This is a genomic window from Bacillus pacificus, assembly GCF_020861345.1.
Lineage (GTDB): Bacteria > Bacillota > Bacilli > Bacillales > Bacillaceae_G > Bacillus_A > Bacillus_A pacificus.
On record NZ_CP086328.1, the window covers coordinates 1,378,366 to 1,436,036 of the forward strand.

Here is a 57,671-nt window from a genome sequence, read left to right on the forward strand (position 1 = left end):
GAATCGCGAACCTGAAAAATATAAATAAGTCCTTTATCATATTGATAAAGGACTTATTTATATTTTACCAATCGTCTTCGACTTTTTTATCACGATATAATCGAAAATTACCACTTGCATGACGTTCCATCGTACGTTCAGCAATTCGTTCCGAACATTCCATGCACATATATGTATGAATAGGGCGATTACGCAGTTTTTTTGCCATAGGATTTTCATCATCTAACATATCTTTTTTATCACAAATCATACATTTGACTCTCATTTCGTCACCTCAATACGAATTCTATCAGTATAAGTATATCATGGAAGTGTAATGTTTTTGAATAATAGCGGGAAAAAATAATATTTTCGCAATTCAAAAAATAGGTTATGATAAGGATATATGAAGTATATTTGGAGGTGGAAATATGGCGAATGTAGTAGAGCCCACATTAACGGATGATTTAGTACAAACGTTACGTAAAGAGTGTATTGTTATGGTAGCAACAACAGATTTTGAAAAACAAGTTCCTAACGTAAGTGCTATTTCTTGGGTGTATGCAGTGAGTAAAACTAGTATTCGATTTGCAGTAGATCAACGTTCACGTATTGTGGAAAATATAAGACATAGTACTGGAGTGGTATTGACTATAATGGCGAATGAATCCGTATTTTCCATAAGTGGTGCAGGTGAAATTTTGACTGATAGAATGGAAGGCATTCCTTTAAAATTGACTGTAATAGAAGTAAATGTACAAGAAGTACGTGATGTTATGTTTTATGGTGCAAAACTTGCAATTGAACCAACATATGAAAAAACGTATGATCTTCGTGCAGCTAAAAAGCTCGATAACCAGGTGTTAGTAGGAATGAAAGAATTATAAATGTGATAAATAAGAAAGTCAGTTATTAACTTTTGTAATTACTTATTGTGATTTTATGTTAATAATTATAATTAAAAGTAATATATTGAATAGAAATGAATAAAAAATAAATAAAAGGTTTAATGGCTATAAATTTCGATTCTACCTCGTTTATACGGTACATATAATTATAACAATGGTTCGTCCATATTTTATGGATGAAACCCTTGTTCTACAAATTTAAAAGTGGAGTCAGGGGGTAACAGGTTGGATAAAATTTATGTGTTAGATACGAATGTACTTTTGCAGGATCCTTTATCTATTTTTTCATTTGAAACCAATGAAGTAGTGATTCCAGCAGTTGTATTAGAAGAGGTTGATTCGAAAAAACGTTATATGGATGAAGTAGGACGAAACGCTCGTTATGTATCTAAGTTAATAGACAAATTTCGTGAAATAGGAAAACTGCATGAAAGTATTCCGCTAGAAAACGGCGGTACATTTCGTATTGAATTAAATCATCGTTCGTTTGTCCAACTACAAGATATTTTTGTAGAAAAAACAAATGATAATCGAATTTTAGCTGTAGCAAAAAATCTATCTTTAGAAGAACAAGAAAAAGAGGACGGGAAGTCTGTTATTTTAGTAAGTAAAGACGTGCTCGTAAGGGTAAAAGCAGATGCAATAGGTTTAAAGGCGGAAGATTATTTAAGTGATCGGGTTATTGAAGTGGAAAATATATATTCAGGATTTTTAGAAGGATATATATCAAAAGAACAATTGGATTATTTTTATGAAAAAGGCGAATTGCCTTTATCCGAAATTGCAAATCATCCTTTTTATCCAAATCAGTTTGTAGTAATGAAAGATGCGTTAGGTGGATCTAGTTCAGCACTAGGTATTGTGGATCATTTAGGTAAAAAGGTAAAGAAACTTATTTTTCATAATGAACAAGTATGGGGAATACGACCACGAAATGTGCAGCAAATTATGGGATTAGAATTGTTGCTTCGTGAAGATATTCCGCTAGTCACGCTAACAGGGAAAGCTGGTACAGGAAAGACATTACTAGCTTTAGCTTCGGGGCTCATGCAAACGGAAGATTTAGGGTTATATAAAAAACTACTCGTTGCACGGCCAATTGTTCCAGTTGGGAAAGATATCGGTTATTTACCGGGAGAAAAAGAAGAAAAGTTAAGACCGTGGATGCAACCGATTTTTGATAATCTAGAGTATTTATTTAATACGAAAAAACCAGGAGAGTTAGATGCTATTTTAGCTGGAATGGGTTCGATAGAAGTAGAAGCTCTTACGTATATACGCGGGAGAAGTATTCCAGATCAATTCATTATAATTGACGAAGCACAAAATTTAACGAAGCATGAAGTGAAAACGATACTAACGAGGGTAGGAGAAAAAAGTAAGATCGTATTAATGGGAGATCCTCAGCAAATTGATCATCCGTATTTGGATGAGTATAATAACGGTTTAACATATGTTGTAGAGAAATTTAAAGAGCAACGTATTAGTGGTCATGTGAAATTTGTAAAAGGGGAGCGATCTAATTTAGCTCAACTAGCAGCAGATTTATTATAAAAAGGAGTGAGCTGAAGCTCACTCCTTTTCTTTAAATAATTGTAAATTTGCGGATGTTACGGATTGGATTTTGTCTATTAGATCCATCATTGTAATATAAATGAACAGGTCCATCTTCTTTTAATGGTTTTCCTTCTTTTGAAAAACCAAGAATAGCATGTTTGACAGTTTCTAATGGAAGCGTTATTGTATCATCTACTGTTTCGATCTCGACTTGCGTAGCGTCATCTGAAATTTCGGCGTTAGCAAGAAAAGGTTGAAATGGTATACCGAACGTTCCAGTAATTAGCTGTTCTTTTTTAAATTTCTTTACACTTTGTTGTATCGGCGGGAAAGCAGCACCATCACGGATTTCGCGATCCCAATGTTCCGAAGTGTTTTTTAAATAAGCTTCTAGTTCTGAAGTGTTTTCTCTCGTTTCATCAAAGTAAGTTGTCAAATCTACTTTTCGATCATCAAAGATCCAAACGGTTGGATCGATAGTGATTGGAAAACGAACTTTTCCATTAATAAATAAAATTTCGCTCATTGTTGTTCCCCCATTTGTGTTATACTCCCACTTTTCAGTATAATAGTATTAGACACTATTGTCACAAAAAATGTTTCTATTGCAATTTATTAAAACTATCGCTAATATTAATAGATAGGAGAGAGTAGGACGGAAACGGAGGGAATCAATTTGGCGTCTGAGACAGTATCAAATCATCAGGAAAAGGCACTAGCCCTTCTACAAGCGGATGCGGAGAAGATTTTAAGACTTATTAAGGTGCAAATGGACCATCTTACAATGCCGCAATGTCCATTATATGAAGAAGTGTTAGACACACAAATGTTTGGACTATCCCGCGAAGTCGATTTTGCAGTTCGCCTTGGTCTTATTTCAGAAGAACAAGGGAAAGCAATGTTAGGAGAGCTTGAACGTGAGTTATCTGCACTTCATGAAGCATTTACAAACAAACAACAATAACGGGTTCAAATAAGGGGGCTCAAACTGAAAAAGTTTGAGCTTTTTATTTGTATAATAAAGCAGGAAGAATCAATGTACATATGGAATACAACAATAATTAAATTGAAACAGAGAGAGGAAATGAAATGAAAAGAGTATGGAAATCAATGGATTATTCATTATTACTTCCTCTTGTTATCTTATGTGTGTTGGGAGTTATAATGGTATATAGTTCTAGTTCCATTGTTGCGATTTCGTCAAGATATAACTGGCCAGCAGATTACTTTTTTAAAAAACAATTATTGGCCCTTGCTATTGGGACGGTAATACTAGTGATTGTTGTTATAATTCCTTACAAATTTTGGAGGAAAGGAATGGTTCTAGCTGCGATGGGGCTAGGGAGTCTTGTCTTACTAGCAGCAGCCTATCTTTTCGGTAAGGAAATCAATGGTGCAAAAGGATGGATACTGGGTATACAACCTGCCGAGTTTGCTAAAATAGCTGTTATTATTACGCTAGCAAGTTTTTTTGCTAAGAAACAAGAGAGGCAAACTCCTTTTTTACAAGGGATTATCCCCCCTATAGCTGTTGTCGGTGGATCGATGGTATTAATTTTATTACAAAAGGACTTAGGGACTGACCTATTAATAGGTGGAACAGTGTTAATTATGTTCTTCTGCTCAGGAGTTAATGTTAACTTGTGGATAAAAAGATTCTTTTTAACTTCTATCATATGGATTCCAGCATTGTATTTTATTGGGAGTTATAAATTGAAAGCTTACCAAAAAGCTCGATTTTCAGTTTTTCTTGATCCATTTAACGATCCTCAAAATGATGGATTCCAATTAGTTAATTCGTTTATTGGAATTGCCTCAGGTGGGTTAAATGGTAGAGGATTAGGGAATAGTATACAAAAGTATGGCTACTTACCAGAGCCGCAAACGGATTTCATTATGGCAATTATATCTGAAGAACTAGGTTTTATAGGTGTAGCTATCATTTTAATCTGTTTATTACTTATTATTATTCGTTCGTTTAGAGTAGCACAAAAATGTAAAGATCCATTTGGAAGTTTAATTGCAATCGGAATTGCAAGTTTAATTGGCATACAAACTTTTGTTAATGTTGGTGGTATGTCAGGATTAATACCGCTTACAGGAGTACCTTTACCGTTTATTAGTTATGGCGGTAGTTCCTTGTTGGCTAATCTGATCTCGATGGGTATATTATTAAATATTGCTAGTCATGTGAAACGACAAGAGAAACAGCAAAATGAGGAAATGAAAGAAAGAGAACAAGATGGACCACGTCTTGTAGTTGTAAAATAAAACACATTGTGCTTTAGAGCATGATGTGTTTTTTTATTTTTAAGTAGTTTTTAAATGTGATGTATTAATTTCTCTTTCAGGTAAAAGGGTATATCACATTAATCCAAAAGTGATATACAATTAAGTTGTTAGAAAAGGAAGAGGTATGCTATACTATTTTTGTGAGACAAATTGCTCAGAAAACTTATCATTTGTTAAAAAATAAGGTATGATGGATAAAAATAAAGTGAAGCTTTCTAAGTATAATATAATGTAGAAAGTGAAGAACTTCACGCTCTTTATGGTGTGTATATATTTTATCTCTAGAGTGGTAGGAAAGTAGAGGGGGAAAATCATGACAAAGCTGCAACGTATTCAAAAAGTATTGGTAGCTAACCGTGGAGAGATTGCAATTCGTGTGTTTCGAGCTTGTTCGGAACTGGGATTAAAAACAGTTGCAATCTATTCTAAAGAGGATAGTGGTTCTTATCATCGTTATAAAGCCGATGAATCCTATTTAGTTGGGGAAGGAAAAAAGCCAATTGATGCTTATCTAGATATTGAGGGCATTATTGAGATTGCGAAAAGTAATCATGTAGATGCAATCCACCCTGGATATGGTTTCTTGTCAGAAAATATTCAATTCGCAAAACGTTGTGAAGAAGAAGGGATTATCTTTATCGGTCCAAAAAGTAAGCATTTAGATATGTTTGGAGATAAAGTAAAAGCAAGAACACAAGCGCAGCTAGCACAAATTCCAGTTATTCCTGGTAGTGATGGGCCAGTAGATTCATTAGAAGAAGTCGAAGAATTTGCTGAAAAGTATGATTACCCGATTATTATTAAAGCTTCCCTTGGCGGTGGCGGTCGTGGTATGCGTATTGTACGTACTAGTGAAGAATTAAGAGAATCGTATAATCGAGCAAAGTCAGAAGCGAAAGCAGCCTTTGGTAATGATGAAGTATACGTAGAAAAATTCGTTGAAAAACCTAAACATATAGAAGTTCAAATTTTAGCAGATGAAGAGGGCAATGTTGTTCATTTATACGAGCGAGACTGTTCTGTACAACGTCGTCATCAAAAAGTAGTAGAAATTGCACCTAGTGTGTCGCTTTCAGATGATTTGCGTCAGCGTATTTGTGATGCTGCTGTGAAATTAACGAAAAATGTAAATTATTTAAACGCAGGAACAGTTGAATTTCTTGTAAAAGATGATAATTTCTATTTCATTGAAGTAAATCCGCGTGTTCAAGTAGAACATACAATTACAGAAATGATTACAGGAGTCGATATCGTTCAATCACAAATTTTAATAGCTGATGGACATGCATTACATAGCAAATTGGTAGGTGTTCCAAAGCAAGAGGAAGTTGTTGTACATGGATTTGCAATACAATCTCGAGTAACGACTGAGGATCCACTAAATAATTTCATGCCGGATACAGGAAAAATTATGGCATATCGATCAGGTGGTGGCTTTGGAGTTCGTCTTGATACAGGTAATAGTTTCCAAGGTGCTGTTATTACACCGTACTATGATTCTTTACTTGTAAAAGTTACAACATGGGCGCTTACTTTTGAACAAGCTGCTGCAAAAATGGAACGTAACTTAAAAGAATTCCGTATTCGTGGTATTAAAACGAATATTCCATTCCTAGAGAATGTAGTAAAACATAAAAACTTCTTATCAGGGGAATATGACACTTCATTTATTGATGCGTCACCTGAACTATTCTTGTTCTCGAAACGTAAAGACCGAGGAACGAAAATGTTAAATTACATCGGGACAGTAACAGTAAATGGCTTCCCAGGAGTAGGGAAAAAAGAGAAACCAATTTTCCCAGATGCTCGTATACCGAATGTATTACACTCAGAGCCAATCCAAAATGGAACGAAACAAATTTTGGATGAGCGTGGAGCAGACGGATTAGTAAAATGGGTACAAGATCAAAAACGTGTACTTTTAACGGATACAACATTCCGTGATGCGCATCAGTCATTACTTGCAACGCGTATTCGTACAAAAGATTTACACCAAATTGCAGAGCCGACAGCGAGAATGTTACCGAACTTATTCTCAGCAGAAATGTGGGGCGGTGCGACGTTTGATGTTGCATATCGTTTCTTAAAAGAAGATCCGTGGGAACGATTACTAGATCTTCGTGAAAAAATGCCAAATGTTTTATTCCAAATGTTACTTCGTTCTTCAAACGCGGTTGGTTACAAAAACTATCCGGATAATTTAATTCAAAAGTTTGTGGAGTGTTCTGCTCAAGCTGGAATTGATGTGTTCCGTATTTTTGATAGCTTAAACTGGGTAGAAGGTATGAGAGTTGCGATTGATGCTGTACGAGATACTGGTAAAATTGCAGAAGCAACTATGTGTTACACAGGGGATATTCATGATCCGTTACGTAGTAAATATGATTTAAATTACTATAAAAATTTAGCAAAAGAATTAGAAGCATCAGGAGCTCACATTTTAGGTATTAAAGATATGGCGGGCTTACTAAAACCAAATGCAGCATATGATTTAGTTTCAGCATTAAAAGAGACGGTATCGATTCCGATTCACCTGCACACACACGATACGAGTGGAAATGGTATATTAACGTATACGAAAGCAATTGAAGCAGGTGTTGACATTGTCGATGTAGCAGTAAGTTCTATGGCTGGTCAAACGTCACAACCAAGTGCGAACACGCTATACTATGCGTTAGGTGGAAACGAAAGACAGCCAGATGTTAATATAGATTCATTAGAAAAATTATCTCATTACTGGGAAGATGTACGTAAATACTACGCACCGTTTGAAAGTGGTATGAATGCTCCTCATACAGAGGTATATATGCACGAAATGCCAGGCGGACAGTATAGTAATTTACAACAACAAGCGAAAGCGGTTGGCTTAGGCGATCGTTTCGATGAAGTGAAAGTAATGTACCGCCGTGTGAATGACATGTTTGGTGATATTGTTAAAGTAACGCCATCATCTAAAGTTGTCGGTGATATGGCATTATTCATGGTTCAAAATCACTTAACAGAACAAGATGTTTTAGAGCGTGGACATTCTATGGACTTCCCAGGATCTGTTGTTGAAATGTTCTCTGGAGATTTAGGACAACCATATGGTGGTTTCCCGAAAAAGTTACAAGAAATTATTTTAAAAGGGAAAGAACCATTAACAGTAAGACCAGGTGAATTATTAGAACCAGTAGATTTCGACGCGTTAAAAGAAGAGCTATTCCATAAACTTGGACGCGAAGTGACGATGTTTGATGTAGTTGCATATGCATTATATCCAAAAGTATTTATGGATTACGAAAAAGTTGCTGAGATTTATGGAAATGTATCTGTGCTTGATACACCGACTTTCTTCTATGGTATGAGACTTGGTGAAGAAATCGATGTGGAAATTGAACAAGGTAAAACATTGATGGTTAAACTAGTATCAATTGGAGAGCCTCAGCCAGATGGAAATCGAGTTCTTTACTTGGAGTTTAACGGTCAACCACGTGAGATTGTTGTGAAAGACGAAAGTGTGAAAGCGACAGTTGCACAACGTGTGAAAGGAAACCGTGAAAATCCAAACCACATTAGCGCAACAATGCCAGGAACGGTTATTAAAGTAGTTGTAAAAGAAGGCGATGAAGTGAAAAAAGGCGATTCTATGGCAATTACAGAAGCGATGAAAATGGAAACGACAGTTCAAGCGCCGTTTAATGGTAAAGTGAAAAAAGTATATGTTAACGATGGAGATGCAATTCAAACGGGTGACTTACTCATTGAATTAGATCACTAAAATAAAAAAGGGTTGTGGAAACACAGCTCTTTTTTATTACGAAAAAATACCTTGCCAATTCGGGCAAGGTATTTTCATTTATTTTGTTTGTTTAGAAGTTGATGCAGCTTCTTTTGCATTCACTTTACTTCTTGTACCTAACATAACTAAATAGCATAGTACAGCAAACAAGCAAGAAATGAATAGTGAATGTAATAATGCCATTGATAAACTAGCATTTGTAAATACGACTAAAATTCCTACGATAGCTTGAAGTGTAACAAGGATAAATGAGATGATCCATCCCCAGTATACGACAGGCTGCTGTTTGTAATGGCGGATAGCGAGAATCATCGCGTATAGTATCCAAGCGAAAATTAACATCGCTGCAACTCTATGTCCCATTTGAACCCATTCATGTAATTGAGTTGGCATAGGTCTATTTTTGCTACATAAAGGAAAGTCTGGACAGGCTAAGCTAGCTCGTTCGTGACGTACTAAAGCCCCTGTGTAGACGACAATATAACTGTAAATTGTTACACCATAAATATGAAATTTCATTTTTTTGTCCATAATAAGTGAACGTGCATCAAATTTTTGGTCAATTTCAAAGATAAGACACGTTAATAAAATGACAGAAGCAAATGAAATTAAGGAAATACCGAAATGGATAGCAAGTACAGCTGGCATTTGCCCCCAAACAACCGCTGCGGCTCCCATTAATGCTTGTGCAACTAAAAATACGAAGGATAAAATTGCTAACGTTTTTGTTTCGCGCACATGTTTATAATATTTCCAGGACAAAATACAAAGGAGAGTGACAAGAATTCCTGCTGATCCTGATGTAAGGCGATGACTTAGTTCAATAATAGTTTCCATTGATAAATTAGATGGAACAAATTCACCGTTACAAAGTGGCCATGATTTACCGCATCCTTGGCCAGAGCCTGTTTTTGTAACTAAGGCGCCTCCTAATAAAACTATTAATAAATCAAGACTCGTAATGACTGCTAACCATTTAATAAAGCGTTGCAATCTCTTTCACCATCTTTCTGCTATGAAGTTATTGCGAAATATTTTCATTCCATTATGTATAGAATAAAACGCGCTAGTTCCTATGATATATAAAAAATAATAAAATAGCAAAGAAATGGAGGGGGAAGACAGGGAAGAGAAAACGGGTGTGGAAATAAGGTTTATAAGGAAATTTTTAGGTGAAAAATAGGCTATTTTGAAAAGAAATGGGGAGAATACGTGTTAAATATGACAAAAAAGTTTATTATAGAAGGTAACATCATGTTATGATATGGATAAGTAACAATTAAGTTTTTTATGTTCGACACAAAAAGTTCATGTTTTCTTCACAAAATGTTCGGGAAATATGATTTAATATATTGGAGTATGGGCGTAGATTAGTAGTAGAATGGGTTAACAATGTTTCTACTGTAATAATATTGCTATATAGAAGCGAAATATTTCAATTTGAAATAGGCGCAAAAAGAAAGATGAAAGTTTTAAGAGGGGGTTAAAGTGATGAACCATGCAACAAGTGAGCTGCATGATGAGTCTGCTGTTACAAGCGTACCGGAAACAACTCGGTTACAAGATTTAAAAGCGCTCGTTAAAATGGGGATTGTAAACTCAAATACACTTACTGTATTTACAGGATTTTGGTTGGCATTACACTTTAATGGATTAAGTGTAATGGACAATCTGGATAAGTTATTCTTTACAATCGTTGGTTCTGGATTAGTTATGGCAGGGGTATGTTGTTTAAACAACTACATTGATCGAGACATCGATCCATTAATGGAAAGAACAAAGACCCGTCCAACGGTTACTGGAAAGTATAAACCAGGATTTGCACTTACATTTGGACTAGTTATATTACTTCTTGGTTTTGTATTTTTATTATTAACAACACCAATGGCAGTCTTAATGGGATTTATTGGTGCTTTCACATATGTTGTTCTATATAGTTTATGGACAAAGAGAAAGTATACACTAAATACTGTTGTAGGTAGTATATCTGGTGCAGTTCCACCTTTAATTGGATGGGCAGCAATCGATCCATCTTTAGGCCATCCAATTGCTTGGATGTTATTTTTAATTATGTTTATTTGGCAAATCCCACATTTCCTTGCATTAGCAATGAAACGTGTTGATGAATATCGAAACGCAGGAATTCCAATGCTTCCTGTAGTTCATGGATTTGAAATTACGAAACGCCAAATTATGATTTGGACAGTATGTTTATTACCACTACCATTTTATATGAGTGGACTAGGGATAACATTTATGGTAATTGCAACACTGCTTAACATCGGATGGATCGTTTTAGGTTTTTATGGCTTCCGTAAGAAAGATGACATCAAATGGTCTGTGCAAATGTTTGTTTATTCCCTAAATTATTTAACAATCTTATTTGTATCAATGATTGTAGTTACATTCTTCTAAGACAACGACATAATTGGATTTCTTTACGTTGAGATTTACTTTACTTAACTATAAAGTACAATCTAATTCACAAGGAAAGTGGGGGTTGTTTGTATGAAGAAACAGTGGCGACTGCTTTCGTTCGTTTCACTGCTGGCTTTACTGTTAGGGGGATGCGGTAAAGCCTTTCAATCTACTTTAATTCCGCAAGGAGAAGTAGCAAAAATGCAATACGATCTGCTCTTACTAGCAAGTGCGATCATGGTAGGAGTAGTACTAGTAGTTACTATTATTTTCTTATATGTAATTGTGCGTTTCCGACAAAAGAAAGGTCAGGAAGATTATATTCCGGAGCAAGTTGAAGGGAATCACAAACTAGAAATTATATGGACAGTTATTCCGATTATTCTTTTGCTAATCTTAGCTGTTCCGACGGTTACATATACATTCAAACTTGCTGATGTAAGTGCGATGGAGAAAAAGAATATTGATAAAGATACTATCGTTGTTGATGTAACAGCGAATCTTTATTGGTGGGAATTTTCTTATAAATCAGAAAAGATAGTAACTTCTCAAGATTTAGTCATCCCCACAGGTAAGAAAGTGTATTTGAATTTGAAGGGTGCCGATATTAAACATTCGTTTTGGGTTCCATCTTTAGCTGGGAAAATGGATACAAATACAGATAATGTAAACAAAATGTGGTTAAAGGCAGATAAATCGGGCACTTATAATGGTTTTTGTACAGAATTTTGCGGCCCATCACATTCTTTAATGCAATTCAAAGTGAAAGCTTTAGATGAAAGCGAGTACAAAAAGTGGCTTGCTGATATGAAGAAAATTGATGGGAAGAAAGAAGTAGCTTCAACAAAGGCGCAAGAAGGCCAAGAAATATTTAATAAAAGCTGTATTGGTTGTCACGCAGTTGGATCTAATGATAGTAGACCACCTTCCGCTCGTATCGCACCAAACTTAGCAAACTTTGCGGATCGCGATACAGTTGCCGGCATTGCTGAAAACAATGAAGAAAACTTAAAAAAATGGCTGAAAGATCCTGAAAATATGAAACCAGGAAATAAAATGACTGGTAAATATGGCAACTTAACAGACGATCAAATTGATGCATTAAATGCATATTTACAAACGTTAAAAGTTGAAAAGTAAAGAGGGATTATTCGCGAAGGGGAGGTTGAAAACGTGAGTTCTGTAGCAAAAAAACAGGGGATGGGTGCTGTCATATGGGATTATTTAACGACAGTAGACCATAAAAAGATTGCCATTCTCTATTTAATTGCAGGTGGATTGTTTTTTATAATAGGCGGAATAGAAGCTCTATTTATTCGCCTTCAATTAGCGATTCCTAACAACGCTTTTCTTGTTGGGGATGCTTATAATCAAGTATTAACTATGCACGGTACAACAATGATTTTCCTCGCAGCTATGCCACTCGTGTTTGCATTTATGAACGCCGCTGTACCACTTCAAATTGGTGCACGTGATGTAGCGTTCCCGTTTTTAAATTCACTCGGATTTTGGTTATTTTTCTTTGGTGGAGTATTTTTAAATTTAAGTTGGTTTTTAGGTGGAGCACCTGATGCAGGATGGACATCTTATGCATCTTTAGCTTTAGCCTCTAAAGGCCATGGTGTTGATTTTTATGTGCTTGGCTTGCAAATCTCCGGTATAGGTACATTAATTGGAGGTATTAACTTCCTTGTAACCATTATTAATATGCGTGCGCCAGGGATGACGTATATGCGTATGCCGATGTTTACATGGACGACATTTGTAACATCTTCATTAATATTATTTGCTTTTCCGCCGTTAACTGTAGGATTAGGACTTTTAATGTTAGACCGCTTATTTGGAACAAGTTTCTTTAATCCAGCACTGGGCGGGAATACAATTATATGGGAGCACTTATTCTGGATTTTCGGTCATCCAGAAGTATACATTCTTATACTCCCAGCTTTCGGAATATTCTCAGAAATCTTCGCGACGTTTTCGAAAAAACGATTATTTGGTTATTCGTCGATGGTGTTTGCGACAGTATTAATTGGATTTTTAGGGTTTATGGTATGGGCGCATCATATGTTTACTGTTGGGCTTGGTCCAGTTGCAAATGCTATTTTCTCAGTTGCAACAATGGCGATTGCGGTTCCGACCGGTATTAAAATATTCAACTGGCTCTTTACAATGTGGGGCGGAAGTATTCGTTTTACGACACCGATGATGTGGGCAGTAGCCTTCATTCCATCATTCGTAATGGGAGGAGTTACAGGTGTTATGCTAGCATCTGCACCAGCTGATTATCAATTTCATGATAACTATTTCGTAGTAGCTCACTTTCATTATGTAATTGTCGGTGGTGTTGTATTTGGTTTACTTGCAGGAGCCCATTATTATTGGCCACTGATGTTTAATAAAGTATTGAATGAAACGTTAGGAAAGATAACATTTTGGTTATTCTTTATCGGTTTCCATTTAACGTTCTTCATTCAGCATTTCCTTGGCTTAATTGGTATGCCACGTCGTTACTACACATATCTTGAAGGTCAAGGGTTGGAAATGGGCAATATGATTAGTTCTATTGGAGCGGTATTTATGGCTCTTGGAACGATTGTTCTTCTATTCAATGTAATTAAAACAACAGTATCAAAAGAAAAGGCTGGTCGTGATCCGTGGGATGGACGTACATTAGAATGGACAATGCCAGCACCTACACCAGAATATAACTTTAAACAATTACCATTTGTTCGCGGGTTAGATCCGTTTTGGATTGAAAAACGTGAAGGGAATAAAGAGATGACAGCGGCGGAACCAGTGGGTGATATTCATATGCCAAATCCATCATTTTCACCATTTATCATTTCTTTAGGATTGTTTATAGCGGCATTCGGTGCAATGTATATGCAGGGTGGAAAAGATAAGTTTTGGTTATTAGTAGCAATTATCGGTTTAATTATTACGTTTGGTACAATGTTCCTACGTTCAGTAATTGATGATCATGGATATCATATTCATAAAGAAGATTTAGAAGATAAGGGGGGCAAGGCGTAATGCATGTAGATGAAAAATTAACGAATGAAACATTTCCAGCAGAGCCTGAAAAAGCAACCCTTGAGGGGAAAAATAAGTTTGTCGGTTTTTGGTTATTTCTTGGAGGCGAAACAGTATTGTTCGCTTCCTTATTTGGCACATATTTAGCGTTAAAGAATTCTACAAATGGCGGACCAACATCTCAAGAGATGTTCCAAATGCCACTCGTTTTCATTATGACGATGCTTTTATTAACGAGTAGCTTAACGAGCGTATATGCGATGTATCATATGAAAAACTTTAATTTTAAGAAAATGCAACTTTGGCTACTGGTAACAGTGCTGCTAGGATTAGGGTTTTTAGGGTTTGAGATCTATGAGTTTTACCATTATACACATGAATTTAAGCATACTATGAGAAGTAGTGCATTTGGTTCTGCGTTTTATGCTCTTGTTGGTACACATGGACTCCACGTATTGTTTGGATTGTGTTGGATTTTAACATTAATCTTTAGAAATGCGAAGAGAGGTCTAAATTTATACAATGCACCGAAGTTTTATGTTGCATCGATTTATTGGCACTTTATTGACGTAGTTTGGGTGTTTATTTTCACTGTAGTATATTTAATGGGAATGGTGGGATAAACAATGGCGATAAAGCAAACGAATAATCCTAAAGTTGATCTTGTTTATCGGAAGAGAAAAAGTGCGGAGGAAATGAAGCATCAAGTTATTACATTTGCATTAATGATATTTTTAACATTAGTTGCATTTGTAGCAGTAGCATATCCGAAAACTTTCAGTCCGATTTTCTCAGTACCATTTATTTTACTATTAGCGGTGGTACAAGTAATTTTTCAATTGTACTATTTTATGCATATGAGTCATAAAGGACATGAAGCAGCGAGTTTCTTTCTTTATTCTGGTCTGCTAATCGGGTTAATTACAATTTTAGCTTTTATGACAATCGTGTGGATTTGAAAAGTGAAGAGGGAGCTTGTGTTGCCACAGCTCCCTCTTCATATTATGTGAAAAGATAACCTGAAGAAGGTAGGTGTGACAATGAGTAACTTGTGGATATTTGGTTTTCAAGCGCTATGGAGTCCAATCTTTTTATTATTTATGCTTTCGATCCTCATTGGATATTTTTTAATTATTGGACCATATAGAATGCGATTTGAACATGCGACGAAGGTAAGTAAGAAGCAAGTTTTTTATTTTACGACCGGGATTGTTCTTTTGTATTTTGTAAAGGGAGGGCCTATTGATTTAATTGGTCATATTATATTTAGTGCACATATGTTTGAAATGGCAGTTATGTATATTGCCGTTCCGCCGTTATTGTTGCTTGGTATACCAGTTTGGTTATATCGTTATATTACTTCTTTTAAGTTCGTTCAAATTATATTGAAGATATTTACTAAGCCACTTATCGCATTGTTTGTATTTAATGGCCTGTTTTCTTTTTATCATTTACCAGTTGTTTTTGATACAGTAAAACAAAGTCAAATTGCTCATCCTATTTGTCTCGCTATATTGTTCTTTACGGCAATCATGATGTGGTGGCCGATGCTAAATCCATTACCAGAATATCAAACGTTAAGTGATATAAAGAAACTTGGTTATATGTTTGCTAATGGTATATTATTAACGCCAGCTTGCGCGTTAATTATTTTTGCGACGGCACCGTTGTTTGCAACGTATACGGATCCAGCTGCTTGGATGAAGGCGATGGAATTATGTGTACCAGCGGGAACTTTATCTGATTTAAATATAACTGGACCAGAATTTTTACACTGGATGCCTGTTTTACAAGACCAACAAACAGGCGGCATCATTATGAAAATTGTCCAGGAAATAGTGTACGGTACGATTATTGGTTATGTGTTCTTTCGATGGGCGCGTCGAGAGCGTGAAAAGGATAAAGAGCAGTTACAACAATTGCCGCCGTATTTACAAACGAAGTAAAAAGTGTATGGGTTCCCATACACTTTTTTAGTTTTACTAAACTCTAATAGATTGAATTTTCTAATTATTTATGTTAAGTTAGTGTAGGCATGTACTAAAAGTGGATATAAGATTTACTACTAGCTTTAATGCATAATAATTCCATGTGTAGTACAAGTTTTTTAGAGAGTTACAAATTTATATTGTTATCTTTAATAAAACAAGGACTATTTTAAGGGGGAATTTAAATGGGTAGTAGTGGAAGTATGGTAAAGCCAATTAGTGGTTTTTTAGCAGCATTAATACAATATCCAGTACCGGTAGTAGAGTCACGTGCAGACATTGATAAACAAATTAAACAGATCATAAAAACAATTCATTCAACTAAAGCAGGGTATCCTGGATTGGAATTGATAGTATTTCCAGAATATAGTACGCAAGGGCTTAATACAAAAAAATGGACTACAGAAGAGTTTTTATGTACGGTCCCTGGGCCAGAAACAGACTTGTTTGCTGAGGCATGTAAAGAGTCTGAAGTATATGGTGTTTTTTCTATAATGGAAAGAAATCCTGATGGTGGAGAACCGTATAATACAGCAATAATTATTGATCCACAAGGTGGTGCGACACGTTCCTAAGTGAAAAGCTTAGGCATTGTCGAACTTACAGTTCAACAGTGAACTGTCATTCCAAGAAGTCAAATGATAGGGTAACGCCTTGAAGGGCTTCCTTTAATACTCCGACATGCAGTGAAGTTAGCAAGAACTGAACTGTATGAAGCTCGGTGAAGTCGGTTGAGAGTTACCGTAATCCTATAGGATACGAAAGTCACTCAGAGGTGGGTGGTGTAACCTATAAACCGGAAGTCTATAAATTACCTATGGTTAGTATGCACTATGAACCAATAGAGTATGGTATGTGCGGACGAATCTCTGATGGTACGGGTCTATATCGGAAGTAAGTCGAAAGGCTTACTGACACAATTAGTGTTGCTACTGTGGATGAGTAAAACTCGCCTTTATGAAAGTCCATATATTGTTACAGGCAATATCAAGGTAGCAGGCTCATAGGAGAAACCTAACGGTATATGCACAGATAGGAATGACGGAACGTGGTAAGCTGTCAACACTGAGGGCTTGCTTCCGATGAAGTGGTTCTAGGGAAAACAATTGTAAATTGTATAACCTAGGTTTATGACAGTGAAAGTGGTGGCACAGTACCTATGAAACGTGTAATGAACGTGGAGGGATAGCCACTAGTCGATTGAAAACTGACTGTTACTTATGGTTGACATGGTTTCGAGTAAGACTAAAGAGATGTAAACCTCCAGTAAATAAGGGGAGGTTACAGCCCATGTTAAAGAAAACTAAACTAAGGCACAGTGAATATTACGACATGCAAAGAAAGTATGATGAGTTATATTCTAATAGCCTTAATGGTAACAATTTCTATAAATTAATTGATATTATCGGTTCGGAAGAAAATATTAGATTAGCATACCGCAACATCAAAACTAATAAGGGGAGTAACACGGCTGGAGTTGACAATTTAACCATTAAAGATATTTGGCACCTAAACGATACAAAGATTATTCATGAAGTTAGGAAACGATTAAATAACTATCAACCACAAGCAGTTAAAAGAGTCCTTATCCCAAAAGAGGGCAGTGATAAGAAGCGACCCCTGGGGATTCCAACAATTTGGGACAGATTAGTACAACAATCTATCCTCCAAGTATTGGAACCTATTTGTGAAGCTAAGTTTCATAACCATAGTTATGGATTTAGACCGAACAGAAGTACACACCATGCACTAAGTAGAGTTGTAAGTCTTATTAACATAGGTCACCAACACTACTGTGTTGATATTGACATTAAGGGGTTCTTTGATAATGTATGCCACAAAAAGCTATTAAGGCAAATGTGGACTCTGGGAATAAGAGACAAATCACTTCTATGTGTTATTTCAAAAATCCTTAAATCTGAGATAGAAGGAGAGGGTATTCCCAATAAGGGTACTCCGCAAGGAGGAATTATTTCTCCTTTACTTTCCAACATTGTTCTAAATGAACTTGATTGGTGGATAAGTAGCCAATGGGAAACCTACAAACCTCACAGAATCTCTACTCGGCATTTAGGGTTTCGACAATATGCTAGGAAGTACACGAATCTAAAATGTGGTTATGTAGTGAGATACGCGGATGACTTCAAAATAATGTGTCGGACTTATGATGAAGCACAACGCTTTTATCATGCGACAGTTGATTTTCTCAAATCCCGCTTGGGATTAGAAATTAACCCCAAAAAGTCCAAAGTGGTTAATCTCAAGAAAAACTCGTCAGTTTTCCTTGGATTCAAAATCAAAGTGGTTAAACAAGGTAAAGCTAAATTTGGATATATTGCAAAAACCAGTATGTCCGACAAAGCTATTACAAAAGCTAAAAGACAACTAAAAGAACGAATCAAAGGAATTCAAAAGGAGCCCACTTCAGAGAAAGTTACTCAATTTAATTCAACCCTTCTTGGTATACAAAATTACTTTAAATATGCGGTTACAATTTACATGGATTTAACGGAGGTAAATTACTCTCTGCGAAGAGTCATAAGAACCAGACTTAGAAACAATATGAAGCACATGAAGTTCTGTGAAACATCTGTGAATTTTAAAAGGAAGACCAAAGGAATACAACCTAACACTAAGATTTACGTTGTACAGAACACTCCACTCTTACCAGTTACAGGAATACATCATAAAAACCCGTGGAATTTTTCGCAGGTTATCTGTAACTATACGGAAACGGGGCGTAATAAAGTACATAGTAATCTTAAGGCAATACCTAAGGATGTTCTCAACCAAGTTATGAGGACTTATTCGAAGAATAAAAGTATTGAGTACAACGATAATAGGATATCAAAATACGTTGCTCAATATGGTAAGTGTTATGTAACTGGTGAGGAAATTGGTATTGAACGTGTTCATTGTCATCACATTGTTCCCATTAAACAAGGTGGGGATGACAAGTACAACAACTTGGTAATTGTAGATTGGTTTATACACAAACTGATTCACATGACGAATCTTAATAAGATTACACATTACCTTCGGTCTTTTAAACTTAACAAGAAACAAATGGATAAACTGAATGTGCTAAGAACTAAAGCTGGAAATGAACCGATAGTAACATAATTTGATTTTAAAGTCAGTTGGAAACGATGGAACGCCGTATGCTAGGAAACTAGCACGTACGGTGTGAGGTGGGGGAAAAGGTGGAGATTACATCAAAGCCTTACCTATCATCATAAATGATTTTGAAGTATCGTAAGCTAAATCCTTGGGTGCCAGTTGAACCTTGGAAGGCTGGAGATTTAGGTTTACCTGTTTGTGATGGACCAGGAGGAAGTAAATTAGCTGTTTGTATTTGTCATGATGGTATGTTTCCTGAAGTAGCTCGTGAAGCAGCTTATAAAGGTGCAAATGTCTTGATTCGTATTTCTGGATATAGCACACAAGTTAGTGAACAATGGATGTTAACTAATCGTTCGAATGCATGGCAAAATTTAATGTATACATTGTCGGTGAACTTAGCCGGTTATGATGGTGTATTTTATTATTTTGGTGAAGGACAAGTATGTAATTTTGATGGGACTACTTTAGTGCAGGGACACCGAAATCCTTGGGAGATTGTTACTGCTGAAGTATATCCAGAGCTAGCAGATCAAGCTAGATTAGGATGGGGTCTCGAAAATAATATATATAATTTAGGTTCAAGGGGATATGTAGCGACTCCTGGTGGGGTGAAAGAAAACCCATATACGTTTGTAAAAGATTTAGCTGAAGGTAAATATAAGGTTCCTTGGGAAGATGAGATTAAAGTAAAGGATGGAACTATTTATGGGTATCCAGTCAAAAAGACGATTCATTCTTAAGTAAGATAAATAGAACAAGCGCATCATATTGATGCGCTTGTTCTATTTACTCAATGATTTGGAATTCTTTTAACTCTTTTTCGATATTTTGTAGGAGTTGTTCGCTTTTTTGAAGTACATTCGTTGGGAAAATTTCACCATCACCATATTCAACGCCGTGAGGATAATAGTGTTTACCTAATAAGGGAGGAAGTAGCTTTATTTCAGCGTGTCTACTACCAATGTCACCTTCAACAGCTAAACCTTGTACACGTAAATAATAAACATCGTTTAATATTTCGAATTTATAATCGTATGTAACTCGTTCATAATCCCACTGTCCAGCAAGTACAAAATGGTTCTTTTCCATAATCTCTGTTAATAGTGTTAAATCAACGACGGCTCCATTAAATTTTGTATTTGTAAATTGCATAAAATACCTCCTTTTTTTATGTTACATCATTATTTTTATAATAGTATGAATAATAAGAAAGTGCAATTCATATTGAGAGAAAAGGGATAATCCAGACTTTTTTTGCAAAAATATGATATAGTGAAAAGAGTACGGTACACACAAAAAAAGGAAAGAAAAGGATTTGTGTATATCTCAATTTTATGTTTTGTGCAGGAGGTATATCGATTGAAGAAATTATTGCGTATCGTAATGATTACAATTTTAATTTTAGCTGTTGATTTATACGGGAAATTACTCGTTTCACAATATATATTAACCCCATCTCAATCAAAGCAAGAAAATAAAATTGTGAAAAAGAAAAAACAAGTGAATGAAGACTCTTCCGATACGGTTTTAAATATGATTGGTGGGGACTCTGAAAATTTATTAGCAAAATGGGGCGAACCTTCTCGAATAGAACCATCTGCTTACGGATATGAATGGTGGGTATACAATCAAGATTTATCTCAGTATGTTCAATTTGGGGTTGCTGAACGCAAAATTGTAACGGCGTATGTCGCTGGTGAGCAAGTTAAGGTGCCACCTTATTATATAAATGAAAAGTATGAAGATGTGTATAAAAAGAATCCACTTTCTCATGAGATTTCGTTAAAAAGAGGAAAGAATAGTTATCAATTTGAGTTATCTGATACTGAAGTGATGGAACAACCATTAGTACCAGTAGAAGATGGTTGGGCACAATTATATTTTGATCATTTTACGCATGAGCTGGTCGGTGTTCGTTATATGGATGACGAAACGTTATTGCGTCAAAGACCGTATCAGCTCGTTTATTCGGGTGAATTATTAGCAGAACAACCATTAACTCCAGATAAAATGAAACAAATAGAGAATGGGAATATGCAACAAATTTTTGATTTAACAAATATTATTCGAAGTCGTCATAATTTACCGTTATTAGCGTGGGACCAACAAACGGCAGAGGTGGCAATCGGTCATAGTAAAGATATGAAGGATAATAATTACTTTTCACACGATTCACCTACATTAGGTACGTTAGGAGATCGTTTACAGCGCGGGAAAGTAGGATTTCAGCTTGCCGGTGAGAACATAGCGGCGCAACATAGTGATGGGGTTGCGGCATTGCAAGGTTGGTTAAATAGTGAGGGACATCGAAAGAATTTATTGAATGAACAATTTACAGGATTAGGTGTTGGCGTATACGATAAGTTTTATACACAAAATTTTATTCGGAAATAAAATGAAACTGTAAATTGTGGATGGGAATCTTCCCCTATGCAAATAGTAGGATAAAAAGGTGCATGAATCGTCTAAAAATAGGCGAACCATGCGCCTTTTTTTTCTTATTATATAGTAGATATACATGAAGAGGTGAGGATTATGCCGACAACAAAAGGACCGTTACATCCATCGGTTCAACAGTTTAAAGAGTTTGTAAACCATCACCCTAAAATGGTTCATGAAGTTCGAAGTGGTCATAAAACTTGGCAACAGTTTTATGAGGAATGGTACTTACTTGGTGAAGAAGATCCAATATGGGCAACTTTTAGACCGGATGGAGCGCCTGCTTTTTCTTCGGTAAAAGAAAAGAAAAAAGAAAAAGGAAAAGAAAAGGATACTCGAACTGAAGAGGAAAAAACTGCTGATGTGATGGGACAAATGCTTTCTTTCTTTAAAAAGTTAGACGTGGAACAAATGCAACATCATTTAGCGAATGTGACGAGTGCGATTGGTAGTGTGCAACAAGTTTTTCAACAATTTCAAGGGAAACGCACGCAGCAAGAAGAGAGTACTTCCGAAAATAATCCATTTTTCTTTCAGAAGGATTAGGAGGAAAGCGGATGAGAGCAGAAATTATGGAGTTTATAAAGGCTGATGAGGATTTATCTCGCTATATTAGGGAGCAACCGTACTGGTATAGAAAACTAACGCGAAACCCTGAAGAAAAAGAGGCATTTGAGTTAGCAGCTATGCAACATTTCAAAAAAACGATACCAGATAAAGTTGAGAAATTTCAAAATCAATTGGCAGTTGCTTCCATTATGATTGATATGTTTCAGTATATGAAGCAACAAAATGCAACATAATTGGAAGGGAAAACTATGTCCGTCATGCAGAACTTTTGATACAATAGAAGCGGATTATTTAAAAAGGAGTTGCAGCATGAGCATGACGGAAATTTGTTTAGTACGACATGGACAAACTGATTGGAATTTTCAAGAGATTATTCAGGGACGTGAAGATATTCCGCTTAATGAAGTGGGGAAGAAGCAAGCAAGTCAAAGTGCAGCTGCTTTGCAAGCGGAGGCATGGGATGTAATTATAAGTAGCCCATTAATTAGAGCGCAAGAAACAGCTAAGGAAATTGCAGAGGCAACTGGATTACAATCAATTTTATTAGATGAGCGATTTGTTGAACGTAATTTTGGTGAAGCTTCTGGGAAGCCAGTTGCGACTGTTAGGGAATTAATTGCAGAAGGTAAAGTAGAAGGTATGGAGCAAGATGAAGAAATTGTAGCTCGTTGTTTTGCTGCGGTAAAAGACGTTGCAGAAACTCATTCTGGCAAACGTATTATTATTGTAGCCCATTCTCATGCGATAAAAGCAATTTTACATGCAATTGCTCCGGAAGATATTTCGTTTAAGACACCGTTAAAAAACGCATGTATTAGTTATGTGAATGAAAATAGTGGGAAGTGGGATGTTGTTAAATACAACATTGCGGAACATATTAATGTATAAATGCGTACTGAAATTATTAAAAAATAGTTAGAATGATATCTTTCTGTTTAGTGAGACACTTCAATTAGTAGTTCTATTCTAAATGTGGTATGATAAATACTCGGAGGTGTCTCTCATGATTGTAGCGACGCTAGAAAGCGTATTAATATTAGATAAGGCAGAGCAGCTTGCAAAAGCGATCATCTGTTCAGATATAGCAGAAGATTACCGTAAATGTTATAAAGACTTGCATGAAGATATGGAAGTTCAGACGTTAATTCAGCAATTTACAGCGATGAAAGAACGATATGAGGAAGTGCAACGTTTCGGTAAATATCATCCTGACTATACTTTCGTTTCGACGAAAATGAGGGAATTGAAGCGTTCTGTAGATTTACATGATAAGATTGCAGCTTTTAAACGAGTAGAAACGGCTTTACAAAAGTTGTTAGATGAAGTGAGTGTAGCAATCGGTTCTGAGGTGTCCTCTTCCATCAAAGTTCCAACAGGAAATCCATTTTTTGATGCTGGTGGCTGTGGTGGCGGTTGTGGTACCGGCGGAGGTTGCGGTTGTAAAAAAACGGGGTAAATCACCCCGTTTTTTAGAAGATAGAAGAAAACGTATACAGAGTTTGTCCTGTAATGTCATAAATTTCTGATTGGTTTTCATAAAATATAAAATATATGTTTTTAAAAGGAGAAGATGGAGAAGATTATGTTCGGGCAACGACAAAGTATGATTGTTTATTTACATTCATTGAAACATGCCAAGATTTTAAGAAAATATGGTAACATACATTACATATCAAAACGTTTAAAATATGCAGTAGTATATTGTGATATGGAACAAATTGAGCATATGATGCAAAAGTTGAACAAACTTCCTTTTGTGAAAAAGATAGAACAGTCGTACCGCCCGTATTTAAAAACGGAATTTGAAAATTCACGTCCTGATCGGGCAAAAGAATACGATTATAGCTAATAGAAAAAATCCCCTGCTAATTTTAACAGGGGATTTTTTATTTGAAATAACACATTATTTCATTGGAGGAATAAAATTATTCATTCGTAAAATACCAATTAAATGATTGAAAAACAGTTCTTTTTCTGGGAAAGTTGTGGATGGTTTTACCGTAAAGGTAGTCACTTTTTTTCCAAGTTGTTCTGCCGTTTCTTCAAATAAAATGACGCGTTTACTTTTTTTATTTTCAAGTACAGGAATGCCTTCACGACATATGTATAATGGTTGGAAATCACCAGTAGTAGTTGGTTTTAATATTACAACAAGTGAGCACACTTTTTTTTCATTTTTAATTGTTTCAAATTGTAACATATGTGTTATACGTTCTTGATTTGCTTTGGCAATTTCAAGTAATTCATATAAATCAGAGTAGCCCTCTCCGAGTTCTATAAAGCGTTGAATCATATCTTTTCCTCCTCTTTCTTTTACTGTACCATCTCACTTTTTAAATGAAAAGTAGACAAAGAAAAAAAACCCTGCAAAGCAGGGCCCTTCTTATACTAGCATGTACTAGTAAGAAGGCAAAGGGAGAGGAGAAACCGGAGGAAGAACTTATGGGGAAACGTAAGTCTTCTCCGCGGTTGGCAACAACATCGAAGGTGATGTTGTTATAATTATTTATGTCCAATCTAAATGAAGATATACATGATGAAATTAAATTTTATGTTGGGCTTTTTATTTTTCTTTTTTTTATTTTATGATAGGATAAAAAAGATAAAGTGAAACGAATAGTTCGTGTTAGCGAATGGTGAGATGAATACATAAAAATGCAGAGTGGTTATTTTAAGCTAAGTTCTTCTAGTCTTCGTTGGAAGATGAATGGAATCGTAAAGTTTGGTAGCGGTTACCGAATGGAGAAGGGCTTTCTATAATTGCTCGATAGATTGAAATAAAGGTAGTGACAACAGATGAGAGTAGTTTCAGGAAAATGTAAAGGACACCCACTTAAAGCGGTGCCAGGTAATACAACACGTCCAACGACTGATAAAGTAAAAGAATCCATTTTTAATATGATAGGCCCTTATTTTGATGGGGGTGTCGCTCTTGATTTATTTGGTGGTAGCGGTGGTCTTGGAATCGAAGCTATAAGTAGAGGGATTGATAAAGCGATTTTTGTTGATCGAGACAATAAAGCGATAAAGGTAATCCATCAAAATTTAGAAAGTTGTAGAATACAGGAACAAGCTGAAGTATATCGGAATGATGCAGAACGTGCGATAAAAGCACTTATAAAACGTGAAATGTCATTTGATCTTATATTAATTGATCCTCCATATAAAGATCAAAAAATTGTATCTTTAATTAGTGTAATGGATCAACATGGATTGCTACATAACGATGGTTTAATTATGGCGGAGCATGGTAATGATGTAGTTTTACCTGAGTCTATAGGAAGACTTGTAAAGGTGCGAGCTGAAAATTATGGCATTACAGCGATATCGATTTATAAGTATGAAGGTGAGGGGACGGAATGACAAGTATAGCTATTTCTTCGGGAAGTTTTGATCCAATTACCCTTGGGCATCTGGATATTATTAAAAGGGGAGCAAAAGTATTTGACGAGGTATACGTAGTAGTGTTAAACAACTCGTCAAAAAAACCGTTCTTTTCAGTGGAAGAGCGTTTAGATTTAATTCGAGAAGCAACAAAGGATATTCCTAATGTCAAAGTAGATTCACATAGTGGACTACTAGTTGAGTATGCAAAAATGCGTAATGCGAACGCGATTTTACGTGGATTACGAGCAGTTTCTGATTTTGAATATGAGATGCAAATTACTTCTATGAATCGAAAGTTAGATGAAAACATTGAAACCTTTTTTATTATGACAAACAATCAATACTCATTTTTAAGCTCGAGCATTGTGAAAGAAGTTGCGAGATATGGAGGAAGTGTAGTAGATCTTGTACCTCCTGTTGTAGAACGTGCTTTAAAAGAAAAGTTTCAAACCCCGTTAAAGTGAACGGGGTTTTTCTTTGTTGCTCCGAAAAAATAATAAGATGACATATACATATAAACAAAATAATGTAAATATCGGTCCGTAGTGTATAAAAGATGTCCAAATTTCATGCAGAATAGAAGAATGATTCGATAAAAAGACAGGGATATCTTTTTGCATAGGTGAAAAAGAGCTTACTTTTTCATAAAATGGTTTCCAAAATATAAAAGTAAAAATAGGAGCAAGAATACTTTGGATAATTCTTGCGAAAAAATAGGGCTTAAATCTAATGTCTGTTTCAGCTAATATGCTAGCGACTTGTGCCTGAATAGAAAGGCCGCTAAATGCTAAAATAAAGCTTGTTACCATAGCTTGCTGCAGGAGGGGTGTTTCATTTATTTGACTAATCATTTGGCTTCCAAGTGTCATTTCAAACATGCCAGATAATATTGGGATACTAAATTCAGTAGTTAGTTGGAAGAATGATAAAATATGTTGCATAATAAAAGAAAGGGCTGCTGTAATATGAAATACAGTAATCATTTTATTTAAAACAGAGAATAAAATAATAAATCCACCAATCATAAGTAGCGTTTGAATAGAAGAAACGATAGCGTCCCCAAGTAATTTTCCTATTGGTCTTTTTTCTTGCATACGTGTCTCGTGTAGAATTGAAAAAGGGTTTTGAAAAGGGTGTTTTTTAGTAACATGTTTATCATGCGTGGAACTGTTGTTATTGCCGTAAAAACGCATCAGTAACCCGACAGCAAAATTACTTAAATAATGTGCAGCAGCTAATACGATTCCTAATTTCGGATTATTGAAAAAACCGATAGAAACAGCGCCAAAAATAAAAAGTGGATTGGATGAGTTTGTAAAAGATACGAGGCGCTCTGCTTCAATTTGTGTTAGCTGATTGCTTTTGCGCAGTCTAGCGCTTAATTTGGCGCCAGCGGGAAAGCCTGAAGCCATTCCCATTGCCCAAACAAATCCGCCTATTCCTGGAACGCGGAAAAGTGGTCGCATAAGTGGTTCTAATATAACGCCTATAAATTTTACAACACCAATACTAATGAGAAGTTCGGCAATGATGAAAAACGGTAAAAGTGAAGGGAATACAACTTCCCACCATATATTTAACCCTCGAATGGAAGCTTGTAAAGCAGCTTGGGGGTGGAGTACAAGAGAAAAGGTTAAAAAAAGTGTTGATATGGTAAGGAAAGCCGTTTTCCATTTTTCATACATGTAAGTAAATCCCCCTTTGTCCCAAAAAACGTTCATTTCAGTATACGTGGATACGTAGTGAATTTAGACCATAAGTATGAAAAAGGAACGAAAAAAATTAAAGGGTGAGAAAAGTGAAAGAACCGAAAATTGGCTTAGCTCTTGGATCTGGGGGCGCAAAAGGTTTTGCTCATATTGGTGTTATAAAGGTTTTAAGGGAAAATGATATACCGATTCATATGATTGCAGGAAGTAGTATGGGGGCTTTGGTAGGTACATTTTATGCGGCTAGTTCAAACGTTGAAAGACTGTATAAACTGGCAAATGTTTTTAAGAGGAAATATTATTTAGATTTTACGGTTCCGAAAATGGGATTTATTTCTGGAAAACGTGTCAAAGATATGATTAAAATGTTTACATATAATAAAAATTTAGAAGAATTAGATATCCCGACGGCTGTTGTGGCTACTGATATCTTAAAGGGGGAAAAAGTAGTTTTTACAAGTGGTCCAGTTGCAGAGGCGGTGAGAGCAAGTATTTCTGTACCTGGAGTGTTTGTGCCAGAGAAAATAGATGGACGATTATTGGTAGATGGCGGAGTAATTGATCGCATCCCAGTATCGGTTGTGAAAGAGTTAGGTGCCGATATTGTCATTGCTGTTGATGTATCCCCGATTAAAGTAAATGGAGAGGTTACGTCTATTTATGATGTAATTATGCAGAGTATTGAAATTATGCAACATGAGCTTGTGATAAATCGGCAAATTGCATCTGATTTAATGATGCGCCCAGCTGTAGAACAATTTAGTTCCCGGGCTTTTACAAACATTGAAGACATTATTCGAGTTGGAGAGGTAGAAGCGGAAAAGCATGTTGCAAATATTCATTTATTAATTGAGCAGTGGAAGGAGAAACATAATGTTTAAGCGTTTTCGGTTTATATATGCAATTTTAATAGGGGTTATATTGGCAATGTTACTTGTTTATGTACGCCTGCCGTATTATGTAACGAAACCAGGAATGGCTGCCAAATTAGAGCCTTACGTTCAAGTTGAAGGGGGAACAAAAGAATCTGGTGATTTTATGCTTGTTACGGTTTCAATGGGACCGGCAAATGTAGTGAATTTAATAGCGGCACAGTTTAATAAATATACACATATTTCAAAAGCGGAAGAAATATTGCAAAAAGGTGAAAGTGATGAAGAATATCAATTTCGCCAAAATTATGCAATGAAAGATTCGCAAAATGCAGCGATTTATAATGCCTATAAACGTGCAAATCGTACTGTTTCTTTTGAAAATAAAGGTGTGTTGGTTGCTGGTGTAGCGAAAGGGATGCCTTCAGAAGGAAAGCTTAAACTTGGAGATGTTATCATTGCCGTCGACGGAAAAACATTTGAAAAGACAGAACAATTTATTGAATATATGACAGGGAAAAAAGAAGGAGATACAGTAAATATTGAGTACAAGAGGGATGGGAAACAGTTAAAAGAAAATTTAAATGTAAAGACTATTCCGAATGGAAATGGACGTGTTGGTATAGGTGTTTCTATCGTTACGGAAAGAGAATTAGTGGTAGATCCGAAAGTGAAAATTGACTCTCATGAAATAGGCGGACCATCGGCAGGCCTAATGTTTACATTAGAAATATATAATCAACTGGTGGAAGATGATTTAACAAGAGGGCATGAAATAGCTGGAACAGGGACGATCAATGAAAAGGGAGAAGTTGGCCCGATTGGTGGTATTCAGCAAAAAGTGGTTGCTGCAAGTGATGCTGGTGCTGAAGTGTTCTTTGCACCAAATGAAAAAGGTGCGGAGAAATCGAATTATAAAGATGCACTTGAGGCTGCGAAAGATATTAAAACGAAAATGAAAGTTGTGCCAGTTGATACGTTGGATGATGCATTAATGTATTTGGAAAAAATGGGGAAGAAATAAAAAAATCTCTCTGAAAAGAGAGATTTTTTTATAGGAATTTTGCAGTTGTTTCATCGTAACGAATTGGGTGATGTGTTGCATCTTGTTTTAGTAGTTGTGTTCGTAATGGTTCTTGTATGATGGAGAAATATACAGAATTGGCTTTTCGATCTATGTGTAAAGTAGGATGGTCAAATGTTTTTGTATGGGTAAGGATTGGAAGCTCTATTTTTTTCTTGTTTTTTGAAAGGTACGTTTGTCCTTTTTGTGACATGCCTAATAGACGAATGTATGGTGCATGTTGCTCTATATTTGCGCAATGTATTTCTTCTTTTGTTGTATTTGTTAAAATATGTGTACAAGCTCTTTGTAATCTAGTCCACGTATAACGTTTCGTTTTTAACGCTTCCATGAATGAATGGAAGGAGGAACTGGTTTGTATTTTTGATAAAATACGATGCTCTAACCCTTCCTCAATTTCATATATATGTCGTAAGTCTTCTGGAGACATTGTCATAAGTTTGTATTTAAAAAATGAAAAGTATTGTTCCCAATTATGTAATGTCCCGTAGTTTTGTTTATAACTTGCTAAAAGAGAAGCAGTCGCTTTTGGGATGAAAGGCTCAATTTCTGTAAAGGAACTATTTTCACTAAAAAGTTGTTTGCGAATACTTGTTGCGCTTGCAATATGTTGGTCGTTAAATGTTTCATCATGATAATGAGATGCGAACCTTTTTATCGTTTGTGCTTGCATAGAACTATTTTGCATTAGAATTGCTTTTATGTATTGGAAGCCTAAAATGTTATTTGGTTGTGACATGTCTATATTTTTTTCAGAAGATAAAATGTGTAGGAAAGCTTCAGATGTAGCTTTTGCGTAACTATTACCTGCGTTCATAAATTGCTTTACAAGACGATTAAAAGTCTCTTCTTCATTTTTCTGCACAGAGATGGTGTTATAAAAATTTTCGATTTGTCCATCTTCACTGCCGAAACAAATTTCAGAAACGTGTAGGGCGTTTAAAATAGAAATAGCGCCATTTGCAAAGGTTTCGGCCTTTTGCGTTGAAAAGGCATAAGGAAGCTCTACAACGAGGTCTACACCGCATGCTAAGGCCATTTTGGTACGATACCATTTGGATACGAGTGCTGGCTCACCACGTTGTAAAAAAGGGCCACTCATAACAGCGATTGTAATATCAGAGTGTGTTAACTTTTTTGTTTGTTGCACATGATAAGCATGACCGTTATGAAAAGGGTTATATTCAACAACAATACCACTGGCTTTTATGGTAATCTCTCCTTTCGATGTAGCATCTTTTTGAAAAACGTGATACTCTATATATTATTTACTATGATGACTTCATTATAGTGTAAAGAAAAAACATTGACAAATATAAAATGGCTAGCTATAATTTTGTTTGTTGCCTTGAGGTGATATGATATGAAATGGTCCATCCATCAATTGAATAAATTGAGAAATAAAGGATTGACATTGGATGAGATGGTAGATGTAAGTGAGCTAAAAGAGGTCGAGAAAGATATTCGTGAAATTAATCCTGTTCACGTAACAGGAAGAGTTGATTTTGGCTCCGGTAAGTTTACGTTCCATCTACATATAACTGGAAGCATGGTTTTACCATGTTCTCGCTCTTTAGTAGATGTGACATTACCATTTGACATTAAAACAACTGAGGTGTTCCAAACTTCACAAGAAGAATTTGAAACTGAAGCTGAAATTCATTGTTTAGAAGGAGAAGTACTTGACTTACTGCCCGTAATCAAGGAAAATATACTTTTGGAGATTCCAATGCAAATTTTCAGTGATGATGTTTCTGGTGGAGCACCGACGCAAGGTCAAGACTGGCAAGTGATTTCGGAAGAAGACAAAGAAAAGCCTGTTGATCCAAGATTGGCAGGACTTGCAAAGTTTTTTGACAAATAATCGGAAGACTGGTTCAGGCCTTCATATGAAAATAACTATTTCTTTTAAGGAGGTGGGAAGAATGGCTGTACCTTTTAGAAGAACTTCTAAAACAGTAAAAAGAAAGCGTCGTACGCATTTCAAATTATCAGTACCTGGTATGGTAGAGTGCCCAAGCTGTGGTGAAGCGAAATTAGCTCACCGTGTATGTAAAGCATGCGGTACTTACAAAGGTAAAGAAGTAATCAGCAAGTAATTGCGGGAAAATAAACGTAGAAGATATCTTCTACGTTTATTTTTTTGTCTTATTCTTCATTTGTTGTATTCTATCTTTTCTAGTAACTGCATATGTTTAATAAAAAATGCATAGGGAGGACTAGAGAGATGGCGACAACAAGACAAGATGCTTGGACTGATGATGAAGATTTGCTTCTGGCAGAAGTAGTACTCCGGCATATTCGAGAAGGTGGAACGCAATTATCTGCCTTTAAAGAAGTGGGAAGACATTTATCTCGTACACCAGCAGCATGTGGCTTTAGATGGAATTCTTACGTTAGAAAGCAATACAAAGAACGTATTGAAGAAGCGAAGCAACTGCGTAAAGTGGAAAATTATGAAGTGAAAGAGACGAAGGTATTAGAACCTACGTCAATTACATTGAATGATGTTATTGATTTCTTGCAAAATTATAAAGATGAAAACTCTTTAGTGGTGTTGCAACAGCAAATTGAATCGTTACAAACAGAGAAAGAGAGCCTGTTGGAGCGATTATCAGTATATGAGGAAGAATATAGAACATTGCTTGATTATATCGATCAAAAAAGAAGTGTAATGGTAGCGGAAAGAAATAGCGCTCGTTCGAATGGGAAATTAGAGAAGTTAAAGAAATAAAAAAACAGCTGCTATGTAGCTGTTTTTTTATTTCTTATGCAGACTCTTCGTTTGTAACCGTATTCAAATTTGTTTCTGGGTGCCAAACGTAAAAATCACCATCAGGTACTGACACAGGTTGGAAATTTAATTTATCCCAAAAACCAGCTGAATGGATACGTGCGATCGTTTTAATTGGGAACTGTAGTCCCTTCGCATAATTTACAAGCATTTCTCCGAATCCTTGTTTTTGGAAAGTTGGTAATACTTCAAGTTTATAAAGTTCTAGGTAAGTACCTGTAATTTCGAATGGTTCCCCGCCGTTCCTTTTCATGTATAGACTCATACGTGCAATGAGTGATCCACCATAATAAATACCGTAAAATGGAGATTCACTATTGTTTTCAATAATGTTTGCTTGTAATTCTTCTAACATGGATAGTTCTTGAGCTCCGCAGCCTTTAAATTTTTTAAACTCGTCTAATGTTTTATAATTGATGAGCAAGCGCTCAACTTTTGGGAATCCCATAACATCACATCCTTTTTGTCTCATTGAATGCAGAAAAGTGAAAATATTTATAATAATATTATAACTCATTTTTTTATTTTTATGAAGATGATAGTGTATTTCTTTTATTATTTTTTGAGGATTTGCTAAACTAAGAGTAGAAGCATAGTAATAAGTAGTCTATACATATTGGAAGAAGAGGTGGCATTTGTTCATCTTTAGTTAATTATGATTCCACACGAATCGAATCGAGTGTTTGAGGAATAAAAGGGGAGGGGAAAAAGGGACTTGTGTATCGTGTTCAGATGAGTTCCTTACGTGAAAATGAAAATCGGAGTTGTGGGACCAGGAGCTATTGGTCTATTGTATACATTTTATTTACAAAAAAGTAATCAAGATGTTACGTTGTTTACAAGGACAGCTAAGCAGGCTGACGAATTAAATATAACGGGTGTAACTTGTATTAGGGAGGGGAAACGTGAAACGGTATTCCCGCCAGTATTACCAATAGAAAGTATGCTAGACCAGCAGCTAGATTATATATTTATTGCTGTTAAGCAATATCATATAACTGACATACTACCTTTTGTGCGAGGGAAATCCTCAGTAGTCTTTTTGCAAAACGGAATGTCACACCTTCATGCTATGCAGAAAATAGAGAATGAAAATATTGCAGTTGGAATTGTAGAGCATGGTGCAAAAAAAGAAGAAAGACATACCGTTTATCATACAGGGATAGGTGTAACGAAGTTTGGAATCGTGCGCGGTCGGTCTATACATTTTGAAAAAATATTTAATTGCTTTCCTTTTCCGCATTTTCCAATTCGAATAGAAGATGATTGGAAGGGTGTTATGCACAAAAAATTAGTAGTGAATGTATGTATCAATCCATTGACGGCATTATTACAGGTCAAGAACGGAGAATTGATTACGAACCCGTTTTTTAATCAGATGATGGAGCAAGTATTCCAGGAGGTCGTTTTTCTCGTTAAAGAAGAAAAAGAAATGGTATGGGAAATGGTACGTCATGTATGTGAAAGAACGTCTCATAATACATCATCTATGTTGGCAGATGTAAGGGCGAATAGACAAACAGAGATTGGTGCGATTGTTGGATATGTATTAGAAGAAGCGAAGAAACAGCAACGATCCGTTCCGACACTTCAATTTTTGTTCGATGCAATAAAAGGGTTAGAAGTAAAAGTATAAGTGTAATTCTTTGCTTTTACGTGAAACATTGACTACAATGTGGATTGGTGAGAGAACAGGATACGAAAGGAAGAATTATATGGAGATAAAAGAAATCTCTGTTCCGCAACAAGGTGTTGTAGCGGACTATATGAACGGTAAAAAAGAGATACAGTCGTGTTTTGATTATATGTTAACAGAAGATGCTTTTAAACAGCGTGTACAAGATTTGCGTGAGAGGGAGTTTTTCCGCCAAGATTTAGTAGCGCATTTATTAGAATATAATACAAAATTACAAGCGGGAGAAGCTACAATTCAAAATGTAAAAGCGCTTGGAGATGAAGATACATATGTTGTTATAGCTGGACAACAAGCTGGGTTATTAACTGGACCACTTTATACGATTCATAAAATTATTTCAGTTTTACAGCTTGCGAAGGAAAAGGAAGAAAGTTTAGGCGTTAAAGTTGTTCCTGTTTTCTGGATTGCTGGTGAAGACCATGATATGGATGAAATTAATCATACTTTTGTAACGAAGAATAAAAAAATAAAAAAGACCATTTTTCATGATCGTAATCCGAAAAAGGCGAGTGCTTCAGAGTCTGAGCTTTCTTTGGAAGACTGTAGAAAGTGGATTGAAGAAATTTTTAAAACATACCCTGAAACGAATTTTACAAAGGATGTACTGCAATTTATTGATGATTCTTTAGGGGAATCGAATACGTATGTAGATTTCTTTGGTCACCTTATTATGAAAATGTTCATAAATTCTGGTTTAATTCTTGTCGATTCGCATCATCCTGAATTAAGAAAATTAGAAGTGCCGTTTTTTAAACAAATTATAAGTAAGTATAAAGAAGTGCAAGAGGGGCTTCATAACCAACAGGAAGTAATTAAAGAATTAGGGTATAAGCCAATTATTGAAACAAAGTCTAATGCAGTACATATATTCATGGAAATTGATAATGAGCGAGTGTTGCTTGAAGATAATCAAGGGAAGTTTGTTGGGAAGGATGGGACGTATTCCTTTTCATATGAGGAATTGATTGAAGAGATGGAAAGAAGCCCAGAGCGCTTTAGTAATAATGTTGTAACGCGCCCTCTTATGCAAGAGTATGTATTTCCTACGTTGGCGTTTATTGGAGGTCCAGGGGAATTAGCTTACTGGAGTGAATTACAACAAGTCTTCCATACTATCGGTTTCCGGATGCCGCCTGTCGTTCCTCGTATTACAATCACTTATATTGAGAGGGATATAGCGACAGATTTACATGATTTACAATTGCAAGAGAGTGACCCGTTTTTAAATAACGTAGATAAGTTGCGTGAAAACTGGTTATCTAATCAAATAGAGGAACCGATAGATGAACGATTTGTAGAGGCGAAAAAAGAAATAATTGATATTCATAAGTCATTACAACAGTTTGTGAAGAAAATAGATCCTGGATTAAGTTCGTTTGCGGAGAAAAATGAGTTCAAAATTAATGAACAAATTGAACTGTTGGAAAGAATGTTGAAAAGAAATGTTGAGAAAAAACATGAAGTGGAACTAAATAAATTCCGTCGTATACAATTTGCAATCCGTCCATTGGGAGCGCCACAAGAGCGTGTGTGGAATGTATGTTACTATTTAAATCAGTTCGGTTTGGATTTCGTTGATCGTGTAATGGAAAACCCGTTTTCTTGGAATGGAAAACATCACGTTATAAAACTATAGAATCTTGCTCTTAGGAGCAGGATTTTATTTTTATCCCGTTGAATTTACTGTGAAGTGATTTTTTTCTGAATTATTAATTTTCAAAAAGCTAATATCGTAATTATGCAGGATACTTAAATATATGACAAAATAGCACAAAATGTAAACGTATTATTATCTTTTTCGACAGTTTTTTATTTAAATTCCCGCAAAAGATGATAAAATTTAGTATATAATAAAAGAAAATAGCGATTTGTATAGTATGCTGCCTTTGTAGGCAAGTTAAATGAGTCGTTCTTTCATAGTATTTCGTTCTCTAGTCGTGAAATATACGTTTAGAGGAGGAGATACATTCAACATAATTAATTGGAAAAAGAGTAGGTGCAACAATGTTTAATCACGTAACAGTGCTTTTGAAGGAAACAGTAGATGGCTTAGATATAAAGCCAGGTGGTACATATGTAGATTGTACACTGGGGGGAGGAGGACATAGTTCTTATTTATTATCCCAATTAACTGAAGGCGGAAGATTAATCGCGTTTGATCAAGATGAGATAGCAATTCAAAATGCGAAAGAAAAATTCTCTTCATACGGTGAGCAGTTCATAACAGTAAAGAGTAATTTCCGTTATCTATCTGAAAAACTACAGGAATTAGGTATAACAGAAGTAGACGGTATTTTATTTGATTTAGGTGTTTCATCCCCGCAATTAGATACACCAGAGCGTGGCTTTAGTTACCATCATGATGCACCGTTAGATATGCGAATGGATCAAGATGCCCCATTAACAGCCTATGATGTTGTAAATAGTTGGTCATATGAACAACTTGTAAGAATTTTCTTCCAGTATGGCGAAGAGAAATTTTCAAAACAAATAGCAAGAAAAATTGAAGCGTATCGTGAGAATAAAGCTATTGAAACGACAGGGGAATTAGTAGAACTAATTAAAGAGGGTATTCCAGCTCCTGCTCGTAGAACGGGTGGACATCCTGCGAAGCGAGTGTTCCAAGCGATCCGTATTGCGGTAAATGATGAATTGAAAGTATTTGAAGAAGCGTTGGAATCTGCAATTGAGATGGTCAAGCCAGGCGGAAGAGTTAGTGTTATAACATTCCATTCTTTAGAAGACCGTATTTGTAAAACGACGTTTAAGCGAAATAGTACAACGCCACAATTGCCACCAGGATTACCAATTATTCCTGATGAGTTTAAGCCGAAATTAAAGCTTATTACAAGAAAACCGATTTTACCTTCTGATATAGAGTTAGAAGAAAATAATCGAGCGCGTTCTGCGAAATTGAGAATCGCTGAAAAACGATAAAAAGGGGAGAGAGGTATGAGTAACTTAGCTGTAAAGTACAAGCAACAAGCGCAAGAAGAGGTTCAGATTCAAACGCCCCCACAGCAGATGGTTCAGCCAAAAGCTAAAGCGAAGATTACAAGAATCGAAAAACTGTTGTATGTAGCGTTTATTGGCTTTTTATTGTATGCCTGTGTAGCGTTTATTGGAAATAAAGCAGGCCTTTATCAAGTTAATGTAGAAGCTGCGACAATAGAACAAAAAATTGTACAGCAGCAAAAAGAAAATCAAGAATTACAGGCTGAAGTAGAGAAGTTAAGTCGTTATGAACGAATCGCTGAAGTTGCAAAAAAACACGGGCTAGAAATTAATGCGAATAATGTGAAAGGCCTCAAATAAGGCAATAGGTGTGAAGGGAAAATGAAGAGAGATATGACTAAATTTCATACCAATAAGGGAGCAGGGTATTTTATGATTTTATTCCTCCTGCTCTTTTTGCTGTTATTAGCCCGATTTTTTTACATACAAGCGACAGGAACAGTGCATAATCAGGATTTGGATAAACTCGCTCAGCAAAAACATAGTAAAACAGGAGTTCTCGAAGCAAATCGCGGGACGATTTATGATCAAAACGGTCATGTGTTAGCGCAAGATGCAAACTCTTATAAGCTTGTAGCCGAATTAAAAGGTGCAAAGCCGGTTGAGAATAAAGAGGATACTGCAAAGAAAATTGCGGGCGTACTCGGAAAAGATGAAGAGAAGATTTTAGCTACATTAAATAAAAAAGATAAAAGTCAAGTCGAATTTGGAACGCTAGGTAAAGATTTGACGAAAGAACAGAAGGAACAAATTGAAGCATTGAAATTGCCAGGTATATCTTTTATTACTGAAAATGCAAGAGTGTATCCGAACGGTGATTTTGCATCTTACGTTATAGGTCATGCTAAACCGAATGAAGAGGGAACTTCGGTGGGACAATTTGGTTTAGAAAAAAGTTTAGATAAGTATTTAAGTGCTTCTAACGGAAAAGTAGCTTATACAGGTGACCGTAAAGGTGTGTCTCTTGACGGTGGAACAGTGAATGTAAAGGCACCTAAAAACGGAGATAACACGTATTTAACGATAGATCAACGTGTTCAAAGTTATTTAGAAGATGCGATGAAATCTGCAAGTAAACATTATGACCCAGAAAGTTTAATAGGGATTGTTGCAGATCCAAAAACAGGGAAAATATTAGCGATGTCTAGTAAACCTAGTTATGATCCGAATGATCGTCAAATTCAATATTTCTTCAATGACGCAATTGCAAATGCATTTGAACCTGGATCAACAATGAAAATTTTCACGCTAGCAGCAGCTATAAATGAAGGTGTGTATAAGGGACAAGATTATTATCAGTCTGGTACATATCAAGTCGGGAACCGCAAAATAAAAGATCATAATGGCGGTGCTGGATGGGGATCTATCACATTTGATGAAGGGGTAGAGCGCTCTTCCAACGTAGCGTTTGCTATTTTAGGTGATCAAAAACTTGGTCCAGACCGTTTCAGAAAGTATATCCATGCTTTCGGATTAGATGAAAAAACGAATATTGATTTACCTGGTGAAGGTTCAAATACCATTTTATTCGATCAGCAAATACAGCAAGTAACGACAGCTTTTGGACAAGGCTCCACTGTAACACCAATTCAGCTTGTACAAGCTGCAACTGCTATTGCGAACGATGGAAAAATGATGAAACCTTATACAATTGATAAAATTGTAGATCCGATAACAGGGGAAGTAAAATTAGAACATAAGCCAGAAGAAGTGGGCAAACCGGTGACAAAAGAGACAGCAGCGCAAGTAAGACAGTTATTAGAACGCGTTGTTACATCGCCGAAAGGAACAGGAACTGCTTATAAAGTTGATGGCTATTCAGTTGGTGGTAAAACAGGAACAGCGCAAATTCCGGATGGAAAAGGAGGCTATATGACGGGAAGAGAGAATTATATATTCTCGTTCTTAGGTATGGCACCTATGGATGATCCGCAACTTGTTGTGTATGTAGCTGTTAAACAGCCAAAATTGAAAGATGATGAGAGTGGTGCACAACCTTTAGCTGATATTTTTAAATATGTAACGAAGAATAGTTTAGAGTATTTAAAGATTAAGCCTAATGAAGTGAAAGATCCGAAGAAATATGTGAAAGAGCAGCAAACTGCTGTTCCAGATGTAACGGGAAAAACGATGGAAGAAGCGAAAAAAGCCATTGATAAAGCAAAACTTCGTCCAATCGTATTAGGTGAAGGGAAAGTGCAGCAACAAGTACCGAAAGCAACCGAACAAACATTGAAGGGTGATCGAGTGTTCTTAGTGGGAGATCAACCTACAATGCCGAATATACAAGGCTGGGCACTTCGTGATGTTATGAATTTAGCAAAAACATTAAAGCTTAACCTAAAACCTACTGGTACCGGATATGTAACCGAACAAAGTGTACCAGAAGGAACATTGTTGCAACCTGGTACAGAGTTAGGTGTAACACTTGTACCGCCACTTGAACCACAACAAGAAGCAGAAAAGCCGTAATGGTAAAAGAGAAGAAGTTCTAATTAAATAAGTACAAGCATATATTGGAACAAGCTAGGCGTAAGGGAGGCTTGTTCCAATATGCGTGTATCAAATGTAACAGTTAGAAAACGACTTATTTTTATACTCATATCAGGTATACTTATTTTCACTATCATCGATATTCGTCTTGGATATGTGCAATTTTTTCTTGGGAATATGTTAACGGATCGTGCGAAAGATTCATGGAGTCGTAATATTACTTTTGAACCTGAACGTGGGAAGATTTTAGACCGAAATGGTGTGGAACTTGCTACGAATAAAAGTGCTCCAACTGTCTTTGTTGTACCGAGGCAAATTGAAAAACCAGCAGAGACTGCAGAGAAGTTAGCTGCAGTATTAGGTGTGGAAAAAGATGAGATTTATAAGAGAATTACAAAAAAAGAATCAATTGTAAGGTTAGATAAAGGCGGAAGGAAAATATCACATGATAAAGCGAAAGAGGTAAGAGGATTAAGTTTGAAAGGTGTTTATATCGCAGAGGACTCTATCCGGTACTATCCATTTGGCAACTTTTTATCACACGTATTAGGGTTTGCAGGTAGTGATAACCAAGGTCTTATGGGACTAGAAAAATATTATGATAAAGAACTAAATGGTGATGAAGGTCATGTGCGCTTTTTTGCAGATGCAAAAGGGCAAAGGATGCCTAATGTTGGCGATGATTTCAAAAAACCAGAAGCTGGTTTGAATTTAGGCTTAACAATTGATGCACGTATTAATAGAATTATGGAAAGAGAAATGAATATTGCAGAGTCGACATATAATCCAGATGGTATGATTGCGATTGCGATGAATCCGAAAAATGGTGAAATTTTAGGTATGTCGAGTCGGCCGAGCTTTGATCCAGCAGATTTTCAAAGTGTTTCTCCAGAAGTGTACAATAGAAATTTACCAGTATGGAGTACGTATGAGCCTGGTTCAACATTTAAGATTATTACGTTAGCCGCAGCTTTGAATGAAAATTTAGTAGACTTAGAGAAAGATACGTTTTATGATGATGGAGCAGCTGAAGTTGGTGGAGCTAGATTGAAATGCTGGAAAGCAGGAGGCCATGGTAGCCAAACGTTTTTAGAAGTAGTTCAAAACTCTTGTAACCCAGGATTTATTGAACTGGGTGATCGCCTTGGTAAAGACCGATTATTTAAATACATTCGTAATTTTGGCTTTGGACAAAAAACCGGAATTGACCTGCAAGGTGAAGGTAGTGGGATTTTATTTAATTTAGACAAAGTCGGTCCAGTTGAGCAAGCAACAACTTCATTCGGTCAAGGTGTTTCTGTTACGCCAATCCAACAAGTAGCGGCAGTAGCAGCGGCTGTAAATGGTGGGACATTGTATCAACCGTATATAGCTAAAGAATTTATTGATCCGAAAAACAATCAAGTTGTAAGTAAAAAGACACCTGTAGCAAAAAGAAAAGTTATTTCCAAGGAAACTTCAGAAAAAGTTCGGTATGCATTAGAGAATGTTGTAGCAAAGGGATCTGGTAAAGGTGCTTTCATTGATGGGTATCGTGTAGGTGGAAAAACAGGTACGGCTCAAAAAGTGAAAGATGGTAAATATTTAGAGAATAATTATATTGTATCTTTTATCGGTTTTGCTCCAGCAGATGATCCAGAAATTGTTGTATATGTTGCTGTTGATAATCCGAAAGGTGTAACGCAATTTGGTGGAGTAGTAGCGGCTCCAATTGTTGGGAATATTCTTCGGGATGCACTTCCTGTTATGGGAGTGAAACCGAGAAAAGAACAAGTTGAGAGAGAATATAAATGGGGCGATACACCAACTGTGGAAGTTCCGAATTTAATTGGTATGAAAAAGAAAGACTTACAGACGCAACTCGTCGATTTGAAGCTTGATATAAGCGGAGATGGAGAGAAAGTCATTAAACAGTCCCCAGAAGCAGGAGCTAAAGTGAAAGAAGGCTCAAAAATTAGAATTTACTTCGGGAATTAAAGGTAACCTAGTACGTTTTATGGTACAATTGGTGGAAGTGAGTTCTTTATAGAAGAGTTACTTAATTTGAGACCGCAAGAGTCTCGGTTATAAATAGGTCTATTTATTAGACAGAGTAGCACTTACCTCCTATTTTACATAATTAGGAGGTAACGTGTTGCTTATTAATAAAAGAGATAAATACACAATGTAGAGAGGGTTTAGTGAAATGAAGTTGCATACACTTGTATCATGTTTGCATGATTTTCCAGTTGTTCCAAAAGAAAATCCAGAAATCACATCTATAGAAGCTGATTCACGTAAAGTGAAAGAAGGAAGCTTATTTGTATGTATGAAAGGATATACGGTTGATAGCCATGATTTTGCTAAGCAAGCAGCGGCACAAGGAGCGGCTGCTATTGTTGCGGAAAGACCAATTGATGTTGACGTTCCAGTTGTACTTGTGAAAAATACTTTTCGTTCGTTAGCGGTTTTAGCTGATTATTTTTATGGTCAACCAACACACAAGTTACATTTAATCGGTATTACAGGTACAAATGGAAAGACAACAACATCGCATATTATGGATGAGATTATGCGCGCACATGGTCATAAAACGGGGCTAATTGGAACGATTAATATGAAAATCGGTGATGAAACATTTGAGGTGAAAAATACAACACCAGATGCACTAACACTTCAACAGACGTTTGCAAAAATGGTTGAACACGGTGTGGATAGCACAGTAATGGAAGTTTCGTCACATGCTTTAGATCTTGGCCGTGTACACGGATGTGATTACGATGTAGCAGTGTTTACAAATTTAACACAAGATCATTTAGACTATCATAAAACGATGGAAGAATATAAACATGCAAAAGGGTTGCTATTTGCGCAACTTGGCAATAGTTATAATCATAATCGTGAAAAATACGCGGTATTGAATAACGATGATGCTGTAACAGCGGAATATATGAGAAGTACTGCAGCAACTGTTGTAACGTATGGAATTGATACAACAAGTGATGTTATGGCCAAAGATATCGTTATGACAAGTGGTGGAACTACATTTACGCTTGTAACACCGTATGAGAGTGTAAATGTTACGATGAAATTAATTGGGAAATTTAATGTATATAACGTACTAGCTGCGACAGCGGCAGGACTTGTTTCTGGTGTAAGTTTAGAAACAATCATTGATGTAATAAAGGAACTAGCTGGAGTTCCAGGACGTTTTGAAGTGGTTGATGGTGGACAAAATTATACAGTTATTGTTGATTATGCACATACACCAGATAGCTTAGAAAATGTATTGAAAACAGCAAAACAGTTTGCAAAAGGTGACGTATATTGCATCGTCGGTTGTGGCGGTGATAGAGATAGAACGAAGAGACCAATCATGGCAAGTGTTGCAACACGATATGCAACTCACGCTATTTACACTTCAGATAATCCAAGAAGTGAAGAGCCAGGAGCTATTTTAGATGATATGGTACATGGTGCAAATGGAAATAATTATGAAGTAATTATTGATAGAAAAGAAGCGATATACCATGCAATTGCTAACGCAAAAGCTGAAGATATCATCATTATTGCTGGTAAGGGTCATGAAACATATCAAATTATTGGTAAAGATGTTCATCATTTTGACGATCGTGAAATCGCTAAAGAAGCAATTACAGAGCGTTTAAACAACGAAGAGTAACAACGTGAGAGGAGGACTACATGTGCTTGAGCAAGGTTTATTAGTAACGGCTGGGGTAGCATTCTTAATTTCTGTTGCCCTTTCGCCATTGTTTATTCCATTTTTAAGAAAATTAAAGTTCGGACAGAGTATTCGTGATGAGGGACCAAAATCACATCAAAAAAAATCAGGGACACCGACAATGGGTGGTATCGTCATATACGTATCTATGATGGTAACTTCACTTATTATGGCGATTAAGTTTAATCATTTAGGTGCAGAGGTATCGTTATTACTATTAGTGACATTTGGTTACGGATTGATTGGATTTTTAGATGACTACATAAAGGTAGTTAAGAAGAGAAATCTTGGTTTAACATCAAAACAAAAATTAGTAGGTCAGCTTGTTATTGCTATTGCGTTCTTTTTAATTGGAAAAGGGCAAGCGTTCCACACATACATCATGATTCCGGGAACGGATGTTAAGTTTGAATTAGGTTGGGCGTATTTTGTACTTGTACTATTTATGCTTATTGGTGGATCGAATGCAGTTAACTTAACTGACGGTTTAGATGGTTTATTATCAGGAACAGCTGCTATTGCATTTGGAGCATTTAGTATTATTGCTGTGGCACAAGAGCAATTTGGAGTAGCGATATTCTGTATGGCAGTTGTAGGAGCTGTACTTGGATTTTTAGTATTCAATGCGAATCCAGCAAAAGTGTTTATGGGAGATACAGGTTCATTAGCTTTAGGTGGAGCCATTGCAGCTGTAGCAATTTTATTAAAACAAGAATTGCTACTTGTAATCATTGGCGGAGTATTCGTAATGGAAACTTTATCGGTTATTATTCAGGTTATTTCGTTTAAAACAACAGGGAAACGTGTCTTTAAAATGAGTCCATTACACCATCATTATGAATTATGTGGTTGGTCAGAATGGCGTGTTGTTGTGACGTTTTGGTCTGTAGGATTTTTATTAGCTGTGTTAGGAATTTATATCGGGGTGTGGATGTAATTGAAAACTGTAACTGAATTTCAAAATAAGAATATTCTTGTATTAGGCATTGCAAAAAGTGGTTATGCAGCAGCTACATTGTTACAAAAGTTAGGGGCAAATGTTATTGTAAATGACGGAAAGCCTTTAGCAGAGAATGTACTTGCTGCAGAATTACAAGCAAAAGGAATGGATGTTGTATGCGGTGGTCATCCTTTAGAATTATTAGAGAGAAATATTTCTCTTGTAGTAAAAAATCCAGGAATCCCGTATTCTAATCCAATATTAGTTGCTGCGAAAGAAAAGCAAATTCCAATTGTTACGGAAGTTGAATTAGCATATCGTATTTCAGAAGCACCATTTGTTGGGATTACGGGGTCTAACGGTAAAACGACGACGACAATGCTTACATTTGAAATGCTAAAAGAAGGACAAAAGCATCCCGTAATTGCAGGGAACATTGGAACTGTTGCGTGTGAAGTAGCACAGGATGCAAAAGAAAATGAAGTTGTAGTTACAGAGCTTTCATCGTTCCAATTGATGGGAGTAGAATTGTTCCAACCTAAAATTGCTGCGTTTTTAAATTTATTTGAGGCCCATTTAGATTATCATGGGACGAAAAAAGAATATGGCTTAGCAAAAGCAAATATTTTTAAAAACCAAACAGAAAATGATTATAGTGTAATAAATGCAGATGATGCAGATGTGATGGCTTTATCTGCTTATAGTAAAGGTCAAAAAGTACTGTTCTCAACAACGAAAGAAATTGAAGATGGTGCGTGCATAAAAGATAATGCTCTTTATTTTAAAGGTGAAAAAGTTGTTGAAGTAGGTGATATCGTTTTACCTGGTCAACATAATTTAGAAAATATTTTAGCAGCGATGAGTATCGCAAAATTATTGGGTGTTTCTAATGAAGCGATTACGGCAGTTTTAAAACGTTTTACAGGTGTAAAACATCGTTTAGAATATGTAACAACTATAAACAACCGTAAGTTTTATAATGACTCAAAAGCAACGAATATGTTAGCGACAGAGAAAGCTTTATCTGCGTTTACACAACCGACTGTGTTATTAGCAGGTGGGCTGGATCGTGGAAATGAATTCGATGATTTAATTCCGTATTTCAAAAATGTTAAAGCGATTGTAACATTTGGACAAACAGCTCCAAAATTAGTAAGAGCTGCAGAAAAAGCGGGATTAGATACAATTGAAAGTGTCGATACTTTAGATGAAGCTGTAGTGAAAGCATATGCTCATTCTACAGATGGCGATGTAATTCTTCTTTCTCCAGCATGTGCAAGCTGGGATCAATTTAAAACATTTGAAGAAAGAGGAGACATTTTTATACAAGCTGTGCATAAACTTATATAAAGTAAATCAAAACATCAGTAGGCTAACACCTACTGATGTTTTGTTACATAGGGCAAAAGTTTCTGCCTAAAGAGGTGGTGTTTATGGGTAATGAAGAAAACGCCTGATTTTATTCTCATCATCGTTACACTTGCGTTGTTAACAATCGGAATGATTATGGTTTATAGTGCGAGTGCGGTTTGGGCCTCTTATAAAATGGGGGACTCATTCTTTTTTGCAAAAAGGCAATTGCTATTCGCAGGTCTTGGTGTAGTGGCTATGTTTTTTATTATGAAAATTGATTATTGGGTGTGGCGTACGTATTCAAAAGTAATTTTGCTAGTTTGCTTCATTCTTCTTATTCTCGTTCTTATTCCTGGAGTAGGTCTTGTTCGAGGAGGAGCGCGAAGTTGGATTGGAATCGGGGCATTTTCCATTCAACCGTCCGAATTTATGAAGTTTGCGATGATTATTTTCTTAGCGAAATTTTTAGCGGAACGACAAAAATTAATTACCTCTTTTAAACGTGGTTTACTACCAGCTCTAGGTTTTGTATTTCTTGCTTTCGGAATGATTATGTTACAGCCGGACCTTGGCACAGGAACGGTAATGGTTGGGACATGTATCATTATGATATTTATCTCAGGAGCAAGGGTCTTTCACTTTGCAATGTTTGGTTTGCTTGGTGTAGCAGGATTTGTAGGGCTAATTGCATCAGCACCGTATCGGATGAAACGTATTACATCATATTTAGACCCGTGGTCAGATCCGCTTGGAAGTGGATTTCAAATTATTCAATCGTTACTCGCAATTGGACCAGGTGGATTATTCGGGCTTGGACTTGGACAAAGTAGACAAAAGTTTCTTTATTTACCTGAACCGCAAACAGACTTTATATTTGCAATCTTATCCGAGGAATTAGGTTTTATTGGTGGTTCATTTGTGTTATTATTATTTAGTCTATTATTATGGCGTGGGATTCGTATAGCTTTAGGAGCGCCAGATTTATATGGTACGTTTTTAGCAGTAGGTATTGTGGCGATGATTGCGATTCAAGTAATGATTAATGTTGGTGTTGTAACAGGATTGATGCCTGTTACGGGTATTACTTTGCCGTTTTTAAGTTATGGTGGATCAAGTTTGACATTAATGTTAATGGCAGTAGGTGTATTATTAAATATAAGTCGCCATTCTCGCTACTAAACCCTGTTTTATAAGACAGGGTTTTTCGTATGTGTACGAAGAAACAATATGTATATAGAAATAAATACTGTAATAAGAAAAAGAGAAGCGGAGGAGTTAGTAGTGCGTGTATTAGTAAGTGGTGGGGGCACTGGAGGTCATATTTATCCGGCTCTTGCTTTAATAAGAGAAATAAAAAAATTAAATCCGGAAGCAAGGTTTTTATATATTGGTACGGAGAATGGATTAGAGAGCACAATCGTGCCCAAAGCAGGTATACCGTTTCAATCTATTGTTATAAGTGGATTTAAGCGTAAAATATCGTTAGATAACGTGAAAACGGTGATGCGTTTCCTAAAAGGTGTACAAGATAGTAAACGATATATTCGTCGTTTTAATCCAGATATTGTAATTGGAACAGGTGGATACGTATGTGGACCTGTTGTATATGCTGCGGCAAAATTAGGTATTCCAACTATTGTACATGAACAAAATAGTGTACCTGGTGTAACGAATAAATTTTTAAGCCGCTATGTTGATAAAGTTGCAGTTTGTTTTGAAGCGGCTGCAGAACATTTTCCGCAGTCAAAAGTGGTCATGACAGGAAACCCAAGAGCGTCAGAAGTAATGGATCAAAATGGAATGAAGGGAAAACGTTCAGTAGGTTTATCTCTTCCTAAAAAATCCGTGCTTATTTTTGGTGGCAGCCGTGGGGCTAGACCAATTAACGATGCTTTCGTAGAGGCAATTGAACAGTTTGGAAATAAAAGTTACGAAATATTGTATGTAACAGGTGAAGTTCATTACGACAAAGTGATGGATGCAGTGAAGCAAAAAGGGAATCCGAATAATGTTATTATTAAACCTTTCATTCATAATATGCCAGAAGTACTTACCGGTGTAGACCTGGTTGTCTCAAGGGCTGGAGCAACAACACTTGCAGAATTAACAGCGTTAGGTAAGCCAAGTGTGTTAATTCCGAGTCCTTATGTAACAAATAACCATCAGGAAAAAAATGCACGTTCTGTTGTCGATAAAGGAGCAGCAAAAATGTTGCTTGAAAAAGATTTAACAGCTGAAACACTTATTCGTGATATTGATGAGATTCTATTAGATGCACAAACATTACAAAATATGAAGCTTGCTGCTGGGCAATTAGGTATTCCAGATGCAGCAAATAAGCTGTATGAAGTCATGAGTAAGCTTGTAAAAAAATAACGTTAGGTGAACGCCCTGCATACTACTGTAATAAGGATGCTTAGTATGGGGGAGATTGTTTATGGAGCAATTAGTAAATGAGCTTATAGAAGCAAATGTTGGTCGTGTGTTAGTGGATGAACCGTTAGCACGTTATACAACTATGAAAATAGGTGGACCAGCTGATATTTTAATTGTGCCAAAGCATGTTGCCGGTATTGAAAAAACGTTGCAGTTAGTAAAGAAATATAAAACAAAGTGGACTGTAATTGGTCGCGGTTCGAACCTTCTTGTATCTGATCTAGGTATAGAAGGTGTCGTTATTCGTTTAGGAGAAGGATTAGACCACTTAGAAGTCGAAAAACATAGAGTAAGAGTTGGTGGTGGGTATCCCCTGATTAAATTATCAACTTTACTTAGTCGTCAAGGGCTAGCTGGTCTGGAGTTCGCAAGTGGTATTCCAGGAAGTGTTGGCGGTGCAGTGTATATGAATGCAGGAGCACATAAATCGGATATATCAAACATATTCTCAAAAGCTCTTATTTTGTTTGAAGATGGAACAATTGACTGGTTAACGCATGAAGAAATGGAGTTTTCCTATCGTACATCTGTATTGCAAACGAAACGTCCTGGTATTGTTTTGGAAGCTGAGTTTCAATTGCAGATAGGAGAGCGTGAGGGAATTGTAAGTGTCATGCAAAAGAATAAAGATTACCGTCGTGAAACACAGCCATGGAATCACCCTTGTGCAGGAAGTGTGTTTCGGAATCCAATTCCATACTTTGCCGGAGATTTAATAGAGAAGGCGGGGCTTCGTGGTTATCAAATAGGTGGAGCTCAAATTTCTGAAATGCATGGGAACTTCATTATTAATACTGGTGGAGCTAGCGCGCAAGATGTATTATCTTTAATAGCATTAGTAAAACAAACAATCAAGGATAAATTTAGCGTAGAAATGCATACAGAAGTAGAAATCATTGGAAGATAACGGTTATTCGTTCCGCTCATTATCATTTATGTTATAATAAGAAGATAAGAACGGCATGAGGAACATGCCGTTCTTTATGTTACGTAGGGGGATCGTACATGAAAAATAGTAAAGTGATTAAACTACAGGATCGTGTACCAAAGTTAAAAAATCAACAGAAAAAAAACAAGAAAAATGTTAATCATCGGTTGATTTTATACATATCAATTTTATTTTTATTAGTGCTCTTTTTAATTTATTTTCGGTCTCCGCTTAGCAATATAAAAAAGATAAGCGTGTTTGGAAATCATTATATGACAGATGAACAAGTGATGAAGGAATCAGGTGTGACATATGATACAAGTTATTTCCGAGTGACAGCACATAAAGCAGAAGAAAACTTAACGAAACGAAAAGAAATTAAAGCAGTAAATGTAAAGAAGCGTTTTCCAAATAAAATTGACGTTCATATTGAAGAATATTTAACAATTGGTTATATAAACAAAGATGGGAAATTACAACCGTTATTAGAGAACGGGAAAACACTTGATGTACTCCCGAACGGAAAACTTCCTGTTGCAGCGCCAATTTTTGAACCTTTTAAAGAGGAGAAAATGAAGGAGTTAATTGCTGAGCTTGAAAAATTAACACCAACTATTTTAAGGTCTATTTCTGAAATTCGTTATTCACCGACAAATGCGAATGAAGACCACCTTACTTTATATATGAATGAAGGGTATGAAGTGAGCACTACGATTCAAAATTTCGCAAAACGTATGGAAGCTTATCCACTTATCTTAAAAACAATTGAGCCAGGTAAAAAGGTATTAATTGACTTAGAAGTAGGGGCGTATACGAAAGAATTAGGAGCAGAAGAAAAAAAAGAATAGAATGATAGTTTTCACTACGTTATTGTAGAAAAAACGAAACGAATGTTCTGCTTGGTGCATAGGAATTTACAAGAATGGTTCATTTGATGAAAAATATGTAAAAATTCTTAGATTCATACTAGGATTGGTACAAGTTTCACTTTTCTATGAGTACATCTTAGTGTAGACTTATACTTGGCGGTAATCTTTACACTTGAAATAGAATTATTTCAAGATAAGCAGTTATTCACAGTTTACTGCAATATTCTTAAATGAATGTTAAATAAAAATAAGAAAAATATAGGGTTAAAAAAGGGAAACGTATAAAGACGTTGAATATTTTTCTTATAAATAGTAAAGTTGCGATTGTTGTTCCATATATTGAGTTGTATGGTATAAATAAAGAAGGAGGTGCCAAAGAATGAACAGCAATGAAATATATGTTAGTCTTGACATCGGTACATCCAATGTTAAAGTCATCATTGGTGAAATGGTTAATGACAGCTTAAACATTATTGGTGTTGGAAATGTAAAATCAAATGGTTTAAAGAAAGGATCGATAGTTGATATAGACGAGACTGTTCGATCAATTAAAAAAGCAATTGAACAAGCTGAGCGCATGGTGGGAATCCACATTGAGCAAGTTGTAGTAGGTGTCAATGCAAACCAGGTACAGCTACTTCCGTGTCACGGAGTAGTCGCTGTTTCAAATGAAGATCGTGAAATCGGGAATGAAGATGTCTTACGCGTTCTAGATGCAGCACAAGTTGTGTCAATTGCTCCAGAACGTGAGTTTATTGATGTGGTACCTCGACAGTTCATTGTAGACGGTCTTGACGAGATTAACGATCCGCGCGGGATGATCGGTGTAAGATTAGAAATGGAAGGTACACTTATTACAGGCTCGAGAACTTTACTACATAACCTACTTCGTTGTGTAGAAAAAGCAGGTCTTGAAATTGTTGATATTTGTCTTCAACCTTTAGCGGCTGCAACAGTTGCTATATCTTCAGATGAAAAAAATAGAGGAGTAGCCCTTGTTGATATGGGGGGAGGATCTACAACTTTATCTATTTTTAAAGATGGAGAGTTACAAGCAACGAGCGTATTACCATTAGGTGGAGACCATATAACGAAAGATATTGCGATTGGGTTGAAAACTTCAACAGAAAATGCAGATCAAATTAAGTTGAAATATGGACATGCTTTTTATGATACAGCGTCGGAAGAAGAGATGTTTACGGTTCCTATTATGGGAAGCGATCAAACAGAACAATATTCTCAGTTGGAATTATCGGATATAATAGAGGCTCGTGTAGAGGAAATTTTAATGTTTGTTCAAGATGAAGTGCGTAAGTTAGGAGTAAAGCAAGTAGCTTCTGGTTATGTACTAACTGGTGGAATTGCTTCTATGCCAGGTGTTCTTGATCTTGCATATGATATTTTACATGAAAATGTTCGTATAGCAACTCCTGATTATATTGGCGTGCGTGAGCCCCAATATACAAGTGGAGTAGGATTAATTAAACATTCTTATCAAAAAGCTAAGTTGCGTGGGAAAAATGTGCAGGAAAAACAAGAGCATTTTGAACCAGTACCAGCACCAGCTCCAACGCCGGTACAACAGCAACCTGCGAAACAAAAAACGCGTAATCAAAACAATAATAATCAAAATGATGACCGTATGATGTCAAAAGTAAAACGTGTATTCCGTTATTTATGGGATTAAAATTGGACACGAAAAATGAGGTTCTAGGGGGATTTCGACATGTTAGAGTTTGATACTACTCAAGATCAATTAGCGAATATAAAAGTTATCGGTGTCGGCGGTGGCGGAAACAATGCTGTAAACCGTATGATTGAACACGGTGTACAAGGTGTAGACTTTATCGCTGTAAATACTGATGCACAAGCATTAAATCTATCAAAAGCTGAAACGAAAATGCAAATTGGTGGAAAATTAACACGTGGACTTGGTGCAGGTGCAAACCCTGAAGTAGGGAAAAAAGCAGCAGAAGAAAGTAAAGAACAGATCCAAGAAGCACTTCGTGGTGCTGATATGGTATTCGTAACTGCTGGTATGGGCGGCGGAACTGGAACTGGTGCAGCTCCAGTTGTTGCTCAAGTGGCAAAAGAATTAGGTGCATTAACAGTTGGTGTTGTAACACGACCATTTACATTTGAAGGACGTAAGCGTGCAACACAAGCGGCATCTGGTATTGCGGCATTTAAAGAAAATGTAGATACACTTATTGTAATTCCAAACGATCGCTTATTAGAGATTGTTGATAAAAACACGCCAATGTTAGAGGCATTCCGTGAAGCAGATAACGTATTACGTCAAGGTGTTCAAGGTATTTCTGATTTAATTGCAACACCAGGTTTAATTAACTTAGACTTCGCAGACGTAAAGACAATTATGTCTAATAGAGGTTCTGCTTTAATGGGTATTGGTTCTGGTAATGGAGAAAATCGTGCTGCTGAAGCTGCGAAAAAAGCGATTTCTAGTCCATTATTAGAAACATCTATTGATGGAGCTCAAGGTGTTATCATGAACATTACGGGTGGAGCTAACTTAAGCTTATATGAAGTACAAGAAGCGGCAGACATTGTAGCTTCAGCTTCAGATCCAGAAGTAAATATGATCTTCGGTTCGGTTATTAATGAAGGATTAAAAGATGATATCGTTGTAACTGTAATTGCAACTGGTTTTGATGATACAATTGCAACTCAACCACCAAAACCAATTATCCGTCCGAATGTGAATCACACGCAACAACAGCAACAGCCAGTAGCTCAACCACCAAAACAACGTGAAGTAAAACGTGAAATGAAGCGTGAAGAGCCGGTTGTACATGAGCGTCATTCAGATTCAGATGATATCGATATTCCAGCATTCTTACGTAATCGTCGTAGACGATAAAAGAAAAGGAGCATTTATGCTCCTTTTTTGTTTTATACAGGGAAAAGATCTGCTAAGCAGGTCTTTTTTTATTGTAATTTATTCCGCTTTTTGCTGGGTAGCCCAATTGGTGAGGGCTAATAATCAGTGGGGGGATGAAGAAAACCCCCACTGATTAAAGTTTGAAAAAAAGATAGCATTCTATGAAACATATACTTTTATTTTTTACCGACAGATTATGTCTAGAAAGCACAAAATAACAAAAAAACACCTCCGCAAATTGACACACTTTCCTATTGGATATGCATTATACTAGTCTCAACTTAAAAAAAGAGGTGAATTGTTTGGTTGTTTACGCCGACGTTGTTTGGTTGTTAAACGCCTGCATTGATTTTCTTTTACTTTTATTAACAGCTACCGTGTTAAAAAAGAAGATCAAAAGATGGAGGCTTGTGTTAGGGGCATTGATAGGTTCAACCATTGTTATTTTTGCCTTTACTCCTTTTGCTTCTGTGATGACACATCCAATTATGAAACTACTGTACTCGTTACTTATTGTGTATACAGCATTTGGGTTTACAACATTTAGAAATTATGCACAAACTGTTTTTACTTTTTACTTTGTAACCTTTATGGTTGGCGGAGGGTTAATGGGCACTCATTTCTTCTTGCAAACGAATGAAATGGTAAATGGGTTGGTTCAATCTCAATCAATTTCTTACGGTGACCCAATTAGCTGGTTGTTTGTTATTTTTGGTTTTCCAGTCATTTATTATTTTTCTAAAAAGCGGATTGAAAGCGTAGAGGTTACAAAAATACACTATGATCAAATTGTGAAATTGAAAGTTCAAGTAGCTGAAGAGGAGCTAGAACTTGCAGGCTTAATTGATAGTGGAAATCAACTTTACGACCCGTTAACGAAAACACCTGTTATGATTATGCATATTTCATCGTTAGAACATTGTTTGCCGGCTTGGTTAACAGAACAAATTTATTCCAAAACAGAAATTCCTCAAATACCAGAAAATGATTCTGGGTGGGCGACAAAATTACGCTTAATTCCTTTCCGAGCAGTGGGAGTAGAAAGTCAATTTTTATGGGCAATTAAGCCAGATAGTGTACAAATTTATCATGAAGGAAGTTCTATCGTTGTGAACAAAGTATTGATTGGATTAAATACACAACAGTTATCAACCAATGGAGAGTATCAATGTATTGTGCATCCGAAAATGTTAATTTCGCAAAAAATGGTAATTGCTTAATAATGGGAGGCGGGATAATATGATGAAATTAAAATTTTATTTAGTATACCTTTGGTATAAAGTATTGCTGAAATTAGGAATTAAGACCGATGAAATTTATTACATTGGTGGAAGTGAAGCGTTACCACCGCCGTTAACGAAAGAAGAAGAGGAAGTTCTTTTAAATAAATTGCCAAAAGGAGATCAGGCGGCAAGATCGTTACTGATTGAACGCAACTTACGGCTAGTCGTATATATAGCAAGAAAATTTGAAAATACAGGGATAAATATTGAAGATTTGATTAGCATTGGAACAATTGGTCTTATTAAAGCGGTAAATACATTTAATCCAGAAAAGAAAATAAAATTAGCAACATATGCCTCACGTTGTATCGAAAATGAAATTTTAATGCATTTGCGCAGGAATAATAAAAATCGTTCAGAAGTTTCTTTTGATGAACCGCTTAACATCGATTGGGATGGAAACGAACTTTTATTATCAGATGTATTAGGTACAGACGATGATATTATTACAAAAGATTTAGAAGCGACTGTGGATCGTCATCTTCTAATGAAAGCATTACATCAATTAAATGATCGTGAAAAACAAATTATGGAACTTCGGTTTGGGCTTGCTGGAGGAGAGGAAAAGACGCAAAAAGATGTAGCGGATATGCTTGGGATTTCACAGTCATACATTTCGCGTTTAGAAAAAAGAATCATAAAAAGATTACGAAAAGAATTTAATAAAATGGTGTAAAGAGTAAGGCCAGCCGTTATCTAGGCTGGTCTTATTCTATTTAGTTGTATGAGGAAGGACAACTAAAATGAAAAATGAAGAGAAAACCGCATGCATAAAATCCCCTTCAAAGGAAATACTTTACACTGTACAGCAACTCCCGATAGGAGGGAACACTTTGACGAGAAACAAAGTAGAAATTTGCGGTGTTGATACAGCTAAACTTCCCGTACTAAAAAATGATGAAATGCGTAAATTATTTCGTGAAATGCAAAGTGGAGAGATAAGCGCAAGAGAGAAATTAGTGAATGGAAACTTACGTCTTGTACTGAGCGTCATCCAAAGATTTAATAACAGAGGAGAATATGTTGACGATTTATTTCAAGTTGGTTGTATCGGACTTATGAAATCCATTGATAACTTTGATTTAGGCCAAAATGTAAAATTTTCAACGTATGCTGTGCCGATGATTATTGGGGAAATACGCAGATATTTGCGTGATAACAATCCGATTCGCGTATCTCGCTCCTTACGAGATATTGCGTATAAAGCGTTACAAGTAAGAGAAAAGTTGATTGCAGAAAATTCAAAAGAACCGACAGCAATGGATATTGCAAAAGTGCTTGAAGTGACTCATGAAGAAATTGTTTTTGCTTTAGATGCAATTCAAGATCCAGTTTCATTATTTGAGCCGATTTATAACGATGGGGGAGATCCTATATTTGTTATGGATCAGTTAAGTGATGAAAAACAAAAGGACGAGCAGTGGGTTGAAGAGTTAGCTCTAAAAGAAGGAATGAAGCGTTTAAATGATCGTGAGAAAATGATTATTCGAAAACGTTTCTTCCAAGGAAAAACACAAATGGAAGTTGCAGAAGAAATTGGGATTTCTCAAGCGCAAGTGTCACGTTTAGAGAAATCAGCTATTAAACAAATGAATAAGACGATTCAAGGATAAGGTTTCACCATTTATGGTGAGACCTTTTTATATGTCATATAGTTTGTTTGCGTTCATAGTAGGGGAGCTGTGTTCATATAATGAAAATAATATGAGGTTGGCAAGAGGATGCTTCCTGTTCATTTGAGTAACAATGTTTTTTCGATTCGTCATATATAAGGGAGAGGATGAAAGTGATACGAATTTCGGAATTACAGATGAAAGATATAATAAATGTTTCAGACGGAAAAAGGCTGGGGAATATTGGAGATATCGAAATCGATATGAACACAGGAAAAATCGAGTCTATTATTATTTCCAAACAGGCACGTATGTTAGGGATCTTTGGGAAAGATATAGAAATTGTAATTCCTTGGAAAGAAATTGTGAAAATTGGGGAAGATGTCATACTTGTTAGAGTAAATTCTGTTAATTCTGTAACAGAATCAATACAAACACCGACAATTTCATAAAGAATATTACAAATTCCTCTTTTTTTTCTGTTAGGATTATGAAAAAATAAAAGTATGGTAAAATAGACAGGAAGTACCATGCTTTTTTATGTTATTTTAATTAAAAGGAGCCGCTATTATGAGAGAGCCATTTAAATATGTGGACGGTATACTGTATTTACAAGCGTGGAAAGAACTTGGGAACATTACTGCTGGATTTACGACAAAAGATGGTGGGGTAAGTACGGGCTCCTTTCATGCGATGAATTTAGGATTACATGTGAATGATATTGCGGAGAACGTTCATGAAAATAGACGCATTTTAGCAAATAAGTTACAAAAACCATTAGAAAACTGGATTTGCTCTGAACAAGTTCATGATCATCATGTTGAAAAAGTAGGAGAACAGGAAAAAGGAAGTGGCGTTTATTCATATGAAGACGGCATTTCAAAAACAGATGGCATTTATACGACTAATAATGATGTTCTTCTAACATCTTGTTACGCGGATTGTGTTCCACTCTATTTTTATGCACCATCACATGGTATGATAGGACTTGCGCATGCTGGATGGAAAGGGACTGTAAAAGAGATTGCAAAAGAAATGATTCAAAAATGGAATGCAGAAGGGATTTCAAGTGATGAAATTCATGTTGCGATTGGACCAGCAATTGGATCTTGTTGTTACGTTGTTGATGATCGAGTGCTAACAGCAGCAGAGCAAGTAGTAAACGGTTCTGTCCCTTATAAAAAAATTTCTGACGGACAGTATGCAATTAATTTAAAAGAAATTAATCGTATACTATGTTTACAAGTAGGCATAAAAGAAGAGAATATTGTAATGTCATCTCTTTGTACAAGCTGTGAAGAGCAACTCTTTTTCTCTCATCGTCGTGATCAAGGTAAGACGGGGAGAATGTTGAGTTTCATAGGTTTTAAGGAGGAAGAAAGCAAGTGACAGTACAAACAAATTTAACAACTGTAAATGAATCAATTAAACAATCTTGCGCACGAGCAGGACGTTCGTTGCAAGATATTAAACTCGTTGCGGTTACAAAAACGGTAGGAATTGAAAAAACAAACGAAGTAATTGAAGCAGGAATTATCGATTTAGGTGAAAATAGAAATGAAGGTTTCTTACAGAAGTACGAACATTTCGGTTCAAAAGTGAATTGGCATTTTATTGGATCATTACAAACGAGAAAAGTAAAAGAAATCATTAATGAAATCGATTATTTACATTCATTAGATCGTCTTTCACTTGCAAAAGAAATTCAAAAACGTGCGGATAAGAAAGTGAAATGTTTTATTCAAGTGAAAACATCATCTGAAGAATCAAAGCAAGGATTGGCAATAGAAGAAACCGTTTCTTTTATTCAAAGTTTGCAAGAATTGGATAAGATTGAAGTGGTTGGACTAATGACAATGGCTCCATTTACAGAAGAAGAGAAAGAAATCAGACGCTGTTTTAAGACATTACGTATGCTACAAACAGAGGTGCAGGAGTTAGAATTATTACATGCGCCATGTAAAGAATTATCAATGGGAATGTCTAATGATTACACCATTGCAATTGAAGAAGGTGCTACATACATTCGTTTGGGGACGATTTTAGTAGGAAAAGCGTAAAAGGAAGGAGAATCTTATTATGAGTTGGTCAAAAGTAAAATACTTCTTTTTTGATACACCTGAAGAAAAAGAAGCAGCTCAATATAGTTATGAAAAGGAGCAAACAGACATGAAGAAGCAGCAAGATCCGCCAGAACAACAAGATGTTACGTTTCCAAAAGCGCAAACGAAACAAAATGTTGTGAGCATTGAAACAGCGAAGCAATCCTCAAAAGTTGTTTTATTAGAACCACGCACATATTCGGAAGCGCAAGGAATTGCGGACCATTTAAAAGGTAGACGAGCTGTTGTAATTAATTTACAACGAATGTCTACGGATCAAGCTGTACGTATCGTTGACTTTTTAAGTGGTACTGTATACGCTATAGGCGGGGACATTCAAAAAATAGGACCGAAAACATTTATGTGTACGCCTGAAAATGTAG

At 36.0% G+C, this 57,671-nt stretch carries 56 protein-coding genes and 2 pseudogenes (2 of these 58 only partly in view); 50 read left to right on the plus strand and 8 right to left on the minus strand.

All coding sequences use genetic code 11. The annotated features are described in order from the left end of the window. Window positions 1-28, plus strand: the 3' end of a protein-coding gene (locus LMD38_RS07345) for a hypothetical protein (protein WP_061183950.1). The gene continues 248 nt to the left of window position 1, outside the view; 28 of the gene's 276 nt are visible here — the last part of the coding sequence; its start codon lies beyond the left edge, outside the window; its stop codon occupies window positions 26-28. Window positions 29-64: 36 nt separating this feature from the next. On the opposite strand, the gene LMD38_RS07350 is transcribed toward LMD38_RS07345, so the two are convergent. Next, a complete protein-coding gene (locus tag LMD38_RS07350) occupies window positions 65-265 on the minus strand; it encodes a YlaI family protein (protein WP_001995040.1) in 201 nt (66 codons plus the stop codon). Window positions 266-410: 145 nt separating this feature from the next. Between LMD38_RS07350 and LMD38_RS07355 the strand changes: the two genes are divergently transcribed. Then, complete coding sequence (locus LMD38_RS07355; RefSeq protein WP_016718389.1) at window positions 411-866, plus strand: pyridoxamine 5'-phosphate oxidase family protein; 456 nt, start codon at window positions 411-413, stop codon at window positions 864-866. A 246-nt stretch (window positions 867-1,112) separates the two neighbouring features. After that, entirely contained in the window at window positions 1,113-2,441 is a 1,329-nt protein-coding gene (locus LMD38_RS07360) for a PhoH family protein (RefSeq protein ID WP_000358083.1), read from the plus strand. 31 nt (window positions 2,442-2,472) lie between these two features. Here the strand turns inward: LMD38_RS07360 and LMD38_RS07365 are convergent, their stop codons facing one another. Further along, window positions 2,473-2,970 carry a molybdopterin-binding protein gene (locus tag LMD38_RS07365; RefSeq protein WP_001289788.1) on the minus strand — a complete coding sequence of 166 codons (498 nt, stop codon included), beginning with the start codon at window positions 2,968-2,970 and terminating at the stop codon, window positions 2,473-2,475. A 150-nt stretch (window positions 2,971-3,120) separates the two neighbouring features. Between LMD38_RS07365 and LMD38_RS07370 the strand changes: the two genes are divergently transcribed. The 3 genes from LMD38_RS07370 (at window position 3,121) to pyc (ending at window position 8,496) form a co-directional block, all read left to right on the plus strand. Beyond that, on the plus strand, window positions 3,121-3,408 hold the full coding sequence (locus LMD38_RS07370) for an Fpa/YlaN family protein (RefSeq protein WP_000135697.1): 288 nt from the start codon (window positions 3,121-3,123) through the stop codon (window positions 3,406-3,408). A 125-nt stretch (window positions 3,409-3,533) separates the two neighbouring features. Beyond that, entirely contained in the window at window positions 3,534-4,715 is a 1,182-nt protein-coding gene (ftsW, locus tag LMD38_RS07375) for a putative lipid II flippase FtsW (RefSeq protein ID WP_000832785.1), read from the plus strand. A 334-nt stretch (window positions 4,716-5,049) separates the two neighbouring features. Continuing rightward, on the plus strand, window positions 5,050-8,496 hold the full coding sequence (gene pyc, locus LMD38_RS07380; RefSeq protein WP_000164051.1) for a pyruvate carboxylase: 3,447 nt from the start codon (window positions 5,050-5,052) through the stop codon (window positions 8,494-8,496). Between the two features lie 78 nt (window positions 8,497-8,574). On the opposite strand, the gene ctaA is transcribed toward pyc, so the two are convergent. Next, the gene (gene ctaA / locus LMD38_RS07385) at window positions 8,575-9,510 is read right to left on the minus strand and encodes a heme A synthase (RefSeq protein WP_001188737.1); all 936 of its coding nucleotides are present in this window, start codon (window positions 9,508-9,510) and stop codon (window positions 8,575-8,577) included. A 498-nt stretch (window positions 9,511-10,008) separates the two neighbouring features. On the opposite strand from ctaA, the gene ctaB reads away from it, so the two are divergent. The 9 genes and pseudogenes from ctaB to LMD38_RS07430 form a co-directional block, all read left to right on the plus strand. After that, window positions 10,009-10,932: a protoheme IX farnesyltransferase gene (gene ctaB / locus LMD38_RS07390; protein ID WP_001015058.1), complete on the plus strand. Its 924-nt coding sequence runs from the start codon at window positions 10,009-10,011 to the stop codon at window positions 10,930-10,932. Window positions 10,933-11,025: 93 nt separating this feature from the next. Beyond that, window positions 11,026-12,075: a cytochrome c oxidase subunit II gene (gene coxB, locus LMD38_RS07395; protein ID WP_000745271.1), complete on the plus strand. Its 1,050-nt coding sequence runs from the start codon at window positions 11,026-11,028 to the stop codon at window positions 12,073-12,075. 60 nt (window positions 12,076-12,135) lie between these two features. Continuing rightward, the gene (gene ctaD / locus LMD38_RS07400) at window positions 12,136-13,971 is read left to right on the plus strand and encodes a cytochrome c oxidase subunit I (protein WP_011040617.1); all 1,836 of its coding nucleotides are present in this window, start codon (window positions 12,136-12,138) and stop codon (window positions 13,969-13,971) included. Next, window positions 13,971-14,594 carry a cytochrome c oxidase subunit III gene (gene ctaE / locus LMD38_RS07405; RefSeq protein ID WP_000557861.1) on the plus strand — a complete coding sequence of 208 codons (624 nt, stop codon included), beginning with the start codon at window positions 13,971-13,973 and terminating at the stop codon, window positions 14,592-14,594. Before ctaD ends, ctaE begins: the two co-directional genes overlap by 1 nt. 3 nt (window positions 14,595-14,597) lie before the next feature. After that, window positions 14,598-14,930, plus strand: a complete 333-nt coding sequence (gene ctaF / locus LMD38_RS07410) for a cytochrome c oxidase subunit IVB (protein ID WP_000985700.1) — start codon at window positions 14,598-14,600, stop codon at window positions 14,928-14,930. Between the two features lie 81 nt (window positions 14,931-15,011). Next, entirely contained in the window at window positions 15,012-15,917 is a 906-nt protein-coding gene (ctaG, locus tag LMD38_RS07415; protein WP_000069015.1) for a cytochrome c oxidase assembly factor CtaG, read from the plus strand. A 227-nt stretch (window positions 15,918-16,144) separates the two neighbouring features. Continuing rightward, a pseudogene (locus LMD38_RS07420) lies at window positions 16,145-16,516 on the plus strand (nitrilase-related carbon-nitrogen hydrolase); the annotation flags it as partial. A gap of 733 nt (window positions 16,517-17,249) precedes the next feature. Next, entirely contained in the window at window positions 17,250-19,082 is a 1,833-nt protein-coding gene (gene ltrA, locus LMD38_RS07425) for a group II intron reverse transcriptase/maturase (protein ID WP_000914978.1), read from the plus strand. Window positions 19,083-19,198: 116 nt separating this feature from the next. Beyond that, window positions 19,199-19,822, plus strand: a pseudogene (locus LMD38_RS07430) (formamidase); the annotation flags it as partial. A 46-nt stretch (window positions 19,823-19,868) separates the two neighbouring features. On the opposite strand, the gene LMD38_RS07435 reads toward LMD38_RS07430, so the two are convergent. Then, the gene (locus tag LMD38_RS07435) at window positions 19,869-20,234 is read right to left on the minus strand and encodes a YugN family protein (protein WP_062821682.1); all 366 of its coding nucleotides are present in this window, start codon (window positions 20,232-20,234) and stop codon (window positions 19,869-19,871) included. A gap of 207 nt (window positions 20,235-20,441) precedes the next feature. Between LMD38_RS07435 and LMD38_RS07440 the strand changes: the two genes are divergently transcribed. From LMD38_RS07440 to LMD38_RS07465, 6 genes are all read left to right on the plus strand, one after another. Next, the gene (locus tag LMD38_RS07440) at window positions 20,442-21,476 is read left to right on the plus strand and encodes a CAP domain-containing protein (RefSeq protein WP_000735396.1); all 1,035 of its coding nucleotides are present in this window, start codon (window positions 20,442-20,444) and stop codon (window positions 21,474-21,476) included. Between the two features lie 141 nt (window positions 21,477-21,617). Next, complete coding sequence (gene ylbD / locus LMD38_RS07445) at window positions 21,618-22,067, plus strand: YlbD family protein (RefSeq protein WP_001143334.1); 450 nt, start codon at window positions 21,618-21,620, stop codon at window positions 22,065-22,067. 11 nt (window positions 22,068-22,078) lie between these two features. Next, on the plus strand, window positions 22,079-22,324 hold the full coding sequence (locus tag LMD38_RS07450; RefSeq protein ID WP_001200990.1) for a YlbE-like family protein: 246 nt from the start codon (window positions 22,079-22,081) through the stop codon (window positions 22,322-22,324). Between the two features lie 82 nt (window positions 22,325-22,406). Next, window positions 22,407-22,979 carry a histidine phosphatase family protein gene (locus LMD38_RS07455; RefSeq protein WP_062821683.1) on the plus strand — a complete coding sequence of 191 codons (573 nt, stop codon included), beginning with the start codon at window positions 22,407-22,409 and terminating at the stop codon, window positions 22,977-22,979. A 115-nt stretch (window positions 22,980-23,094) separates the two neighbouring features. Then, window positions 23,095-23,547: a YlbF/YmcA family competence regulator gene (locus tag LMD38_RS07460; protein WP_000634351.1), complete on the plus strand. Its 453-nt coding sequence runs from the start codon at window positions 23,095-23,097 to the stop codon at window positions 23,545-23,547. Between the two features lie 126 nt (window positions 23,548-23,673). Continuing rightward, a complete protein-coding gene (locus LMD38_RS07465) occupies window positions 23,674-23,940 on the plus strand; it encodes a YlbG family protein (RefSeq protein WP_002080814.1) in 267 nt (88 codons plus the stop codon). Between the two features lie 54 nt (window positions 23,941-23,994). Here the strand turns inward: LMD38_RS07465 and LMD38_RS07470 are convergent, their stop codons facing one another. Continuing rightward, window positions 23,995-24,384 (minus strand): DUF7147 family protein, encoded by a 390-nt coding sequence (locus LMD38_RS07470; RefSeq protein ID WP_000616011.1) that lies wholly within the window; start codon window positions 24,382-24,384, stop codon window positions 23,995-23,997. Between the two features lie 503 nt (window positions 24,385-24,887). Here LMD38_RS07470 and rsmD point away from each other — a divergent pair. Both rsmD and coaD read left to right on the plus strand, forming a co-directional pair. Beyond that, window positions 24,888-25,454: a 16S rRNA (guanine(966)-N(2))-methyltransferase RsmD gene (rsmD, locus tag LMD38_RS07475; RefSeq protein ID WP_001266989.1), complete on the plus strand. Its 567-nt coding sequence runs from the start codon at window positions 24,888-24,890 to the stop codon at window positions 25,452-25,454. Then, window positions 25,451-25,942: a pantetheine-phosphate adenylyltransferase gene (gene coaD, locus LMD38_RS07480; protein ID WP_000200598.1), complete on the plus strand. Its 492-nt coding sequence runs from the start codon at window positions 25,451-25,453 to the stop codon at window positions 25,940-25,942. Before rsmD ends, coaD begins: the two co-directional genes overlap by 4 nt. Here the strand turns inward: coaD and ylbJ are convergent. Continuing rightward, window positions 25,934-27,163, minus strand: a complete 1,230-nt coding sequence (gene ylbJ / locus LMD38_RS07485) for a sporulation integral membrane protein YlbJ (RefSeq protein WP_062821681.1) — start codon at window positions 27,161-27,163, stop codon at window positions 25,934-25,936. The genes coaD and ylbJ overlap by 9 nt on opposite strands. Before the next feature lie 113 nt (window positions 27,164-27,276). Here ylbJ and LMD38_RS07490 point away from each other — a divergent pair, with 113 nt between their 5' ends. Then, window positions 27,277-28,068: a patatin-like phospholipase family protein gene (locus LMD38_RS07490; RefSeq protein ID WP_000662598.1), complete on the plus strand. Its 792-nt coding sequence runs from the start codon at window positions 27,277-27,279 to the stop codon at window positions 28,066-28,068. Next, window positions 28,061-29,083: a SepM family pheromone-processing serine protease gene (locus LMD38_RS07495; protein WP_000476306.1), complete on the plus strand. Its 1,023-nt coding sequence runs from the start codon at window positions 28,061-28,063 to the stop codon at window positions 29,081-29,083. Before LMD38_RS07490 ends, LMD38_RS07495 begins: the two co-directional genes overlap by 8 nt. 28 nt (window positions 29,084-29,111) lie before the next feature. On the opposite strand, the gene LMD38_RS07500 is transcribed toward LMD38_RS07495, so the two are convergent. Beyond that, window positions 29,112-30,293 carry a nucleotidyltransferase gene (locus LMD38_RS07500; protein ID WP_001187903.1) on the minus strand — a complete coding sequence of 394 codons (1,182 nt, stop codon included), beginning with the start codon at window positions 30,291-30,293 and terminating at the stop codon, window positions 29,112-29,114. 213 nt (window positions 30,294-30,506) lie between these two features. Between LMD38_RS07500 and LMD38_RS07505 the strand changes: the two genes are divergently transcribed. From LMD38_RS07505 to LMD38_RS07515, 3 genes are all read left to right on the plus strand, one after another. Then, window positions 30,507-31,007: a YceD family protein gene (locus LMD38_RS07505; protein WP_000872145.1), complete on the plus strand. Its 501-nt coding sequence runs from the start codon at window positions 30,507-30,509 to the stop codon at window positions 31,005-31,007. A 61-nt stretch (window positions 31,008-31,068) separates the two neighbouring features. Next, window positions 31,069-31,242, plus strand: a complete 174-nt coding sequence (gene rpmF / locus LMD38_RS07510) for a 50S ribosomal protein L32 (RefSeq protein WP_001984764.1) — start codon at window positions 31,069-31,071, stop codon at window positions 31,240-31,242. Between the two features lie 128 nt (window positions 31,243-31,370). Further along, window positions 31,371-31,877, plus strand: a complete 507-nt coding sequence (locus tag LMD38_RS07515) for an RsfA family transcriptional regulator (RefSeq protein WP_000246478.1) — start codon at window positions 31,371-31,373, stop codon at window positions 31,875-31,877. Between the two features lie 34 nt (window positions 31,878-31,911). On the opposite strand, the gene LMD38_RS07520 is transcribed toward LMD38_RS07515, so the two are convergent. Then, window positions 31,912-32,385, minus strand: coding sequence for an N-acetyltransferase (locus tag LMD38_RS07520; protein ID WP_000506708.1), 474 nt, complete (start codon window positions 32,383-32,385; stop codon window positions 31,912-31,914). 297 nt (window positions 32,386-32,682) lie between these two features. Here LMD38_RS07520 and panE point away from each other — a divergent pair, with 297 nt between their 5' ends. From panE to LMD38_RS07630, 22 genes are all read left to right on the plus strand, one after another. Continuing rightward, window positions 32,683-33,573 (plus strand): 2-dehydropantoate 2-reductase, encoded by an 891-nt coding sequence (gene panE, locus LMD38_RS07525; RefSeq protein ID WP_000782390.1) that lies wholly within the window; start codon window positions 32,683-32,685, stop codon window positions 33,571-33,573. A gap of 79 nt (window positions 33,574-33,652) precedes the next feature. Next, window positions 33,653-35,269 (plus strand): bacillithiol biosynthesis cysteine-adding enzyme BshC, encoded by a 1,617-nt coding sequence (bshC, locus tag LMD38_RS07530; RefSeq protein WP_016718324.1) that lies wholly within the window; start codon window positions 33,653-33,655, stop codon window positions 35,267-35,269. Window positions 35,270-35,637: 368 nt separating this feature from the next. Continuing rightward, window positions 35,638-36,570, plus strand: a complete 933-nt coding sequence (gene rsmH / locus LMD38_RS07535; protein WP_000481789.1) for a 16S rRNA (cytosine(1402)-N(4))-methyltransferase RsmH — start codon at window positions 35,638-35,640, stop codon at window positions 36,568-36,570. 15 nt (window positions 36,571-36,585) lie between these two features. Beyond that, a complete protein-coding gene (gene ftsL / locus LMD38_RS07540; protein WP_000067081.1) occupies window positions 36,586-36,948 on the plus strand; it encodes a cell division protein FtsL in 363 nt (120 codons plus the stop codon). A gap of 21 nt (window positions 36,949-36,969) precedes the next feature. Beyond that, entirely contained in the window at window positions 36,970-39,120 is a 2,151-nt protein-coding gene (locus LMD38_RS07545; RefSeq protein WP_080454328.1) for a penicillin-binding protein, read from the plus strand. An 81-nt stretch (window positions 39,121-39,201) separates the two neighbouring features. Beyond that, complete coding sequence (locus LMD38_RS07550) at window positions 39,202-41,118, plus strand: stage V sporulation protein D (protein WP_001266225.1); 1,917 nt, start codon at window positions 39,202-39,204, stop codon at window positions 41,116-41,118. 208 nt (window positions 41,119-41,326) lie between these two features. Then, window positions 41,327-42,802: a UDP-N-acetylmuramoyl-L-alanyl-D-glutamate--2,6-diaminopimelate ligase gene (gene murE, locus LMD38_RS07555; protein ID WP_000766300.1), complete on the plus strand. Its 1,476-nt coding sequence runs from the start codon at window positions 41,327-41,329 to the stop codon at window positions 42,800-42,802. Window positions 42,803-42,824: 22 nt separating this feature from the next. Beyond that, a complete protein-coding gene (mraY, locus tag LMD38_RS07560) occupies window positions 42,825-43,799 on the plus strand; it encodes a phospho-N-acetylmuramoyl-pentapeptide-transferase (RefSeq protein WP_000893058.1) in 975 nt (324 codons plus the stop codon). Next, window positions 43,800-45,152: a UDP-N-acetylmuramoyl-L-alanine--D-glutamate ligase gene (gene murD / locus LMD38_RS07565; RefSeq protein WP_000860122.1), complete on the plus strand. Its 1,353-nt coding sequence runs from the start codon at window positions 43,800-43,802 to the stop codon at window positions 45,150-45,152. A 90-nt stretch (window positions 45,153-45,242) separates the two neighbouring features. Then, the gene (gene spoVE / locus LMD38_RS07570) at window positions 45,243-46,334 is read left to right on the plus strand and encodes a stage V sporulation protein E (protein ID WP_000753510.1); all 1,092 of its coding nucleotides are present in this window, start codon (window positions 45,243-45,245) and stop codon (window positions 46,332-46,334) included. 102 nt (window positions 46,335-46,436) lie between these two features. Further along, window positions 46,437-47,531, plus strand: coding sequence for an undecaprenyldiphospho-muramoylpentapeptide beta-N-acetylglucosaminyltransferase (gene murG, locus LMD38_RS07575; protein ID WP_228920239.1), 1,095 nt, complete (start codon window positions 46,437-46,439; stop codon window positions 47,529-47,531). 61 nt (window positions 47,532-47,592) lie between these two features. Next, entirely contained in the window at window positions 47,593-48,498 is a 906-nt protein-coding gene (murB, locus tag LMD38_RS07580; protein WP_048550540.1) for a UDP-N-acetylmuramate dehydrogenase, read from the plus strand. Between the two features lie 98 nt (window positions 48,499-48,596). Beyond that, on the plus strand, window positions 48,597-49,367 hold the full coding sequence (divIB, locus tag LMD38_RS07585) for a cell division protein DivIB (protein WP_000798232.1): 771 nt from the start codon (window positions 48,597-48,599) through the stop codon (window positions 49,365-49,367). Window positions 49,368-49,767: 400 nt separating this feature from the next. Further along, the gene (gene ftsA, locus LMD38_RS07590) at window positions 49,768-51,075 is read left to right on the plus strand and encodes a cell division protein FtsA (protein ID WP_001087553.1); all 1,308 of its coding nucleotides are present in this window, start codon (window positions 49,768-49,770) and stop codon (window positions 51,073-51,075) included. 39 nt (window positions 51,076-51,114) lie between these two features. Beyond that, a complete protein-coding gene (gene ftsZ / locus LMD38_RS07595; protein WP_000888991.1) occupies window positions 51,115-52,269 on the plus strand; it encodes a cell division protein FtsZ in 1,155 nt (384 codons plus the stop codon). Window positions 52,270-52,592: 323 nt separating this feature from the next. Beyond that, window positions 52,593-53,510, plus strand: coding sequence for a sigma-E processing peptidase SpoIIGA (gene spoIIGA, locus LMD38_RS07600; protein WP_062821679.1), 918 nt, complete (start codon window positions 52,593-52,595; stop codon window positions 53,508-53,510). Window positions 53,511-53,529: 19 nt separating this feature from the next. Beyond that, entirely contained in the window at window positions 53,530-54,249 is a 720-nt protein-coding gene (sigE, locus tag LMD38_RS07605) for an RNA polymerase sporulation sigma factor SigE (protein ID WP_000976948.1), read from the plus strand. A 157-nt stretch (window positions 54,250-54,406) separates the two neighbouring features. Then, window positions 54,407-55,186 (plus strand): RNA polymerase sporulation sigma factor SigG, encoded by a 780-nt coding sequence (gene sigG, locus LMD38_RS07610; RefSeq protein ID WP_000197753.1) that lies wholly within the window; start codon window positions 54,407-54,409, stop codon window positions 55,184-55,186. A 167-nt stretch (window positions 55,187-55,353) separates the two neighbouring features. Beyond that, on the plus strand, window positions 55,354-55,638 hold the full coding sequence (locus LMD38_RS07615) for a YlmC/YmxH family sporulation protein (protein ID WP_014893538.1): 285 nt from the start codon (window positions 55,354-55,356) through the stop codon (window positions 55,636-55,638). 118 nt (window positions 55,639-55,756) lie between these two features. After that, a complete protein-coding gene (gene pgeF, locus LMD38_RS07620) occupies window positions 55,757-56,575 on the plus strand; it encodes a peptidoglycan editing factor PgeF (RefSeq protein WP_001209018.1) in 819 nt (272 codons plus the stop codon). Then, window positions 56,572-57,246 carry a YggS family pyridoxal phosphate-dependent enzyme gene (locus LMD38_RS07625; protein WP_000218173.1) on the plus strand — a complete coding sequence of 225 codons (675 nt, stop codon included), beginning with the start codon at window positions 56,572-56,574 and terminating at the stop codon, window positions 57,244-57,246. Before pgeF ends, LMD38_RS07625 begins: the two co-directional genes overlap by 4 nt. 19 nt (window positions 57,247-57,265) lie before the next feature. Beyond that, window positions 57,266-57,671, plus strand: the 5' portion of a protein-coding gene (locus LMD38_RS07630; RefSeq protein ID WP_000119138.1) for a cell division protein SepF. The gene runs 65 nt beyond the window's last position; the window shows 406 of its 471 coding nt (coding positions 1-406); the start codon lies at window positions 57,266-57,268; its stop codon lies beyond the right edge, outside the window.

Bases quoted from the DNA above. Each gene is read 5' to 3' on its own strand.
- LMD38_RS07350 (WP_001995040.1), bottom strand. From the start codon at position 265: ATGAGAGTCAAATGTATGATTTGTGATAAAAAAGATATGTTAGATGAT.
- LMD38_RS07355 (WP_016718389.1), top strand. From the start codon at position 411: ATGGCGAATGTAGTAGAGCCCACATTAACGGATGATTTAGTACAAACG.
- LMD38_RS07365 (WP_001289788.1), bottom strand. From the start codon at position 2,970: ATGAGCGAAATTTTATTTATTAATGGAAAAGTTCGTTTTCCAATCACT.
- ftsW (WP_000832785.1), top strand. From the start codon at position 3,534: ATGAAAAGAGTATGGAAATCAATGGATTATTCATTATTACTTCCTCTT.
- pyc (WP_000164051.1), top strand. From the start codon at position 5,050: ATGACAAAGCTGCAACGTATTCAAAAAGTATTGGTAGCTAACCGTGGA.
- ctaB (WP_001015058.1), top strand. From the start codon at position 10,009: ATGAACCATGCAACAAGTGAGCTGCATGATGAGTCTGCTGTTACAAGC.
- coxB (WP_000745271.1), top strand. From the start codon at position 11,026: ATGAAGAAACAGTGGCGACTGCTTTCGTTCGTTTCACTGCTGGCTTTA.
- ctaD (WP_011040617.1), top strand. From the start codon at position 12,136: ATGGGTGCTGTCATATGGGATTATTTAACGACAGTAGACCATAAAAAG.
- ctaE (WP_000557861.1), top strand. From the start codon at position 13,971: ATGCATGTAGATGAAAAATTAACGAATGAAACATTTCCAGCAGAGCCT.
- ctaF (WP_000985700.1), top strand. From the start codon at position 14,598: ATGGCGATAAAGCAAACGAATAATCCTAAAGTTGATCTTGTTTATCGG.
- ctaG (WP_000069015.1), top strand. From the start codon at position 15,012: ATGAGTAACTTGTGGATATTTGGTTTTCAAGCGCTATGGAGTCCAATC.
- ltrA (WP_000914978.1), top strand. From the start codon at position 17,250: ATGTTAAAGAAAACTAAACTAAGGCACAGTGAATATTACGACATGCAA.
- LMD38_RS07435 (WP_062821682.1), bottom strand. From the start codon at position 20,234: ATGCAATTTACAAATACAAAATTTAATGGAGCCGTCGTTGATTTAACA.
- ylbD (WP_001143334.1), top strand. From the start codon at position 21,618: ATGCCGACAACAAAAGGACCGTTACATCCATCGGTTCAACAGTTTAAA.
- LMD38_RS07450 (WP_001200990.1), top strand. From the start codon at position 22,079: ATGAGAGCAGAAATTATGGAGTTTATAAAGGCTGATGAGGATTTATCT.
- LMD38_RS07455 (WP_062821683.1), top strand. From the start codon at position 22,407: ATGACGGAAATTTGTTTAGTACGACATGGACAAACTGATTGGAATTTT.
- LMD38_RS07460 (WP_000634351.1), top strand. From the start codon at position 23,095: ATGATTGTAGCGACGCTAGAAAGCGTATTAATATTAGATAAGGCAGAG.
- LMD38_RS07465 (WP_002080814.1), top strand. From the start codon at position 23,674: ATGTTCGGGCAACGACAAAGTATGATTGTTTATTTACATTCATTGAAA.
- LMD38_RS07470 (WP_000616011.1), bottom strand. From the start codon at position 24,384: ATGATTCAACGCTTTATAGAACTCGGAGAGGGCTACTCTGATTTATAT.
- rsmD (WP_001266989.1), top strand. From the start codon at position 24,888: ATGAGAGTAGTTTCAGGAAAATGTAAAGGACACCCACTTAAAGCGGTG.
- coaD (WP_000200598.1), top strand. From the start codon at position 25,451: ATGACAAGTATAGCTATTTCTTCGGGAAGTTTTGATCCAATTACCCTT.
- ylbJ (WP_062821681.1), bottom strand. From the start codon at position 27,163: ATGTATGAAAAATGGAAAACGGCTTTCCTTACCATATCAACACTTTTT.
- LMD38_RS07495 (WP_000476306.1), top strand. From the start codon at position 28,061: ATGTTTAAGCGTTTTCGGTTTATATATGCAATTTTAATAGGGGTTATA.
- LMD38_RS07505 (WP_000872145.1), top strand. From the start codon at position 30,507: ATGAAATGGTCCATCCATCAATTGAATAAATTGAGAAATAAAGGATTG.
- rpmF (WP_001984764.1), top strand. From the start codon at position 31,069: ATGGCTGTACCTTTTAGAAGAACTTCTAAAACAGTAAAAAGAAAGCGT.
- LMD38_RS07515 (WP_000246478.1), top strand. From the start codon at position 31,371: ATGGCGACAACAAGACAAGATGCTTGGACTGATGATGAAGATTTGCTT.
- LMD38_RS07520 (WP_000506708.1), bottom strand. From the start codon at position 32,385: ATGGGATTCCCAAAAGTTGAGCGCTTGCTCATCAATTATAAAACATTA.
- bshC (WP_016718324.1), top strand. From the start codon at position 33,653: ATGGAGATAAAAGAAATCTCTGTTCCGCAACAAGGTGTTGTAGCGGAC.
- rsmH (WP_000481789.1), top strand. From the start codon at position 35,638: ATGTTTAATCACGTAACAGTGCTTTTGAAGGAAACAGTAGATGGCTTA.
- ftsL (WP_000067081.1), top strand. From the start codon at position 36,586: ATGAGTAACTTAGCTGTAAAGTACAAGCAACAAGCGCAAGAAGAGGTT.
- LMD38_RS07545 (WP_080454328.1), top strand. From the start codon at position 36,970: ATGAAGAGAGATATGACTAAATTTCATACCAATAAGGGAGCAGGGTAT.
- LMD38_RS07550 (WP_001266225.1), top strand. From the start codon at position 39,202: ATGCGTGTATCAAATGTAACAGTTAGAAAACGACTTATTTTTATACTC.
- murE (WP_000766300.1), top strand. From the start codon at position 41,327: ATGAAGTTGCATACACTTGTATCATGTTTGCATGATTTTCCAGTTGTT.
- spoVE (WP_000753510.1), top strand. From the start codon at position 45,243: ATGAAGAAAACGCCTGATTTTATTCTCATCATCGTTACACTTGCGTTG.
- murB (WP_048550540.1), top strand. From the start codon at position 47,593: ATGGAGCAATTAGTAAATGAGCTTATAGAAGCAAATGTTGGTCGTGTG.
- divIB (WP_000798232.1), top strand. From the start codon at position 48,597: ATGAAAAATAGTAAAGTGATTAAACTACAGGATCGTGTACCAAAGTTA.
- ftsA (WP_001087553.1), top strand. From the start codon at position 49,768: ATGAACAGCAATGAAATATATGTTAGTCTTGACATCGGTACATCCAAT.
- ftsZ (WP_000888991.1), top strand. From the start codon at position 51,115: ATGTTAGAGTTTGATACTACTCAAGATCAATTAGCGAATATAAAAGTT.
- sigE (WP_000976948.1), top strand. From the start codon at position 53,530: ATGATGAAATTAAAATTTTATTTAGTATACCTTTGGTATAAAGTATTG.
- LMD38_RS07615 (WP_014893538.1), top strand. From the start codon at position 55,354: ATGAAAGTGATACGAATTTCGGAATTACAGATGAAAGATATAATAAAT.
- pgeF (WP_001209018.1), top strand. From the start codon at position 55,757: ATGAGAGAGCCATTTAAATATGTGGACGGTATACTGTATTTACAAGCG.